This window comes from Paraburkholderia sp. 2C (assembly GCF_054589215.1).
This window is the reverse complement of the sequence record NZ_BAAILL010000011.1, coordinates 110,928-163,642: the sequence shown is the minus strand read 5'-3', so window position 1 is coordinate 163,642 and position 52,715 is coordinate 110,928. Positions and strand designations below refer to the sequence as shown.

The 52,715-nt window shown below is 63.7% G+C and carries 54 protein-coding genes and 2 pseudogenes (1 of these 56 only partly in view); 28 read left to right on the top strand and 28 right to left on the bottom strand.

Annotated features, from left to right (window positions below; genetic code table 11):
- Positions 1-108: 108 nt before the first annotated feature.
- Both ACYPXD_RS02255 and ACYPXD_RS02250 read right to left on the bottom strand, forming a co-directional pair.
- Positions 109-372: a hypothetical protein gene (locus ACYPXD_RS02255; protein ID WP_459706958.1), complete on the bottom strand. Its 264-nt coding sequence runs from the start codon at positions 370-372 to the stop codon at positions 109-111.
- Positions 369-1,622, bottom strand: a complete 1,254-nt coding sequence (locus ACYPXD_RS02250) for an alkaline phosphatase family protein (protein ID WP_459706956.1) — start codon at positions 1,620-1,622, stop codon at positions 369-371. The genes ACYPXD_RS02255 and ACYPXD_RS02250 overlap by 4 nt, the downstream gene beginning before the upstream one ends.
- 160 nt (positions 1,623-1,782) lie before the next feature.
- On the opposite strand from ACYPXD_RS02250, the gene cobF reads away from it, so the two are divergent.
- Positions 1,783-2,562, top strand: coding sequence for a precorrin-6A synthase (deacetylating) (gene cobF, locus ACYPXD_RS02245; protein ID WP_459706954.1), 780 nt, complete (start codon positions 1,783-1,785; stop codon positions 2,560-2,562).
- A 105-nt stretch (positions 2,563-2,667) separates the two neighbouring features.
- Here the strand turns inward: cobF and ACYPXD_RS02240 are convergent, their stop codons facing one another.
- Entirely contained in the window at positions 2,668-3,669 is a 1,002-nt protein-coding gene (locus ACYPXD_RS02240) for a hydroxyquinol 1,2-dioxygenase (protein WP_459706952.1), read from the bottom strand.
- Between the two features lie 97 nt (positions 3,670-3,766).
- Positions 3,767-4,261 (bottom strand): cupin domain-containing protein, encoded by a 495-nt coding sequence (locus tag ACYPXD_RS02235; protein ID WP_459706949.1) that lies wholly within the window; start codon positions 4,259-4,261, stop codon positions 3,767-3,769.
- Positions 4,262-4,631: 370 nt separating this feature from the next.
- Between ACYPXD_RS02235 and ACYPXD_RS02230 the strand changes: the two genes are divergently transcribed.
- Together ACYPXD_RS02230 and ACYPXD_RS02225 are read left to right on the top strand one after the other, a co-directional pair.
- Positions 4,632-5,585 carry a LysR family transcriptional regulator gene (locus ACYPXD_RS02230; RefSeq protein ID WP_459706947.1) on the top strand — a complete coding sequence of 318 codons (954 nt, stop codon included), beginning with the start codon at positions 4,632-4,634 and terminating at the stop codon, positions 5,583-5,585.
- 379 nt (positions 5,586-5,964) lie between these two features.
- Positions 5,965-7,074: a porin gene (locus ACYPXD_RS02225; protein ID WP_459706945.1), complete on the top strand. Its 1,110-nt coding sequence runs from the start codon at positions 5,965-5,967 to the stop codon at positions 7,072-7,074.
- Positions 7,075-7,171: 97 nt separating this feature from the next.
- On the opposite strand, the gene ACYPXD_RS02220 is transcribed toward ACYPXD_RS02225, so the two are convergent.
- Positions 7,172-8,062, bottom strand: a complete 891-nt coding sequence (locus ACYPXD_RS02220; RefSeq protein ID WP_459706942.1) for an SDR family oxidoreductase — start codon at positions 8,060-8,062, stop codon at positions 7,172-7,174.
- A 105-nt stretch (positions 8,063-8,167) separates the two neighbouring features.
- On the opposite strand from ACYPXD_RS02220, the gene ACYPXD_RS02215 reads away from it, so the two are divergent.
- The 3 genes and pseudogenes from ACYPXD_RS02215 (at position 8,168) to ACYPXD_RS02205 (ending at position 11,025) form a co-directional block, all read left to right on the top strand.
- A complete protein-coding gene (locus ACYPXD_RS02215) occupies positions 8,168-9,052 on the top strand; it encodes a helix-turn-helix transcriptional regulator (protein ID WP_459706940.1) in 885 nt (294 codons plus the stop codon).
- Positions 9,053-9,454: 402 nt separating this feature from the next.
- Positions 9,455-9,776 (top strand): annotated as a pseudogene (locus ACYPXD_RS02210) (hypothetical protein); the annotation flags it as partial.
- A gap of 136 nt (positions 9,777-9,912) precedes the next feature.
- Positions 9,913-11,025: a malate/lactate/ureidoglycolate dehydrogenase gene (locus ACYPXD_RS02205; protein ID WP_459706938.1), complete on the top strand. Its 1,113-nt coding sequence runs from the start codon at positions 9,913-9,915 to the stop codon at positions 11,023-11,025.
- On the opposite strand, the gene ACYPXD_RS02200 is transcribed toward ACYPXD_RS02205, so the two are convergent.
- On the bottom strand, positions 10,961-11,914 hold the full coding sequence (locus ACYPXD_RS02200) for a LysR substrate-binding domain-containing protein (protein ID WP_459706936.1): 954 nt from the start codon (positions 11,912-11,914) through the stop codon (positions 10,961-10,963). The two genes, ACYPXD_RS02205 and ACYPXD_RS02200, sit on opposite strands and share 65 nt — an antisense overlap.
- A gap of 89 nt (positions 11,915-12,003) precedes the next feature.
- On the opposite strand from ACYPXD_RS02200, the gene ACYPXD_RS02195 reads away from it, so the two are divergent.
- Positions 12,004-12,960, top strand: a complete 957-nt coding sequence (locus ACYPXD_RS02195) for a nitrilase-related carbon-nitrogen hydrolase (protein WP_459706934.1) — start codon at positions 12,004-12,006, stop codon at positions 12,958-12,960.
- 31 nt (positions 12,961-12,991) lie between these two features.
- Here ACYPXD_RS02195 and ACYPXD_RS02190 read toward each other — a convergent pair whose 3' ends face one another.
- The gene (locus tag ACYPXD_RS02190; RefSeq protein ID WP_459706932.1) at positions 12,992-14,299 is read right to left on the bottom strand and encodes an Nramp family divalent metal transporter; all 1,308 of its coding nucleotides are present in this window, start codon (positions 14,297-14,299) and stop codon (positions 12,992-12,994) included.
- A 21-nt stretch (positions 14,300-14,320) separates the two neighbouring features.
- A complete protein-coding gene (locus ACYPXD_RS02185) occupies positions 14,321-15,577 on the bottom strand; it encodes an oxalate decarboxylase family bicupin (protein WP_459706930.1) in 1,257 nt (418 codons plus the stop codon).
- Positions 15,578-15,775: 198 nt separating this feature from the next.
- Here ACYPXD_RS02185 and ACYPXD_RS02180 point away from each other — a divergent pair, with 198 nt between their 5' ends.
- Entirely contained in the window at positions 15,776-16,060 is a 285-nt protein-coding gene (locus ACYPXD_RS02180; protein ID WP_459706928.1) for a helix-turn-helix domain-containing protein, read from the top strand.
- Here the strand turns inward: ACYPXD_RS02180 and ACYPXD_RS02175 are convergent.
- Both ACYPXD_RS02175 and ACYPXD_RS02170 read right to left on the bottom strand, forming a co-directional pair.
- Positions 16,057-16,644 carry a DUF4865 family protein gene (locus ACYPXD_RS02175; protein ID WP_459706926.1) on the bottom strand — a complete coding sequence of 196 codons (588 nt, stop codon included), beginning with the start codon at positions 16,642-16,644 and terminating at the stop codon, positions 16,057-16,059. The genes ACYPXD_RS02180 and ACYPXD_RS02175 overlap by 4 nt on opposite strands.
- A 27-nt stretch (positions 16,645-16,671) precedes the next feature.
- Positions 16,672-17,061 carry a tautomerase family protein gene (locus ACYPXD_RS02170; RefSeq protein ID WP_459706924.1) on the bottom strand — a complete coding sequence of 130 codons (390 nt, stop codon included), beginning with the start codon at positions 17,059-17,061 and terminating at the stop codon, positions 16,672-16,674.
- Positions 17,062-17,289: 228 nt separating this feature from the next.
- On the opposite strand from ACYPXD_RS02170, the gene ACYPXD_RS02165 reads away from it, so the two are divergent.
- Positions 17,290-18,192, top strand: coding sequence for a LysR substrate-binding domain-containing protein (locus tag ACYPXD_RS02165; RefSeq protein WP_459706921.1), 903 nt, complete (start codon positions 17,290-17,292; stop codon positions 18,190-18,192).
- 9 nt (positions 18,193-18,201) lie between these two features.
- Here the strand turns inward: ACYPXD_RS02165 and ACYPXD_RS02160 are convergent, their stop codons facing one another.
- Positions 18,202-19,032, bottom strand: a complete 831-nt coding sequence (locus ACYPXD_RS02160; RefSeq protein ID WP_459706919.1) for an NAD(P)H-dependent oxidoreductase — start codon at positions 19,030-19,032, stop codon at positions 18,202-18,204.
- Positions 19,033-19,136: 104 nt separating this feature from the next.
- On the opposite strand from ACYPXD_RS02160, the gene ACYPXD_RS02155 reads away from it, so the two are divergent.
- Positions 19,137-20,033 (top strand): LysR family transcriptional regulator, encoded by an 897-nt coding sequence (locus ACYPXD_RS02155; RefSeq protein WP_459706917.1) that lies wholly within the window; start codon positions 19,137-19,139, stop codon positions 20,031-20,033.
- Position 20,034: 1 nt separating this feature from the next.
- Here the strand turns inward: ACYPXD_RS02155 and ACYPXD_RS02150 are convergent, their stop codons facing one another.
- The 3 genes from ACYPXD_RS02150 to ACYPXD_RS02140 all read right to left on the bottom strand — a co-directional run bounded on the left by ACYPXD_RS02150 (position 20,035) and on the right by ACYPXD_RS02140 (position 22,819).
- Positions 20,035-20,787: an SDR family NAD(P)-dependent oxidoreductase gene (locus tag ACYPXD_RS02150; RefSeq protein ID WP_459706914.1), complete on the bottom strand. Its 753-nt coding sequence runs from the start codon at positions 20,785-20,787 to the stop codon at positions 20,035-20,037.
- 80 nt (positions 20,788-20,867) lie between these two features.
- Positions 20,868-21,821 (bottom strand): histone deacetylase family protein, encoded by a 954-nt coding sequence (locus ACYPXD_RS02145; RefSeq protein WP_459706912.1) that lies wholly within the window; start codon positions 21,819-21,821, stop codon positions 20,868-20,870.
- A 263-nt stretch (positions 21,822-22,084) separates the two neighbouring features.
- The gene (locus ACYPXD_RS02140) at positions 22,085-22,819 is read right to left on the bottom strand and encodes a DUF1223 domain-containing protein (RefSeq protein WP_459706910.1); all 735 of its coding nucleotides are present in this window, start codon (positions 22,817-22,819) and stop codon (positions 22,085-22,087) included.
- A 228-nt stretch (positions 22,820-23,047) separates the two neighbouring features.
- Between ACYPXD_RS02140 and ACYPXD_RS02135 the strand changes: the two genes are divergently transcribed.
- Positions 23,048-23,953 (top strand): TauD/TfdA dioxygenase family protein, encoded by a 906-nt coding sequence (locus tag ACYPXD_RS02135; RefSeq protein WP_459706908.1) that lies wholly within the window; start codon positions 23,048-23,050, stop codon positions 23,951-23,953.
- Between the two features lie 31 nt (positions 23,954-23,984).
- On the opposite strand, the gene ACYPXD_RS02130 is transcribed toward ACYPXD_RS02135, so the two are convergent.
- The 3 genes from ACYPXD_RS02130 to ACYPXD_RS02120 all read right to left on the bottom strand — a co-directional run bounded on the left by ACYPXD_RS02130 (position 23,985) and on the right by ACYPXD_RS02120 (position 27,701).
- Positions 23,985-24,620: an NHL repeat-containing protein gene (locus ACYPXD_RS02130; protein ID WP_459706906.1), complete on the bottom strand. Its 636-nt coding sequence runs from the start codon at positions 24,618-24,620 to the stop codon at positions 23,985-23,987.
- Between the two features lie 206 nt (positions 24,621-24,826).
- Positions 24,827-26,089 (bottom strand): MFS transporter, encoded by a 1,263-nt coding sequence (locus ACYPXD_RS02125; RefSeq protein WP_459706904.1) that lies wholly within the window; start codon positions 26,087-26,089, stop codon positions 24,827-24,829.
- Positions 26,090-26,483: 394 nt separating this feature from the next.
- The gene (locus tag ACYPXD_RS02120) at positions 26,484-27,701 is read right to left on the bottom strand and encodes a helix-turn-helix domain-containing protein (protein ID WP_459706902.1); all 1,218 of its coding nucleotides are present in this window, start codon (positions 27,699-27,701) and stop codon (positions 26,484-26,486) included.
- A gap of 141 nt (positions 27,702-27,842) precedes the next feature.
- Here ACYPXD_RS02120 and ACYPXD_RS02115 point away from each other — a divergent pair, with 141 nt between their 5' ends.
- Both ACYPXD_RS02115 and ACYPXD_RS02110 read left to right on the top strand, forming a co-directional pair.
- On the top strand, positions 27,843-28,649 hold the full coding sequence (locus tag ACYPXD_RS02115) for a DUF899 domain-containing protein (RefSeq protein WP_459706900.1): 807 nt from the start codon (positions 27,843-27,845) through the stop codon (positions 28,647-28,649).
- Between the two features lie 102 nt (positions 28,650-28,751).
- On the top strand, positions 28,752-29,576 hold the full coding sequence (locus tag ACYPXD_RS02110; protein ID WP_459706983.1) for a DUF2182 domain-containing protein: 825 nt from the start codon (positions 28,752-28,754) through the stop codon (positions 29,574-29,576).
- Positions 29,577-29,680: 104 nt separating this feature from the next.
- Here the strand turns inward: ACYPXD_RS02110 and ACYPXD_RS02105 are convergent, their stop codons facing one another.
- Positions 29,681-30,082, bottom strand: coding sequence for a hypothetical protein (locus tag ACYPXD_RS02105; protein ID WP_459706898.1), 402 nt, complete (start codon positions 30,080-30,082; stop codon positions 29,681-29,683).
- A gap of 33 nt (positions 30,083-30,115) precedes the next feature.
- Positions 30,116-30,547, bottom strand: coding sequence for a carboxypeptidase regulatory-like domain-containing protein (locus ACYPXD_RS02100; protein ID WP_459706896.1), 432 nt, complete (start codon positions 30,545-30,547; stop codon positions 30,116-30,118).
- A gap of 312 nt (positions 30,548-30,859) precedes the next feature.
- Here ACYPXD_RS02100 and ACYPXD_RS02095 point away from each other — a divergent pair, with 312 nt between their 5' ends.
- Both ACYPXD_RS02095 and ACYPXD_RS02090 read left to right on the top strand, forming a co-directional pair.
- Positions 30,860-31,477: a histidine phosphatase family protein gene (locus ACYPXD_RS02095; protein ID WP_459706894.1), complete on the top strand. Its 618-nt coding sequence runs from the start codon at positions 30,860-30,862 to the stop codon at positions 31,475-31,477.
- A gap of 241 nt (positions 31,478-31,718) precedes the next feature.
- Positions 31,719-32,516, top strand: a pseudogene (locus ACYPXD_RS02090) (sterol desaturase family protein); the annotation flags it as partial.
- A gap of 288 nt (positions 32,517-32,804) precedes the next feature.
- On the opposite strand, the gene ACYPXD_RS02085 reads toward ACYPXD_RS02090, so the two are convergent.
- The 4 genes from ACYPXD_RS02085 to ACYPXD_RS02070 form a co-directional block, all read right to left on the bottom strand.
- A complete protein-coding gene (locus ACYPXD_RS02085) occupies positions 32,805-33,293 on the bottom strand; it encodes a cytochrome b (protein WP_459706981.1) in 489 nt (162 codons plus the stop codon).
- A 107-nt stretch (positions 33,294-33,400) separates the two neighbouring features.
- Entirely contained in the window at positions 33,401-34,501 is a 1,101-nt protein-coding gene (locus tag ACYPXD_RS02080) for a catalase family peroxidase (RefSeq protein ID WP_459706891.1), read from the bottom strand.
- A 225-nt stretch (positions 34,502-34,726) separates the two neighbouring features.
- A complete protein-coding gene (locus ACYPXD_RS02075; protein ID WP_459706888.1) occupies positions 34,727-34,945 on the bottom strand; it encodes a tautomerase family protein in 219 nt (72 codons plus the stop codon).
- Positions 34,946-35,016: 71 nt separating this feature from the next.
- Positions 35,017-35,760 (bottom strand): SDR family oxidoreductase, encoded by a 744-nt coding sequence (locus tag ACYPXD_RS02070; protein ID WP_459706886.1) that lies wholly within the window; start codon positions 35,758-35,760, stop codon positions 35,017-35,019.
- A 203-nt stretch (positions 35,761-35,963) separates the two neighbouring features.
- On the opposite strand from ACYPXD_RS02070, the gene ACYPXD_RS02065 reads away from it, so the two are divergent.
- The 6 genes from ACYPXD_RS02065 (at position 35,964) to ACYPXD_RS02040 (ending at position 41,093) form a co-directional block, all read left to right on the top strand.
- Entirely contained in the window at positions 35,964-36,869 is a 906-nt protein-coding gene (locus ACYPXD_RS02065; RefSeq protein WP_459706883.1) for a LysR family transcriptional regulator, read from the top strand.
- Between the two features lie 134 nt (positions 36,870-37,003).
- Complete coding sequence (locus tag ACYPXD_RS02060; RefSeq protein WP_459706881.1) at positions 37,004-37,942, top strand: DMT family transporter; 939 nt, start codon at positions 37,004-37,006, stop codon at positions 37,940-37,942.
- 112 nt (positions 37,943-38,054) lie between these two features.
- Positions 38,055-38,582, top strand: coding sequence for a 2,4'-dihydroxyacetophenone dioxygenase family protein (locus ACYPXD_RS02055; protein WP_459706879.1), 528 nt, complete (start codon positions 38,055-38,057; stop codon positions 38,580-38,582).
- 70 nt (positions 38,583-38,652) lie between these two features.
- Positions 38,653-39,966 carry an MFS transporter gene (locus ACYPXD_RS02050; RefSeq protein WP_459706877.1) on the top strand — a complete coding sequence of 438 codons (1,314 nt, stop codon included), beginning with the start codon at positions 38,653-38,655 and terminating at the stop codon, positions 39,964-39,966.
- 10 nt (positions 39,967-39,976) lie between these two features.
- Positions 39,977-40,726: an SDR family NAD(P)-dependent oxidoreductase gene (locus ACYPXD_RS02045; RefSeq protein WP_459706875.1), complete on the top strand. Its 750-nt coding sequence runs from the start codon at positions 39,977-39,979 to the stop codon at positions 40,724-40,726.
- Between the two features lie 148 nt (positions 40,727-40,874).
- Entirely contained in the window at positions 40,875-41,093 is a 219-nt protein-coding gene (locus ACYPXD_RS02040; protein ID WP_459706872.1) for a hypothetical protein, read from the top strand.
- Positions 41,094-41,228: 135 nt separating this feature from the next.
- On the opposite strand, the gene ACYPXD_RS02035 is transcribed toward ACYPXD_RS02040, so the two are convergent.
- The 3 genes from ACYPXD_RS02035 to ACYPXD_RS02025 form a co-directional block, all read right to left on the bottom strand.
- Entirely contained in the window at positions 41,229-41,399 is a 171-nt protein-coding gene (locus ACYPXD_RS02035; RefSeq protein WP_459706870.1) for a hypothetical protein, read from the bottom strand.
- An 87-nt stretch (positions 41,400-41,486) separates the two neighbouring features.
- On the bottom strand, positions 41,487-41,912 hold the full coding sequence (locus ACYPXD_RS02030; protein WP_459706868.1) for an organic hydroperoxide resistance protein: 426 nt from the start codon (positions 41,910-41,912) through the stop codon (positions 41,487-41,489).
- Between the two features lie 219 nt (positions 41,913-42,131).
- Entirely contained in the window at positions 42,132-42,698 is a 567-nt protein-coding gene (locus ACYPXD_RS02025; protein WP_459706866.1) for a TetR/AcrR family transcriptional regulator, read from the bottom strand.
- Between the two features lie 618 nt (positions 42,699-43,316).
- Between ACYPXD_RS02025 and ACYPXD_RS02020 the strand changes: the two genes are divergently transcribed.
- A complete protein-coding gene (locus ACYPXD_RS02020; protein ID WP_459706978.1) occupies positions 43,317-43,925 on the top strand; it encodes a superoxide dismutase in 609 nt (202 codons plus the stop codon).
- Positions 43,926-44,003: 78 nt separating this feature from the next.
- Here the strand turns inward: ACYPXD_RS02020 and ACYPXD_RS02015 are convergent, their stop codons facing one another.
- Positions 44,004-45,020, bottom strand: coding sequence for an aliphatic sulfonate ABC transporter substrate-binding protein (locus tag ACYPXD_RS02015; protein WP_459706863.1), 1,017 nt, complete (start codon positions 45,018-45,020; stop codon positions 44,004-44,006).
- Between the two features lie 186 nt (positions 45,021-45,206).
- Between ACYPXD_RS02015 and ACYPXD_RS02010 the strand changes: the two genes are divergently transcribed.
- Positions 45,207-46,310 carry an LLM class flavin-dependent oxidoreductase gene (locus ACYPXD_RS02010; protein WP_459706860.1) on the top strand — a complete coding sequence of 368 codons (1,104 nt, stop codon included), beginning with the start codon at positions 45,207-45,209 and terminating at the stop codon, positions 46,308-46,310.
- Here ACYPXD_RS02010 and ACYPXD_RS02005 read toward each other — a convergent pair.
- The gene (locus tag ACYPXD_RS02005) at positions 46,307-46,750 is read right to left on the bottom strand and encodes a hypothetical protein (RefSeq protein ID WP_459706858.1); all 444 of its coding nucleotides are present in this window, start codon (positions 46,748-46,750) and stop codon (positions 46,307-46,309) included. The genes ACYPXD_RS02010 and ACYPXD_RS02005 overlap by 4 nt on opposite strands.
- Positions 46,751-46,983: 233 nt before the next feature.
- Here ACYPXD_RS02005 and ACYPXD_RS02000 point away from each other — a divergent pair, with 233 nt between their 5' ends.
- The 5 genes from ACYPXD_RS02000 to ACYPXD_RS01980 all read left to right on the top strand — a co-directional run.
- A complete protein-coding gene (locus tag ACYPXD_RS02000) occupies positions 46,984-48,660 on the top strand; it encodes a methyl-accepting chemotaxis protein (protein WP_459706856.1) in 1,677 nt (558 codons plus the stop codon).
- A gap of 92 nt (positions 48,661-48,752) precedes the next feature.
- Entirely contained in the window at positions 48,753-49,259 is a 507-nt protein-coding gene (locus tag ACYPXD_RS01995; RefSeq protein ID WP_459706854.1) for a chemotaxis protein CheW, read from the top strand.
- Positions 49,256-50,671, top strand: a complete 1,416-nt coding sequence (locus tag ACYPXD_RS01990; RefSeq protein ID WP_459706851.1) for a CheR family methyltransferase — start codon at positions 49,256-49,258, stop codon at positions 50,669-50,671. Before ACYPXD_RS01995 ends, ACYPXD_RS01990 begins: the two co-directional genes overlap by 4 nt.
- Positions 50,664-51,428 carry a chemotaxis protein CheW gene (locus tag ACYPXD_RS01985; protein ID WP_459706849.1) on the top strand — a complete coding sequence of 255 codons (765 nt, stop codon included), beginning with the start codon at positions 50,664-50,666 and terminating at the stop codon, positions 51,426-51,428. Before ACYPXD_RS01990 ends, ACYPXD_RS01985 begins: the two co-directional genes overlap by 8 nt.
- Positions 51,425-52,715, top strand: the 5' portion of a protein-coding gene (locus ACYPXD_RS01980) for a hybrid sensor histidine kinase/response regulator (protein WP_459706846.1). 1,112 nt of this gene lie beyond the right edge of the window; 1,291 of the gene's 2,403 nt are visible here — the first part of the coding sequence; the start codon lies at positions 51,425-51,427; the stop codon falls past the right edge of the window. The genes ACYPXD_RS01985 and ACYPXD_RS01980 overlap by 4 nt, the downstream gene beginning before the upstream one ends.

Below are 52,715 nucleotides of genomic sequence, written 5' to 3'. Positions count from 1 at the left end.
CGCCCACGCAGAAGCTGCCGCCGCACGAAGCGAGCGCCGCCGCGGCCGCGGCCGCGGCCAGGCGCGACGCGGCCCGCTTTGCACGATGAATAGCTGGGCTCGAAGCGTTCATTTCTTACGGCCACCGTGTACGCGCCGGCGTTGCTGCTGGCGTTTTTCGCGTTCGCGCAGCAGTTGCGGCATCACTTCCTCAATGTACCGGCGTGCTTCGCCGCACGTCACGATCTTCGCGAAACGCTGGCGCGCCTTGGCCTCTCCGACCAACGCGCGATGCGCTTTCCTCAGCACATGCAGGAAGACCATGAGCCTCGATCCATCGCGCACGGGTTCCGCGTCGCGCGGGTCGGCAGTCGTGTTCGTGGGGTGGGTCATGATCCGATCCATCCCGGGCAATCGGTGCGGCAAGTCGTGGTGACGAGCGGCAGCAGATCGTGCGCGCGGCCGTCGCGCGCGGTCAGCGGCGCGATGCCGAACAGGCGCTCGATGGTCGCGAGTATCGAACTGTGATCGTACACCGTGTGATCGACGTGGCCTTGCGCCACCCAAGGCGAGACGACGATTGCCGGCACGCGTACACCGTAGACGTCGAATGCGAAGCCCGATGCGTTCAGTTTTGCCGATGCGCCGTCGCCGTCGCGGGGCGGCGGTGCGCTGCCCGGCTTCGCGGAGTCGTATAAGCCGCCGTGCTCGTCGTACAGAATCACGAACAGGCTCTTGTCCCACAGCGGCGACTGGCGAATCGTGTTGTAGACTCGCGCGACGAGCTGGTCGCCGGCTGCGATGCCATCCATCGGATGCTGCGAGGTGCCGTTTTCGTACGTGTCGTGAATCACATCGCCGTAGTTCGGTTCGATCAGCGTGTAGCGGGCCGTATAGCCTTGCGCGAGATCGGCTTCAAGGTGCGACAGGTCGTCGACGTCGAAGAAGTCGATGCCCTTGAGCGACGAGACTTGCGGTATGCGGCCCGACAGCGCGCCGGTCTGGTCCTGATAGAGGCGATAGCTATTTTCGCCGAGCGCGTCAAAGATCGAACCGCGCGGATACGTGAAGCCGTCGAAGGTCTCCCATTCGAGCATCTCGCTATCGGTCGGCGTGTGATCGAGGCCGGCCGACGACGCACCGTGCAGGAAAAACCGGTTCGGCCACGTCGGCCCCGGCATCGATGCATGCCAGCCGTCACAGAGCACGAATTCGGTCGCAAGCGTATAAAGTGCCGGCGCCTGTGCGCACGTGTCGACGGCGCGCATTACGTCGCCGATATCGGCTTGCGGCGGAACCGGGCCTTCGGTTTGCGAGGTCGCGTAGTTCGCGGCAAAACCTGAGTTATCGATGGGCGGATACGGCTGCCCCTTGTGGAACTGTGCGCCCTGGCCGCACAGCTGCTCGACGACATCGGCGAATTCGTGCCCGGGGTCGCTCGGCAGTTGCTCCGGCGCACCGCCCTCGAACGGGTAAGCGATGCCTTCATACGTATTCGTATTCGCGGAGGTGGCCGCGACAATACCGGGAATACCCGAGAGTGCGAACAGGTGGTCGAACGACCGGTTCTCGAGCATCAGCACGAAGATATGCTGGATAGGAGAGGGGGCCGGAGCGGATGCGTACGTTGCGTCGTCACTCATGAGCGTTCCCGTTTGTTCGAGCGCATGTCAGTGTACTGTCGCGCAGGCGGTCGAGTAAAGCTGCCTGCGCGCGTGGCGAACGGGGTTGGCTTAACGTGTACTCTTTCGATATCGTTCGATATTCGCTTTCAGCCTCGGTGCAAAGCACCCTCAACAGATCATGAAAAAACTATTGATCATCGGCATCGGCGCCGGCAATCCCGAGTATGTGACCATCCAGGCGGTCAACGCGCTCAACGAAGTCGACGTCTTCTTTGTGATGGACAAGGGCGCGGCGAAGGAAAAGCTCGTCGCGCTGCGCCGCGAGATTATCGAGCGCTATGTGAAGGATCGCGACTATCGCATCGTCGAGGCAACGAATCCCGAGCGCCGCATCGGCGAAACCGACTACGTGCGCACGGTCGAAGACCTGAACCGCGACAAGCAGGCGGTGTTCGAGCGCCTGATCGGCGAAGAGCTGAAAGACGGCGAATGCGGCGCGTTTCTGGTCTGGGGCGATCCGTCGCTGTACGACAGTACGATGCGCATTGTCGCGGCGATTTCGCAAAGCGGCCGGCACGCGTTCGAATACGACGTGATTCCCGGCATCAGCAGCGTGCAGGCGCTGGCGGCCAAACACCGCGTCGCGCTCAATGCGATCGGCCGCCCGCTGCAGATCACGAACGGACGCACGCTTGCGGAGGGTTTTCCGGAGCACGTCGACAGCGTGGTCGTGATGCTCGATGCGCAGAATGCGTACAAGCAGGTCGCTGACGAAGATCTCGACATGTACTGGGGCGCGTATGTCGGCACGCCCGACGAGATTCTGATCGCGGGGAAACTGCGCGACGTGATGGACGAAATCGAGCGCACCCGGGCCGACGCGCGGCAGCGGCATGGCTGGATCATGGATACCTATATGCTGAAGCGGCCCGGTGGCGGCGCTGGCGAGGAAGGCTGACGCGCGCCGTCCGGTTGCTGAATGCTTGAGCGGCAGCGTCATCAGGCGGCCCAGGTGTGGCCGCGCGGGCCGTTTGACGGCCCCACGCACCGGCGCACGCCACGTTCAAAACCGGACCGGATGCGGCGGCAGTTCGCCGCGTTCGTACCGTTGGTGCAGATCGGGCGTCACGTTCTCCCACACCAGCAGCATCGAGCGCTTCTGCGCATAGCCCTTGTGGCGGATATCGGCCGGCATCGCGGCGATATCGCCGGGGTTCATCGTGATGCGGGCGCGCGGCGCGCCCGTTTCCTTGTCGACGACGTCCCAGACGATCTGATCCGATAGCTGCAGGAACCATTCGACGCGGTCGTTGCCGTGAAAGACCGGCAGCACGAATTCCTCGGTGGTCGGGCAAAACAGGCTATGCCCGCAGACGGAAGTCACCGACGGATTCCATGTGACGTCCGAGCGCGACAGATACTTGAACAGGTTGAACGCATGCAGTTCTTGCTCGAAGCCGGGTTGCGCGTGAATCTCCGGTTCGTCCTGCGCAACGTCGGCGAACTGGCGGTTGATCGGCATCGCGTCGCGCAGCGGCGAGTCGCCGGGCATGCCGGGCATGCGCGTGGTGCCGATCCGCCGCCGTTCGATGGCCGCGATGTTTTCGCCGCGCTTCGGGCCGAAGGCGGAACCGGTTTCTTCCGGTGCGGCGAACGGATCGAAGCCCTCGTTGACCCAGTCCCGCAGGATCGCCTTGCAGGTGGCGAGAATGTGCGGGGTCTGGAAGCGCTGTGTGTGGTCGATACGCGCGTTGCGGTAGCTCGCGTTGTACGCGCCCGCAAACAGGTCGACGCTGCCGTAGTGGTTGCGCGTGCCGATCACGTCGTCGAAATGGACCCAGCCGTAGAAGAAGTCCCAGGCGACGTCGCGCACGATCGCGCGCAGAAAGTCGTCGACGCGCATCTGATGCGAATGGCGCGCGCCGTTCGCGCGCCATCGGATCGTTGCGAAGTATGCGTCGCGACTGAATTCGAAATCGCCCAGCGTGAACGTGCGATAGCCGGTGAACGCATCGGGCTCGCTCGCATCGACGCCGGCGTTGGACAAAGCGGGATTGCTGCTCATGGTGAGCTCCGGAAAGGGTGCTGAATGGCGCGAACTCGCGCCGTGGTGAACGACAAAGCAGGACGACAAGGCACGACGGCGTGGCCGGCCTAAGCCGCTATCTGATGCAGATCTCGGCCCACCTCTGCACCGAGTGCTGCCCGAGCATGGTCTGCAACAGCAGCACGCCGTCCTGCACGGCGACGAAGCGATAGGCCGCGCCCGCCGGCAGCAGCGCCTGATGTCCGCGCCGCAAGCGCACGTAGCCCATCGATTGCCCTTGCGGCTGCTCATCGAAACGCACGCTGCCGTGGGTGGACGGGTCGACGAGCGGCGCGTTGGCCGCTTTGACGAACTGCACGTCGATCGTGCCGTCGAGCACGATCGCGAATTCGTCATGCGCCGCGGCAAACCATGCGGATGTGCGATGCGCCTTGAGCGTTTCGATCACATAGTCGAGGTTGCGGCCGACGACGATTTTTTCGTACGGTTGCGCGCCGCTCGCGACCTCGAACACATTGGACATCGCATAGTGCTCCGCGCTGCCGCTGACGACTTCGATCGTGCCTTTCTGATAATCGTCGAGCCTGCCTAACCACGTTCGCTGCTGCATCGATTTTGTCTCCGGAAATTCAGATGGAGAACGCATTTCAGCAGACGGCTTTTGCGAGCAGCATACAGGCCGGAATAACCGGCTCTGAAAACGAAGCGGACGCCTATTGATGGTAAATGGCATATAAATGAGAAATACGAACAACTGGCCGGTTAATGGGCTGCATGGAACAGATAATCGAGGTGCGCCTATTTATTTCACGCCGGGTGTCGTTTATTTTTGGTATTCCTTTGCATCCGGATAATCGGGTTTCCTATATTTTTATCTGGAACCGGGGGATCGACTGAATTGATCGGATGTTAGAGATCCGATGCTTTTTCCCGCAGCCGGATAGAATGTGACCCGATCGGCCTAACGGACATAGCGGACGATGGACCTCAATGACGTCGCCTTATTCGTGCAAGTCGTTCGCGCCGGCAGCCTCGCGGAAGCGGGGCGCCGCCTCGATATGCCACCCAGTACCTGCAGCCGGCGCATCCAGCAGCTCGAGCACGATCTCGGCGTTCGGCTGATTCAGCGTTCGACGCGACGCCTTGCGCTGACCGGCGCGGGGCAGGAATTCTTCCAGCGTTGCGCGGCGCAGGTCGACGCATTGGCGGAGTCGGCAAGGCAGATGCTCGATGCGCGCGGCTCGGTCTGCGGACGCATTCGCGTCGCCGCGCCTGCCGATTTCTTCCACTGGTTCCCGCTCGAGCGCGTCGCCCGCTTTCTGGCGGAGTACCCGAAGGTCGCGCTCGAGTTCGAACTCGGCGACGCGTACGTGGACCTGCTCGACCGCAATATCGACATCGCCATCCGCACCGGTCCGATTCACGAGCCGATGCTCGTTACGCGCCAGTTCGGCTCGACGCACAAGACGCTCGTGGCCAGCCCGGCGTATCTGCGCGCGCACGGCGTGCCCGCCACGCCCGCCGATCTTGCGTCGCACGAATGCATCGTGGCGTCGGGCGCGAACGGCGCGCCGGTGCTGTGGACGCTCGACGGCCCGGAAGGCCGCAACCAGTTCGCGGTGCGTGGCCGCTTCCAGGTGAACACCGCGCGCGCCCAGCTGAACGCCGCGCTTGCGGGCCTCGGCATCGCGTTCGTGCCGGCGTTCATGACAAAACCGTGTCTGCGCGACGGCCAGTTGCAGGCGGTGCTGCCTGGCTACGCCTATCGCGATGTGCGCATCTATTTCGTCTATCTGACTCACCGGCATATCCCGCGTGCGGTCAACGCGTTCGCCGAATTCGCGCAGGAAGTCATGATCGAGGAACGGATGATCGATCCGCTGCCGGGCGTCGATCGCATGCCGGACATCAAAACCGCGCACGCAGCGCGATAAGCGGGCGGCGCACTCAACCTCCCTCGCGCGGTCCGTCCAGGACGTTCTCTTTAGCGTCCCAATAGTTGGACGGATTAGCTGGTCCGATTAATGGCGCGCATTCGTGGCTCCCCGATTTTCCATTTTCCCCGCTTTCATGCAATCACATAATTCATCTCGCATTACTCTGCGAAATGTGTAGAATTCCGACTTGTTTTAATTCGAAGCCCATTTAATCGGGCTGTGATTTCGCGCCAGACGAAAATACCAATATGTGAGTCGAACGTTACAAATAACTTGTAATCCGTATAGTTAAAGGAACTGACCACTTTCAAGGTCGCATTGCGCGGTGGTATTGGACCGAAAACAATCCATAAGCCTTCGCGCTTAGGAGACAATTATGAAAAAGAACGCGGCATTCGGCGTTCTCGCTTTGCTTCTCGCATCGGCTGCTCACGCACAGTCTTCCATCACGCTGTATGGCCGGATCGACGCCGGCCTCGAGTATATGAACGGCGTACCGGCCGGCTCCGGCCCGAACGGCGTCGCCACGCACGAATCCTCGCGGTTTCGCGCCGAGAGCGGCGACTGGGGCACGAGCCTGTGGGGCCTGAAGGGCACCGAAGACCTCGGCAGCGGTTATGCCGCGGTCTTCCACCTCGAAGGCGCATTCAACACGATGACAGGCGCCGGCAGCACGGATGGGCTCTTCGACCGTTACGCAACGGTCGGTATCGCGAGCCAGCGCTTCGGTACGCTGCTGCTCGGCCGCGAACTGTTTATCTCGAACGGTGTATGGGATTTCGATCCGTTCGGTCAGTCGAACTGGTCGTCGGCATCGCTCGTGCGTGGCCGCAACTGGCTGCATTCGAGCAACACGATCTCGTTCCAGACGCCGAACCTCTCGGGCTTCGACGCGTTCGGACAGTACGCGCTCTCGAATGCGACGAACTTCAACGGCAACGGTACGACACCGCAAGGCCGCTGGGCGGGGCTACAGCTCACGTATACGACGGCTCACGTGCAGGTGCGCGGCATCTACGACGAAATCCGCGATGCGCAGAACGGCTTGCTCGACGATCCGTTCACGGCGTCGCGCGAGTACACGGCGGCGGTCAATCTGTTCTTCGGCCCGTTCAAGATTCAGGGCGCCTATCAGGCGATCCGTACGTCCGGTGCGCCGGCCACCGCAGGTGTGTCGCCGACCACGCTCGATCACGAATGGGGCGGCGTGACGTGGCAGATCTCGCCCGCGGCCGCGCTGATCGCAGCCGTCTATCACGTGAACGCGAACAAGGGCGCCGGCAACGCGACGCTTTATTCGGTGGGCGGCAGCTACAACCTGTCGAAGCGGACCTTGCTCGACTTCCAGGTCGCCACCGTGCAGAACAGCAACACGGCGAACTTCGGCCTGAACGCGAACAACGCGGGCAATACGGTCGCGACGGATAACCCGCTTATCGGGCATAGCCAGTCGGGTGTGTACGCCGGCATTCAGCATTCGTTCTGAGCGCGGTTTTAGCGGGCTGTCGGGGCTTGATCATGGGCGAGGTCGCCGGATATCCGGTAACCTTGCTTTGCGGTTTGACAGGTTGATGGCGATGCGGTCAGTCGAAGTAGCCGGCCGCATCGATATCTGTTAACAGCCCCGGCTCCGCAGGCTGCCAGCCGAGCAGCCTGCGCGTTTTCTCGCTCGACGCGGCCGCATCGAGCGCGGCGAAACGCGCGAACCACCCGAAATGCGCAACCGCCTCTTCGGGCGACAGGGCGACGACCGGCACATCGAGTCCACGTCCGAGCGCGTCTGCGATCTCCCTGAATGCGATGCCCTGTTCGTCGATCGCGTGATATTTCGCGCCGGCCGCGGGCTGCTCGAGCGCGAGCCGGAAGACACGCGCCGCATCGCGCCGGTGCACCGAGGGCCAGCGATTGAGCCCGTCACCGATATAAGCGGACACGCCTTTCTCGCGGGCCACGCGGATCAGATGCGGAACGAAACCGTGGTCGCCGCGGCCATGCACAGACGGTGCGAGCCGCACCACCGACGCACGCACGCCACGCGCCGCCAGCGCAATCGCGGTCGCCTCGGATGCGCGCGGATATGACTCGGACACCGGCACCGGTCCGTCGTCCTCGGTGGCGACGCGCCCGTGCGCGAGCAGCGCGACGCCGGACGTGACGAGCAAAGGACGCTGCGAGCCTTCGAGCACGCTGCCGAGCGCCTCGATCGCACGCCGATCGATTTCGCAGTTCTCCGCGAACTTCGAGAAGTCGTGAATAAACGCTGTATGGATCACACCGTCCGCGGCTGCGGCGCCGCGGCGCAGGCTATCGAGGTCGTCGAGCGTGCCGCGATGCACAGTAGCGCCTGCCTCGGCGAGTGACTGGGCACCTGCATCGGAGCGCGCGACGCCCGATACCTCGTGTCCTGCATCGAGCAGTTCACGCACCACGGCCGAGCCGACAAAACCGGTCGCACCGGTAACGAAAACACGCATTGCTTTTTCCTCATGTCGAACGTGGACAGCGGCCACTCTCGGCTCATAAGCTATGCGGGTAAAGTAGTGACGTTATACGGGTATACGGACCAACAGGATCAAGCCATGCCGTCGACACGCGCTTCCCATTCGAGCCATTCGGCCAGTTCGGCACACACGCTGGGTGCGTATCTGAAAGATCGCCGCACGAAACTCGACCCGGCCGCGCTTGGTTTGCCGGTGGGGCGCCGCCGCACGCCGGGCTTGCGGCGCGAAGAAGTCGCGCAGCGCGCCAACGTCAGCGCGACGTGGTACACGTGGCTCGAGCAAGGGCGCGGCGGCGCACCGTCCGCCGACGTGCTCGACCGTATCGCGCAGGCGCTGATGCTGACCGATGTTGAACGAGAACATCTGTTTTTGCTCGGGCTAGGGCGTGCGCCCGAGGTTCGGTACGACGTGGAGCAGGCCGCCGCGCGCGTGTCGCCGCGGCTGCAACGCATCCTCGATTCACTCGAATTGAGTCCGGCACTCGTGAAGACCGCGACATGGGATATCGTCGCGTGGAATCGCGCGGCGGCCGCGGTGTTCGAATACGGCGCGTCGGCGCCGGTCGAACGCAATATCCTGCGCCGGATATTTGGCAATCCTGATACGCGCGCGTGGCAGCGCGATTGGGAAAGCGTCGCGCGCTTTGTCGTTGCGGCGTTTCGTGCCGATGTGCTTCGAGCCGGCGCGACCGCTGAAATCGAAGCGCTTGTCGATGAGCTATCGCGGCGCAGCCCTGAGTTCGAATCGATATGGCGCGCTCATGATGTGCGTGCGCATGGCGAAGGCAGCAAGCATTTGCTGCATCCGGTCGCAGGCCCGATTGAACTCGAGTTTTCGAGCTTTGCCGTCGATGGACGGCCTGAACTGGGTATGGTCATCTACACGCCTGTGACGCCTGCCGATTCGCAGAAAATCAGATCGCTGATCGCAGCGGTGCCGGAGCCGTTGGCTCAACCTTCGTAGAACGCATATTGACGGTTCAGTTTCCCCGGGGAGCGACTCATGTCGATGGCCTGGACGCCTACGGGCAGCTTTCCGCCGGCAATTGACGCTCGTCTTCCACTCATTGCGATGCTTCTCAAGCGCGTCAAGAATCAACATCGCGACGCCATGCTGTGCCAGGGATTACCCGGTTGACCGCGTTGCAGCGGTCGTTTAATTTCGTTTGGCGCAACTCGCGGTCGGTCCGGCCTCGAGCCAAACGCTAACCCATCCTGTATGGCGCATGCGGCATGCATGTCGCGCGATCGGCACTCGCTCGCGTGCCACGCGGTCACGAAACGGCCGGGTTCGGGAGGAGACGACGCGATGAAGGAAAAGGCCCGCTGGCTGGTGATCTTCTTCTGCTTTCTGGCGATCGCGGTCAACTACATCGCCTACGGCAGCCTCGCGGCCGCGGCGGCCAGCATCTGGTCGCTCCGCGGACGTCGCGCCAACGCCGCAACACGTCGCGTCGCTTGCGGGCATCCAGAATTTCGCGTCGAATCTCGCGGGCATTGCACTGACGACATTCACGGGCATCATGCTGCAGCTGACCCAAGGCTCGTTCACGATTCCGCTCGTCGTGGCCGGCGTATTCTGCGTGCTCGGTGCGGTGAACTATCTGTTTATCGTCGGCCGTGTCGAACCGCTGGATATGCAGCAAGCCGATGCAGTCGGGCACGAGGCCTATGCGCGCCATATGTAGTGCAATCACGCAATCACGCAATCACGCAATCACGCAATCACGCAATCGTGCAGTAACGCAGTGCCATACTTTCACGCATACGTCATGTCATCGCGCAGGCTTTGCGCGCCACCCGTCCACCTCTGCGTGCCTACCCATGTCGAAAGATGACGCTTCATCGTATTCCGAAGTAATCGTCGACGCCGACGCCTTGCATGCGTTCGTCGTGTCGATCTGGCAGTCTGCGGGCAGCACGCCGCGCGAAGCCACGCTGGTGGCCGACCATCTGGTCGAAGCGAATCGGTCCGGCCACGATTCGCATGGCGTCGGCATGATTCCGCGCTATATCCGCGCATGCCGCGAAGGCGCGCTGAAGCTCAATGCGCACGCGCAGCTCGTGCGCGACGCGGGCGCCGTACTCACCGTGGAAGGTGGCCGCGGATTCGGCCAGGTCATCGCATTCGAAGCGACGGAACGCGGCATCGAACGTGCGAAGCAGCTCGGCATCTGCGCGGTCGGCCTGCGCAATGCACATCACATCGGGCGTATCGGACATTGGGCCGAACAATGTGCGCGCGCGGGGCTCGTGTCGTTTCACTTCGTCAATGTCGCGGGCGATCCGCTGGTTGCACCGTTCGGCGGTATCGACCGGCGCTTTGGCACGAATCCGTTTTGCGCGGCATTTCCGCGCGAAGGGCGCGCGCCGCTCGTGCTCGACTTCGCGACGAGCGCGGTCGCGGCCGGCAAGGTGCGTGTCGCGTTCAACAAGGGCATCGAGTCGCCCGCGGGCGCGTTGATCGATGTCGACGGCCGGCCGACGCGGGATCCCGGTGCGCTGTTCAGCGAAGGCCAGCACGGCGCGCTGCTTGCATTCGGCGGCGCGGTGGCGGGACACAAGGGGTCGGGGCTTGCGGCGATGTGCGAGATTTTTGCAGGCGCGTTAAGCGGCGGCTTTACTTCGCGAACCGAAACGATTGTGACGAGCAATGCGATCGTCAACTGCATGTTGTCGGTCATTATCGATCCGGACGCGTTCGATGCGCCAAACAAGGATCAGGAAGCGGACGCGTTTGTCGACTGGCTGAAAGCGACGCGACGCATGGAAGGCGTGAGCGAAGTGCTGCTGCCTGGCGAACGCGAAGAGGCGGTACGCCGGGAGCGCACCGCGAACGGCATTCCGGTCGATTTGACGAGCTGGACGCAGATTATCGACGCGGCGCGCGCAGCAGGGATGACGGACGCCGCGATTGCGAAGTACGAGGCGCGTTGACGGCCTTAACCCGTGCAACTCGCGCCAGGTCGGCGCGCACGAATTCGACGAAGCGCCTGACCACCGCATTGTCGCGATGGCTTTGCCACGCAAGGCCGATCTGCCAGCGCGCGGACGCATCGCGCAGCGGAATGATCCGCGCATCGCGCAGCAGATATTGCGTGCGCGACGGCAGAAATGCCGCGCCGACACCGGCTGCCACGGCAGCGAGAATGGACTGGATATCGTCCGCCCGCTGAACGATATTGGGCACGAAATCATGTTCGTTGCACCACTGATCGATCTGCGCCGCGAGGCCTGGGCCCTGGCGCCGCGACAGCGCAATCAAACCGAGTTCGTTGAGCGCCTGCAGATTTGACGGCAGGCGCTTCCAGTGCACGTGCCCGGGCACCGCAAGCGCGAGCGTTTCGTCGACCACCCGAAACGCGGATAACCCGTGATCGGCCGGCAAGCGCAGAAAGCCGACTTCGAGCTGACCCCCAAGCAGCCGCCGCGTCTGTTCAGCCGACGACAAATCGTGCAGGGTCACGCTGATATCCGGATGCTGTTGCCGGAACTCCGCGATCAGCCGCGGCGCGATCGTGAGCGTCGACAGTCCCAATCCGACACGCAGAAATCCTCGCTTGCCGCTGCTTGCTTCGCGTGCGCGCACGAGTACGTCGTCGGCGTCGCGGACCAGCATGTCCGCGTCCGCAAGAAAGGTTTCACCGAATACGGTGAGTTCGGCGCCATGCCTGCCGCGCTCGAACAGTTTCGCGCCGATGCTTTCTTCGAGCGCGGCAATCTGCTTGCTTAGCGCAGGCTGGCTCAGCGCGAGCGAATCCGCCGCGCGGCCGAAGTGTTTCATGCGGGCGACCGTGAGAAATGCGCGGAGCAGGCGGAGTTCCATTCAAAATAGCGATCGGATACGTAAAAACATTCATTTTACTTATTAATGCGGCGAGCGTTCAATGGGTGCGTTATCTGTCGGAGTGCATCATGACGTCGCCTTCCAGTTCGACGCTGCGGGTCGCTGCTATTTCGTTTGTTTCGCGTGGCGGCGAAGTGCGCGATAACGTGTCGCGGATCGTTGCTTTGCTTGACGAGGCCGCCCGCGCGGATGTTGCCCTCGCGGTGTTTCCCGAGACGTGCATTAGTGGTGCGGCAACCGGGCGCGAAGCGCTGCTCGCGCTCGCCGAACCGCTCGATGGTCCTTCGATCGACGCCGTCGCGCAGGCGGTCGGGCGAACCGGTGTCGCGGCCGGCGTCGGCTGGATCGAGCGCGGCGCGGAAGGGCGCTTGTTCAACAGCTACGCCGTCTGCATGCCGGACGGCGCGCGTCATTGCCATCGCAAGCTGCACGCGTACGGAAATCGGCTTGGCAGCGGAAACCGGTTCACGGTGTTCGACACGCATTGGGGCATGCGTGTCGGCATTCTGATCGGCGCCGACAACGACCTTGTCGAAAATGTGCGCGTCACCGCGTTGATGGGCGCGACGCTATTGCTGGCGCCGTATCGGTGCGAGCGCACGGGTCCCGGCTCGGTCGAATCGCTTCGTCGCGCGTTGCCGGGGCGTGCGCTCGATAACGGCACGTTTATCGTGCTGGCTTCCGGTTGCGACGATGCGCTTGGCGATGCAGCCGGCGGCAAGTGCGCCGCCGCGATCGTTGACCCGCATGGCGACGTGCTGGCGGAATCCATCGATTGCCGCGGCATTGCATCGGGCGACGTGGATCTTGCGCTTGCGAATGCGCGCGTCGTGCAACTCTGGCGCGCGGCGCGGCGCCCTTCGCTGTACCGTCCTTTGACGGCAACCGCCCCGCGCAACGACGACTTCGAACCGTTGCCCGAACCCGAACGCACCGCGGCGCGTGGCGCGGTACCGATCAGCTTTGCGGTGGTGCGCAGAAGCGTGAAGCGGCCGCCGCCGTCGGGATCGGGCGGCGCATGCTGAACGGCCGAGGCCACCTGAGCACCGGCTGCGGTCACACGATCGCCTGATAAACCAGCACGACATTCAGCGCGACGATCACGAGCGCCGCCGCGCCCGCTATCGCCATCGTCGCTTTGCGGATCGCAAACGCGCCCATAACAGACCGCCTGGCCGATAAGATCAGCAATGCAACCATCGGCAACGGCAGCGCCATGCTGAGCACGACCTGACTGACGACCATTGCGTGCGTGACGTTGCAGCCGAGCGCGACGACCGCGAACGAAGGCACAACGGTGACGAGTCGCCGCGTCGTCACCGGAATGCGAAAACGCACGAAGCCCTGCATGATCACTTGCCCGGCCATCGTGCCGACCACCGAACTCGATACGCCGCTTGCCAGCAGCGCGACAAGAAAGAGGCCGGCCGCGCCCGCGCCGAGCAGAGGAACGAGCGTACGGTAAGCGGCGCCGATATCGCTCGTGCCCGGCGCCGCCCGATGAAACACCGTCGCCGCCATGATGACCATCGCCAGATTGACGAATGCAGCCGCGCCGAGTGCGATCATCACTTCGCGATTCGAAAAGCGGATCAGCGTGCGGCGCTCGTCCGTACTCTGCGCGACGACGCGTTTTTGCGTGAGCCCCGAATGCAGATAAAGCGTATGCGGCATGATCGTCGCGCCGACGATGCCGACCGCGAGCGTCAGCGCGCCGCTGTCCTGCAGATGCGGAACGAAGGTGTGCGCGATCACGGCGGGCCAGTCGGGCGGCGCGATAAAAAGCTCGCCAAGATAGGTGGCGCCGATCACCGAGACGAGTGCGGCGATCGCGATTTCGAGCGGCCTGAAGCCGTGTCTTTCCAACGATAGAATCGCCCAGGTCGCAATCGCGATGATGCCCATCGCGACGAGCATGGGCAGATGAAACAGCAGCGCGAGCGCAAGCGCGCCGCCGAGAAACTCGGCGAGGTCCGTTGCGATCGCGGCGATTTCGGACACGATCCACATCGCGAGCGCGACTGGACGCGGGAAGTGCTCGCGGCACAACTCCGCGAGATTGAGTCCCGTGACGATGCCTAGCCGCGCGGACAGCGCCTGAAACAGCATCGCCACCGCGCTCGAGACCAGTACCACCCACAGCAGACCATATCCGTATCGCGAGCCGGCATCGATATTGGTCGCGAAGTTGCCGGGGTCCATATAGCCGACCGACGCGATCAACGCGGGGCCGGCGAACGCCAGGAATGCGCCGGGACCTTTGCCGCGTCCTTCGAGTACCGCGCGCACCGAGCATTCGGTGCGCTGCGTGAGCGTGACGGCAGCGGCCGCCATGCCTTCATGCGAGGTGGACAGGGTCTGCATGGGTGGATGCTCCGCTTGTGGTCACTCGGGCATTAAATCGGGCCGATTGCGCGGGAATTGCGCGAGCGTCTCGGCGCTGATGTTCAGCGTCTGCATGACCATTTCGGGTGGCGTATGCGTGAGCCAGTCGGACAGCGATACCTCGGCGAAGCGGTCGCTCCTGAACACTTCGAGGAAGATCAGGTCCGTGTCCCCCGTGTTCTGCACATAGTGACCCAGACCTTTGCGCACGTAACCGATATCGCCCGAGCCGAAGTCGGCCGTCAGCGCCTTGGGGCCCGTGTCGAACACGGTTACGCGGCCTTTGCCCTTGATGTAGTACTGCCATTCATCGGCATTCGGATGCCAGTGCATTTCGCGGATGCCGCCCGGATGCACGGTGACGAGCGCCGCCGCAATCGTCTTCGAAATGGCGAAGTTCGTGCTGTCGGCGATCTGCACGTGGCCGCCGCGCGTCTGGCGCACGGGTTTCGAACCGGCCAGCGAGAACGTCACGGGCATGGCGGGCGCCCCTTTCTTCGATGCGACCGCGCGCTGGTCGGCGGCAAGCGCGCCGGGCTCGGTACCCTGGAAAATCCACAGGTTGTGCAGCGGAATGTTTTTGAACGCTTCGACCGGCACGCCGAAGTTCGCGGCGAGCACGTCGGGCGGCGTATGCGCGACCCAGTCGGTGACGAGCAGCGTGTTGAATTCCGATGCCGTGCCGTTATCGAAGGCGATCAGAAATTCGGCGCCCGTGCTGCCGATGCCTTGCAACGAATGCGGCAAGCCCGGCGGAAAGTACCAGAGATCGCCCGCCTTCACGTCCTGCACGGTGGGGCGGCCCTGCTCGTCGAGCGTCGTGATCCGGCAATTGCCGTCGAGCATGATGGCCCACTCGGCTTGCTGGTGCCAATGCATCTCACGGATGCCGCCCGCGGACAGGCGCATATTGACGCCGGAGATTTCCGTCGAAATCGCGAAGTCGGACTGCGTCACTTCGCGAGCCCAGCCGCCGTTCTGGATGCGCTTATGCGCGGTGTTGAACGACGACCAGTAGAGCGGCATGCCGTTGACGTCGGTGGCCGGCGGATTCTGGATCGACGGGAACTGGTTGGCCAGCGCGGGGTTTTGCGGACCCGGGTCTGTCAGATCTTGCGGATTGTGCGCGTTGAGCGCGCCTTCTCCCGGAAGATCCGGATTGCCAAACGATGCGGCCTTGGCGGTAACGGCAACGCCCGCGGCGATGGCGGCGGTTGCCGCGCTGATCATCGCCTTGCGTCTCGACATATTTGTCATGTTCAACCTCAATACGTGGTTCGGATGGCTGCGCGATTGCGCGAGGCACTCGGCTTCATGCGCATTGAGGTCGATGTTAGAAACGGAACGGCGGCTCGGCTATCGGACGAAGGTAAGCTGCGGGGACGTAAACATATCGATGGCCTATACGATCGGTTAACGGTCCGATACACAGGCGTCGCGCGTGCCACGCCATTGATGACACGGCGTCTCGCCGATCCGGCCTTGAGCGTCGCAAGCCTTGCGGGCCCGCTCAATCTGTCGATCAGCACGCTCACGCGCGTATTCAGGCAGCGTGGCTTGTCGCCGATGCGCCATGCCTATGCGCTGCGGCTCGAACACGCGGCCCGGATGCTTGCGGAAACGCCGGATCTGGCGATCAAGGAAGTGGCGGGGCGATGCGGATTTGCGAGCGCCGCGCACTTTAGCCGTCTCTTCAAGCAGAAATACAGCGTGCCGCCGCGCGAATACGCGAACGCTTAGGCGTGCAGTTCAGCAAACGCGGGCGCGGAAACGTGCAGCACCTCGTAACTGTGCGCATGCGCAGGCAGTTCATGCTGCGGCCGCGCCCAGTAGTCGAAGCGGACCAGCCGCCAGCCTGACGGGTCGAGCCCGACCGCGCGTGCAAGCAGGCCCGGTGTGCGGTCGACGGCATCGAGCGCCGCGTCCGTTTCCCGTGCGCGCCATGCGATGAGATCGGCATCGGTGGGCAGCACCTCGTCTTCGCGCGTGAGTGCGACGATCGCGCGCGGGTCGGTGAGCTGCGCCGAGCGCGCATACGCGAGACCCGGCCATGTTTCGACCGGTGGCGTGCCGAACGACGCCTTGATGCCGGCGAATCCGGCGCCGGCCAGAAACCCCCACATCGCGTCGATACGCGGCCACAGATACGCGGGCGCGTACTGATTGCCTTGCGCACCGAACCGGCCGCGCTCGCGGATCAGAAAGCATTTGAGGCCGAGCCCGTCGAGGGTATCGAACGCCGGACCCTTGCTCGCGACGCGCTCGCGGATGACCTGCATGTCGTAATCGGCAGGCAGGGCAATCGAGTACTGCATGATGAACATAGCGCCTCCTTGTCACGCGGCAACGGCTCATTCGTCCTTCACGTATGACGCAAGGCCGTTTCCAAAGGACCAATCGTCCCGGTCGTTCGGCGACAGCACCACCTGCACGTCTTCAGGCCGGAGGCCGGCGTTCGCTGAGAGCCGCGCGGCAAGTGCGCGATAAAGCGCCTGCTTCGTCGCGGTATCGCGCCATCGGCCCGCAACAATATGAATAAACACGAGGTCGTCGGACCGTTCGATGCCCAGATAGTGCGCGTCGTAAATGATTTCCGCGGGCTCGCGCTGCTCGATGATCTGAAAGCGGTCGTCGGGCGGCACGTTATAAGTGTCGACCAGGGCCTGGTGGATGGTGTCGGCAATCGTGCGCAACTGCGCCGGCGATCGGCCTTTCAGCAACGAGATACGGACCAGTGGCATGGCAGTCTCCGTTCGCGAACAGCAATAGGTTTGCGCACACAAACGCCGAATGAATCATCTGCTGCGCATACAATGCAATGGATGCTCGATGGCGGTCAAGTGCCGCCCGCGGTGCCGCTGCGACTGCTCGTGGCGGCCACGCGGGCCTTGCCTGGCATCGAGAATACGGAAGAACACGGTTCGCGAAAATCGCAAACTTTCAAACTGTCCCATCGGAAATATCGAACTATGGCGGCTCGAACCAACCTCGACATGGATGTGCTGCGCACCTTCGTGCTGGGCTTCGAACTCGGTAGCTTTGCGCGGGCGGCGGACCGGCTCGGGCGTTCGCAATCGGCGGTCAGCACGCAATTGCGCAAGCTCGAAGATCAGATCGGCACACCGCTCGTGCAAAAGTCGGGCCGAGGCCTTGCGCTGACGACAGCAGGCGAATCGCTGCTCAGCTATGCGAAGCGATTGCTCGAACTCAACGACGAAGCGGTGGAAAGAATACGCGGCGCGGACCTTGAAGGTTGGGTGCGGCTCGGCTTGCCACAGGATTTTGCCGATACGTTTCTGCCGTCCGTGCTCGGGCGCTTCGCACGGGCGCATCCGAAAGTGCGCGTCGAAGTGCAGGTCGATGCGAGCTCGCGGCTGATCGACAAGACGCTCAGAGGCGATCTCGACGTCGCGCTTGCATGGGGCAACAGCAGCGGCACCCCGTACGCCGAGTGGGTCGCGAACCTGGCGATCGCGTGGGTGGGGCTGCCGGACTCGGGCAATATCCGCAGCCTTGGCGGCAGTCCTGGCGCCGACCCGCTGCCGCTCGTCGCCTTCGAGCCGCCGTGCTCGTTCCGCGCGGCCGGCATTGCCGCGCTCGACGAGGCAAGCATTCCATGGCGGCTTGTCTTTACGAGCCCGAGCCTGTCCGGTCTCTGGGCCGCTGCCGAAGCGGGGCTCGGCATTACGGTGCGCACGACGATCGCGATGCCGCGCACGCTTGCCGTGCTCGATCCGCTTGCAACCGGCTTGCCCGTGTTGCCGCCGATTCCGCTGTCGCTGCACCGCAAGGATCAGGAGGCGAGCCCCGTCGTGCGCCGCTTGACCGAGATCGTGCTGGACACGGTGCTCGAAGAGATCAACGCGGGTTGAGCGCCGGGCTTATTCGACTTCTTCCGCGACGCGGCCCGCAGCGGCGCGATCCGCCGCAGTCTGCTCTTGCAGATGCGCCGCGAAGCCGGTTTTCCCCGGCGCGATATCGGCCTTTAGCGTGAGCGCCGGAATATCGTACGCGCCGCGGTTTTGCGGACGATACGGAATCGGCTCGCTCGTGAAGAGCGTATCGAGACGCTCGCCGAGTGCATCGCGCACCGTTGCGTAGCGCGCTTCGTCGATTCCGTTCATGCGGTAGGCGACAAACGGCGGCAGCACCTCGAAGCCCGGGTAATAGAGCATGCCGTGCTGGATCGGAAAGAGGATGTCTTCGATCGGGCCGTCAATGCCGCGCTGCGCGTAATGCGATTCCCATCCGCCGGCCGTGACGATCAGCATCGCACGCTTGCCCGCGAACATGCCTTCGCCATAGCGATCGCCCCAATGGCGATCCGAATGCTCGCCGACGCCATAAGCAAAGCCATACGCATAGACGCGTTCGAACCAGCCTTTCAGAATCGCGGGCATCGAGAACCACCACAGCGGAAACTGCAGCAGCACGGCGTCGGCCCAACGCAGCTTGTCCTGTTCGCGCGCCACGTCTTCGCGCTGCAGACCGTTGGCAAAGGCGTGCCCCGATTCGGCCGCCGGATTGAAGCGCGCATCGGCGTCACGCGACGGAAAGTCGTGCACGTCGAGCGTGGTTTTCCAGTTCATCGCATACAGGTCCGACACCTGTACCGTGTGGCCGGCCTGTTCGAGACGCTGCACCGCGAAGTTGCGCAGCGACCCGTTCAGCGAACGCGGTTCGGGATGGGCATAGACGATCAGAACGTTCATGACGAAGACCTCGGAAAGTGAATGATCAATGCACGCAGCGTAGGCCTTCGTCAGGTATTCTTGAAATGAATTGTACAAATTCGAGGTATTGCGAGGGGTAATACGTGGACAATACATTGCGACGTCTCGACCTCAACCTGCTCGTCACGCTCGACGTGCTGCTCGCCGAACACAACGTCACGCGTGCGGCGCAGCGGCTCAATTTCTCGCAGCCGTCGGTCAGCATCCATCTGGCGAAGCTGCGGGAAATGTTCGGCGATCCGCTGCTGTTGCCGGGCCCGCGCGGCATGCGGCCCACCGCGCGCGCGCTTTCGCTGCGCGAGCCACTACGGCAGGCGCTCGAATCGCTCGAGCGTGCAATCGCGCCCGAGCATCCGTTCGATCCGGCCGAAGCCGACCGGACCTGGCGCGTCGGCGCGGCCGACTATGGGGAAACGACGATCGTGCTGCCCGCGCTCGATGCGCTGCGCGCCGCGGCGCCGCGCACGCGGCTCGCGGTGCTGCCGTTGATTCCGGGCCGCACCGCGAAGCAGGCGGAACAGGGCGACCTCGATCTTGCGTTTCACACGACCGACGACGCACCGTCCGAATTGCGCGCGCGGCCGCTATTCAAGGAGCAATACGTGCTGGTCGGGCGCGCAGGCCATCCGAAGCTTAAACGGCGGCCCACGCTTGCGCAGTTCTGCAAGCTCGAGCACGTGATCGTCTCGCCGGGCGGCGGCGCCTTTCACGGCGTGACGGACGATGCGCTCGCCGCGGTTGGGCTCGAGCGCCGCGTCGTGCTATCGGTGCCGCATTTTCTGGTGGTGGAGTCGGTGCTGGCCGACAGCGATCTCGTTGCAATGTTGCCGTCGCGACTCGTGCGCGATACCGGTCGGCTGCAGTCGTACGCGCCGCCGATCGATGTGCCGGGCTTCGAAATGACGATGCTCTGGCATGAGCGCTCGCATCGCGACCCGGCGCATCAATGGTTGCGCGAACAGATTGCGGCGTCGGTCTGAATTACGTCAGCAGTTGTCCGCCGTCGACCACCAGCGATTGACCGGTGACCCAGCCCGCGTACGGGCTCGCGAGAAACAGCACGGCGTTGGCGATATCGTCGGGCGTGCCGAAGCGCCCGTAAGGAATGTGACGCAAGATGCCTTCGTAGAGTTTCGGATCGGTGGTCTTGCGTTGTTCCCACGAGCCGCCCGGAAATTCGACCGAACCCGGCGCGACCGCATTCACGCGAATGCGATCGGGCGCGAGCGCCAACGCGTGAGAAGCCGTGTAGTGCGCGACGGCCGCCTTGATCGCCGCATACGACGTAGTCCGCGTGCTCGGATGAAGCGCCGCAATCGACGTCACATTGACGATTGCGCCGCTCGCCGATTGCCGCAGAAAGGGCAATGCGGCGTGGCCCGCGCGTACCGTGGCCATGAGGTCGACGTTAAAGCCCGCCTCCCAGCCGGCCTCGCTATCGCCGCCGCCGAAGCCCGATGCGTTGTTGATCAGAATATCGATGCCGCCGAGCGCCTCGCCCGCGGCGGCGATATAACGGTTGATCTGTTCGGCGACCGCGAGATCGCAGGTGGCGGTATGAACCGCATGGCCATGCGCGCGCAATTCGGCATCGATGGCTTTCAGACTGTCGGGATTGCGCGCGCAAACGGATACCGCGGCGCCGGCTCGCGCGAACGCGAGCGCGATACCGCGGCCGATGCCGCGCGAGCCGCCCGCGACGACCACGCGCTGACCGTTGAAATCGAATCCCATTAAGGTGCCCCATGATGGTGGTTGACGAATGCGTGAGTATCGCCGCATTCGCCGAACCATGCCGAGGCACGTCTTTAATGCTACGCAGGCGCGTAGGCCTGCTGGCCCATCAACGCGAGCACATGCGCGCGCGTGCCGTTCGCGAGGCCCTGCATGCTGTAACCGCCTTCGAGGACCGATACGACACGACCCTCGCAGGTTTCGTCGGCGATTTTGACGAGCTCGCGTGTGACCCAATGGAAATCGTCGTCTTCGAGGCCGAGGCCGGCGAGCGGATCGAGCCGGTGCGCATCGAAGCCCGCGGAGATGATGACGAGCTCGGGATTGAAGTCACGCACGGCCGGCAGCATCGCGGCGGCGATCCGCGCGCGGAAATTCGCCGAGTCGCAGCCCGGCGGCAGCGGCACGTTGACGATGTTATGCGCGACGCCGGTTTCGGAGGCCGCGCCGGTGCCCGGATAAAGCGGCGACTGATGGCTCGACGCATAAAACAGCTCGGGGCGATGGAAGAACGCGGCCTGCGTGCCGTTGCCGTGATGCACGTCGAAGTCGACGACGGCGACACGCTCGAGCTTGTGCACTTCATACGCATAGGCTGCCGCGATTGCCGCCTGATTGAAGATGCAGAAGCCCATCGCGCGCGATGGTTCCGCGTGGTGCCCGCAGGGGCGCGTCGCGCAGAACACGTTGCGCGCGTCGCCGTTGAGCACGGCGTCGACGCCCGCGCAGGCGGCGCCGACGCAGCGCATTACCGCATCCCACGAACCCGGCGACATCACGGTGTCGCCGGCGTCGAGCGGCACATAGCCCTGTTTCGGCGCGATCTCGGCCACTTCGTCGATAAAGTCGCGGCTGTGCACGAGCTCGACCTGTTCGAGCGTGCCAAGCGGCGCGTCGCGCCATTCGAGCGCTTCGAATTCAGGCGCACGCAGCGTGCGCAGCACGGTTTTGAGGCGCTCGGGCGATTCGGGGTGGCCGGGGCCCGGTTGATGGTTCAGACAGTCGTCGTGCGTGTAGATAAGAGTGGGGGACATGAGGGCTGATGTCCGGGCTGGCCGGCATCATCTCCTTTGCGCGGAAGAGGGTTTGATGGGTTGGCGGATTCGGATCCGGCTGCACTTGCACTTGCAGCGAAGGCGGTGCCTGCTGCCCGGCGGGAGCTTTTTGCACGTGTTTGTGTGCTATCCCGCCGGGCGTGAACTCTTGAGTGTAGGGTGGGCCGCCGCCTCAGGAATAATTAAACAAACTTTGGCAGGGTATAGGGAGTTGTTTATGGTGCCGACGTGCGGCGTTGCGCTTACTGCGCGTCGGACACGCGCGCCGCACCGACGATCCGCCCATCCGGCGCCTCGAGCAGCACCGCCGCCTTCTCTCCTGCGGGCGCCGGCGGATTGAACACCGCGGACTTGCCCGACCATTGCCCGACCGGCTCGAGCGAGCGCACGACGTTCGACTCGGTCAGCGTGCGTCCGCCGTTCTCGCCGCGGCCGATGGCGGTCACGTGCTGCGGGTCGTAGCCGACCAGCACGACGCGCGCACGACCCGCGCCGTCGCCGACCGTCACCGTGATCGCGTTACCGTGGCGAACACCGGTTACTGTCGCGGCCGTTGCGCCTGCGTCTTTTGCCTCGCGAAACGCCACCTCCGCGGCCGAGCGGTTCGAGCCGACAAAGCCGACCGCGCCGTCGACGACCATCTCCGGCGTATAGGACGACGAGTCGCCGAACTGCCGGGTATAGGCTTCCTGCCGCTGCGTTGCGAGGTCGAGCGAATACGGATCTTTCCAGCCGAGGCCGTCCCAGTAAGTCACATGAAATGCGAGCGGCAGCAGATCGTTGCGTTGATGGCTGAGGTCGGAGAGGAACGCTTCGGCCGGTGGGCAGGATGAGCAGCCTTCGGAGGTGAAGAGTTCGACGACGACGGGGCGTTGGGGTGTGGATGCGGGTGATGGCGTGGCGGCGGATGCCGCGGCGGGCAGTGCGCCAAGCACTGTGGCAAAAGCAGCCATGCAGCTGAACAGACGACGGAACATGATCGAACTCCGTGTGAGGATGGGTCATGTGTTGGTCGTCGCAGGCGCGCGGGAATGACAGGGCGGTGCGACAAAATCTGTTCGAAAGCGGCGGTTCGGTCGTCGTCGCCTTGCCCCCACGCCGCACGCCCTTATGACATCCACATATAAACGTATCCCTTTAACTTCGTTGACGCACAGCAACACAGCGCCGTAGATTCACGGTTTTCTCTCGACGGAGCCTCTTTCGTGTCCACTCCCGCTTTTGCCGCGGAGTCTGCGAATCCATCCGCCCGGCTTCAGCAGGACTTCGATATCGTTGCGTTCGACGCGCCGCTCGGCGCCGAAGTGATCAACCTCGATCTGTCGCAACCGCTCTCCGATCACGACTTCGCGCGCATCCATCGCGCGCACCTCGACCACCACGTGCTGGTGTTCCGCGACCAGCGCATCACGCCCGACGAGCATGTCGCGTTCAGCCGTCGCTTCGGTCCGCTGCAGAGCCACGTGCTGCGCCAGTTCGCCTTGCCCGGCCATCCGGAAGTGCTGATCGTGTCGAATATCGTCGAAAACGGCAAACCGATCGGGCTCGGCGATGCGGGCCACTTCTGGCATTCGGATCTGTCGTACAAGGAAAAGCCGAGCCTGGGCTCGCTGCTGCACGCGCAGGAGTTGCCGGCCGAAGGCGGCGATACGCTCTTCGCGAACATGCACACGGCGTATGACACGCTGCCCGAACATCTGCGCCAGGCGGTCGCCGGACTGCGCGCCGAGCACACGTATCTCGCGCGCTATGCGGAGTTGCAGGCGCGCAGCCCGTGGCGCCCGAACCTGACGCCGGAACAGATCGCCGAAGTGAAGCCCGTCGTGCATCCGGTCGTTCGCACGCACCCGGAAACGGGCCGCAAGGCAATTTTCGTCAGCGAGCACTTTACGACGCGTATCGTCGGCCTGCCCGACGACGAAAGCCGCGCGCTGCTCGACGAACTCTTTGCGCACAGCGTGCGTGCCGAGCACCTGTATCGCCACGCGTGGCGCGCGCACGATATCGTGTTCTGGGACAACCGCTCGCTGATGCATCTGGCGGCGGGGACGCCCGATCATCTGCGTCGCAAGATGTATCGGACGACCATCGAAGGCGACGTGCCGTTCTGATTGATTGACTGCGCGAACTGCGGGCGGCAAGCTATTTCTTTGGCTTGCGCACCGCCCGCACCTTGCCGCTCGCACCGCCTCCGCAATAAAACAGATCGGCGCCGTTCGATTCGAGCCCCGACACACCGGTGCCCTCCGGCATCTCGAGTCTTTCGCGCACCTCTCCGGTCTGCGCATCGACATGCCGCAATTCGCTCTCGTCGCCTTCCCACGTGCCGTGCCAGAGCTCGTTGTCGACCCACGTGACGCCTGTCACGAAGCGGTTCGATTCGATCGTGCGCAGAATGGCGCCGGTCTGCGGATCGATCTGATGGATCTTGCGTTCGCGATACACGCCGACCCACAACGTGCCTTCGGCCCACGTCAGCCCCGAATCGCCGCCGTTGCCGGGCGCCGGGATCGTCGCGAGCACATGGCCCGTTTGCGGGTCGATCTTCTGGATGCGGCTGTCGGCGATCTGGAACAGATGCTGGCCGTCGAAGGCGGTGCCCGCGTCGGCGGCGACGTCGATCGATTGCAGCGTGTCGCCGTTGGCGGGATCGAATGCTTTGAGCGTTTCGCCGGCCGCGATCCAGACGCGCTTACCGTCGTAGGTGACGCCGTGCACCTTGTCGACCCCGGGGAAGGGACCGTATTCGTGAACCACTTCGGCGGGCGATGGTTTCATGGCGGGCTCCTCCTGTCTTGCGCGGCCGGCGCGGATGGTCGATGCAGGCATCGTAGCCGGTCGGCAGCGGAACAGGGGAGTAACAACGCCGTCGTAAATTGCGATGCGGCGCGATCGATACGACTCATGCGCCTTGTGCGACGGATGCGAGCGGCGGCTCACGCCGCCCCCGCGGCGCATGCGGCCCGCGTCTTACACGCGGCGTCTCACGCGTCCCGCTTGTGCACCCAGTAATTCAACCCCGCACACAGCACGAGCAACGTGCCGGTCACAAAGAACACCTGATGCAGACCCACGTGCGCGCCGATCTGCCCGCCGACGAGCGGGCCGATCACCTGGCCTGAGAACTGCGCCGATTGCAGATAGCCGAGCGTCTTGCCGGAATGGTTTTCGTCGACGAGGTGCCGCACCATCTTCGCGATCGACGGCAGCAGGCCCGCGATCGTCATGCCCATCAGGCCGCGCAGCAGTGCAAGCTGCCACCATTGCGTGACGAAGGCCTGCGGCAGCATGACGAGGCCGGTTACCGCGAGGCAGCCGATGATCACGTTCCAGCTGCCGACGCGGTCGGCGAGCGCGCCCAGACGCGGCGCGGTCAGCATGCTGCCGAACGCGGACGCCGCCATGATGATGCCCGCCATCCGCGCGAGATGTTCGTGCGGCACGCCGAGCTGGCCGACGTACACGGTGATGATCGGCTCGATCGACATATTCGCGAACAGCACCATCATCGCGGTGACGAGCAGCACACCGATCAGCGTGCGATGCGTGGCCGGATTGTGTGCGCCGGCAGCGTTCTTTTGGGGTTTCGTATCGGTGTGGCGATCGAAGTCTTCGCGCACGAGGAAGATTGTCGCGGCGGCGGCCACCGCGATCATCGCGCCGCCGACGAAAAACGTGCCGCGAATGCCGACGAGGTCGGGCAGAAAGCCGCCGACGAGCGGCCCGATCAGATTGCCCGACAAGGCGCCCGTCGACAGCACGCCGAGCGCCCAGCCGGCGCGTTCGCGCGGCACCTGGGTGCCGATCATCACGATCGATGCGGACGCATAGCCGCCCACCAGGCCGGCGATCAGACGCAGCGCGACGAGTTCGGCGACGCTATGCGCGACGCCGATCAGCGACATCACGACGGCCATGCCGATGGCCGCGCGCACGAGCATCGGTTTGCGGCCGAAGCGGTCCGCGAGGCGCCCCCAGACCGGCGCGGTGAGCGCGGTGCCGAAAAACGTCGCGCCGAACGCGACCCCTGACCACTGGACGACCGCGGCCGGCGACTTCGCGCCGAGTTGCGCGACGTAGAGCGGCAGAAACGGCAGCAGCATCGAGAGGCTCACCAGCGTGGTGAACGAGCCGAACACGCACACGGCCAGATTGCGCTTCCAGTACGACTGGTTGCGTACGACGTAGCTGGCAGGTTCGAGCCGCGGCACGGATCCCTGCTTCATGGTGTGGGCGGAAAGAGCCATGGAACCCTCAGGTTGGTGTGCGCCTGCCAGTCGGTTCGCAACATCGGCGGGCGATACCCGACGATTAATCACATCAATGAATGCTTGTCACGCGCTTGCACTGGCTCGGCGCGCTGACGACCACCGTAGGATAGGCGTAAACACTCATCCTAAAAAATGAATTGATGTGATTTTTTTCATCTCGATTGGAGATGAAGTGCGCCGCTTGCTGATCCCATCCTTGACCGAGGCAAGCTTCCATCCGTTCCAAAGTGCTTTCCCCGAGAACGCATACGACGATTGGAAATTAGAAAATACGGGAGGGAAGCCCGAGTTCGCCGAAAAAATTCTTCGCGGCGAAAAGCACTTCGAGTTCAGAAAGACCGTGCCGCTGAAGCGTCCGCTCCCGGCGGCACTAACCCTCGGGCAACGCCGGCAACAACAACATCGCCGAAAACCCCGGCACACCCGGCGTCATCCAGCGCCGCGCGCGTCCCTGCCCGAACGACTGCACCTTGCCCGCCTGCGCGAGCTGATCGAGCGCGCGCTGCACGGTCCGCTGGCTCGCGCCTGACGCGAGCGCGAGCGCCGAACTCGACCACGATTCCCCATCGGACAGAAACGCGAGTATCGCCGCATGCTCGCCTTCGACGGGCTGCGCAAGCACAACCACCTCGCGCGAGCCGCGCGGCGCCAGCACGAAGCCACGCTTCGTCGCGTTGATGCCGGCGAGCGCGCGCAGCATCGAGCGCAAGCGCCCCAGTTCGACACGCAGCCGTGCGCGATGCGTGTCGTCCGCATGCCTGGTGCGGAAGGCGCGCGCGATCAGGACGTCGCGCGGCACATCGGCAGGCCACGCTTCGGCCAGCGCGCGGGCGAGCGTGAACAGCACCGGCCGCCGCGCAAGCGACACCACCGTATGCGGATCGCGCACAACATAGCGACACGCATCGACGACAAGCGCCGCCGACGCCAGCACCGCTTCCACTTCATCGAGTGACAGCAGCCGCGTTTCGCCGCGCACGATGTGCCGCGCCGCCGGCGCCTCGAGCACGCGCGTCGCGCTTTCGACTTCCGCGCTCAGCGCAGGAATGCCCGCCGCAAGCGCAGCGTGCCGGGCGCGCGCGAGCGCCGCACGGGCCGGCTTGCTCTGCAACCGCCGCATTGCAATCCCCGCTGCCACCAGTTCGTGTGCCGCACTGAGCGCCGGCGGCATCGTGGCCGGATCGAGCGCGCCAAGCGCGCGCTCCGCGTCGTGGAGACGCCCGATCAGCAGCAGCCGCCGCACCGCCAGATAGCGCGCATGCGCGGCATTCGCGCGGTCGCCGTGCGCGTCGAGCGTCGCGCAGGCCGCATCGAGCGCTTTGGTCGGCCAGTGCAGATCGCGCGATGCGAGCGCGATTTCCGCCTCGGCCACCACGCAGCGTGCGCGCGCGACGGCTTCCCTCGCGCCGAACGCGCGTGCCGCACTGCGCACCAGCACGCGCGCGCGTGCGAACTCGCCCAGTTGCGCCATCGCGATGCCGCGCAGCGCAAGCGCCGGCGCGTCGTCGCGCAATGCAATGCGATTGAGCGCGCCGAGCGGGTCGCCCGCGGCGAGGGCGCGCGCCGCCGATGTGATCAGCGAATCCATCTATGCGAATCCCGACACACTTGTCACTCCCTCCATGGCGGCCACGCGCATTAGTCTGGCATCACGACATCGGCGCCGCGCTGGTTCCGCTGTTTCGTGAGCCGAATATCTGACGAAGGATACCTAAAGGAGGAACGCAACATGACGACACATTCAACCGCCACGCGCGACCAATGGCTCGCGGCCCGCCTCGAACTGCTCGAAGCGGAAAAGGCATACACGCGGCGCGGCGACGAACTTGCACAGCGCCGCCAGGCGCTGCCGTGGGTGCGCATCGACAAGACCTATCGCTTCGATACCGATGAAGGAACGGTGACCTTGCCCGAACTGTTTAAAGGGCGCTCGCAGCTGATTGTCTACCACTTCATGTTCGGGCCGGACTACAAGGCCGGTTGTCCGTCGTGCTCGGCGGTGGCCGACGGCTTTAACGGCGTCGCGGTTCATCTCGCGCATCACGACGTGATGCTGACCGCGGTGTCGCGCGCGCCGCTCGCGAAGCTGCAAACCTACAGGCAGCGCATGGGCTGGACGTTCCCGTGGGCTTCTTCACTCGATAGCGACTTCAACTTCGACTTCAACGTATCGTTCACCGAACAGCAGCAGCGCTCAGGGAGCGTCGACTACAACTACGAACGCGGCGGCCATGCGATGGATATCACGCCGCCGCCCGCGCCCGTCGCCGAATTTGCCGCGCGCTGCGGCACCGATGCGGCCACTTACTCGCTTGACCGGCCCGGTGTCAGCACCTTCGTGCTCGAGGACGGCGTGGTCTATCACGCTTACTCGACCTATGCGCGCGGCGTCGACGGCGTGTGGGGCATGTACCCGTGGCTCGACCGCGCGCCGAAGGGGCGCAACGAAACGGGCGTCTGGTGGCGCCGGCACGACGAATACGACAAGCGTGACACGCGCGACAAACACGGGGCCCAAGGGAAAGCGGCGGAGTGAATCGTGAACGTTGTCCGCACAACCGATACGCGGCGGCTTGGGTTATCGACCGTCACCTCCACCACCTCCGTCGCCACCGCAGCCACCGGGCATCGCCGCGAAATCTTCACCCCTGCGGCGTCGACAGCCGCTTCGCGGCGTGTGTTCGTCGGCGTGTCCGTCTTGCTGTTTATCGCGAGCGCGGCGCTGACGGCGGTCGCATGCGTGTCGATGTCGGCGATGGGCGACACGCCGATGCCCGGCGGCTGGTCGATGTCGATGGCGTGGTCGCGGATGTGCGGACAGACGTGGCCGCGCGCGGCCGCATCGTATATCGGCATGTGGATCGTCATGATGGTCGCGATGATGCTGCCGTCGCTCGCGCCGACGCTGTGGCGGTATCACGAGACCGTCGGCCGCCTCGGACATTCACGTGCAAGGCGTTTGACCGCTTGCGCCGGCCTGGGCTACTTCGTAGTCTGGGCCGCGCTCGGAGCCGTGGTGTTTCCACCGGGCGCTGCGTTGGCCATGCTCGCGATGCAGTGGCCCATGTTTGCACGCGGCGTTCCGCTGGCGGGCGGCGTCGTCGTGCTGATCGCCGGCATCGTGCAGTGCGGCGCATGGAAGGCGCGTCATCTCGCGTGCTGTCGCGGCACATTGCATTGCGCCGTGGAGCAGAGGGGCGCATTGGCCACGGCGTATATCGCGCACGCGTGGCGCGACGGCTTGCGCCACGGCCTCCACTGCGTATGCTGTTGCGCGGGTTCGACAGCGGTTCTGCTGGCGGCCGGCGTGATGGATCTGCGAGTGATGGCGGCCGTCACAGCGGCGATCACCGCGGAACGGCTCGCGCCGAACGGCGAGCGTGTCGCACGCGCGATCGGCGCGGCAGTCGTTATGATCGGAGCGGTGATGCTTGCGCGTGCATCGGTCAGCGGTGCATCGTAGCCGCGCCGCGATAACGCCTTCGTTTCCCGATGCTCGCACGCATCAGCGCACGACACCGCGTTCGATGTCTGGCGCATCAAGTGCGCCACACGTCGCGCGTCGTATCAATACCGCCACCATCCCGGTCCCCACGGCCCCCAATCCCACGCCGCCTGTTCGTTCATCTGCGCGGTCATCTGCTGCTCGCGCGCGAGGTTGGCCTCGAACTGCTGTTTGCGATAGGTATTCCATGCGGTCTCGTCGCCGATATAAAGGCACCCGCACGCATACGGGTCCGCATAAAGGAACACGACCTTATCGCCCTGGACCTTCTGTACGACCTTATTCGGCGGCAAGCTCTGCAATTCGAGCCTGCGCTCGGGCGTGTTGGCCGGCAGAATCGTGAAGCCCGCGGCCGAGAGCATGTCGTCCTTCGCGCTCGCGCGTTCCTGCGGTGACGCACAGGCGGCGAGCAGCGCGCCGCAACCGACTACTGCGAGTGTCGTTCTGATCGAATCGAACCGCATGATGCCCTCCGTATCCACGCTTTGAGAACCGCATTACTGGATGCTGAAGCGGAACGACACGCGCTGGTGCCCATTGCCGGACACATTGACCACCTGATGCTTTTCTTCGGTCTTGTAGCGCGCATAGACGTTATAGCTTCCGGCGGGCAGTTTCACCAGCATATAGGGCCCGCGCGAATCGGCGTGCATGACTTCGGTACCCTTCGAATCGGCGATGCGCACGTGCACGTCGGCGAGATAGTCGGCCGTCGGACCGAAGAAGCCCAGCGCGAGCGGCCACTGGTTTTCATCGTGGTGCAGCGCTTCGGCCTCGTCGTGGCCGATGCCGCCCGACACGTAGCTGATGTCGCCTTGCGTTTGCACAGGCGGCAAGTCGGGGCTTTGCGCGAACGCGTAACCCGATAAGGTGAGCAAAAGCGTCGCGGCACATGCAACAGTCGAACGCTGAATAGTCTTTAGTTGCATAGTTGCACTCCTTTGAATGACCGGTTCATGTTCTGATGCAGGTCGATGCGTGGCATCGACGAACAGTGTCACAGATCGATCCGATCGTCGCTATTGAAACCGCACGCGCCGTTTGCCGATGACATCAGCCGTTCCTTTCGATTTGCCGCCAGGTCTCGCGTATCAATGCCCGTCAGGCGTTCCCCCGTGCGGAGGCGGCGATTTTGCCGCTGACATAAAATCGAACGTCGCGAGATTGCCTCTTCGAACCTGCGTGTACCGTCATCGAGACCATGCGGTGCGCGAATGAGCCATGAATCCGGGAGTCAGACGATGAACACTGCTGCAGAACACGAGCATGAGTCGGCCAGCCACCGCGAAATCTGGCTGATCCGTCATGGCGAAACCGAGTGGAGCCTCAATGGCAATCACACAGGGCGCACGGACATTCCGCTGACCGACCATGGGCGCGATCAGGCGCGCGCGCTCGTGCCGCGGCTTCGCGACGTGCATTTCGACTCGGTTTTTTCGAGCCCACGCTCGCGCGCGTTGGACACCTGTCACCTTGCGGGGCTCGGCGAGCACGTTCAGATCGAACCCGACCTGCGCGAGTGGGACTACGGCATCTACGAAGGACGCACGACCAAAGAGATTCGCGACAGCGTGCCCGACTGGACCGTCTGGCATTCGCCGATTCCGGAAGGCGAAAGCGCCGAACAGGTGCAGGCGCGCGCGAGCGCGCTGATCGAACGCCTGCTCGCGATGCCGGGGCGCACCGCGCTCTTCTCGCATTCGCATTTCCTGCGCTCGCTGGCCGGATGCTGGGTCGCGAATTCGGTCAGATTCGGCGCGCATCTGTATCTGGACACGGCGTCGATCAGCATTCTCGGTTTCGAGCGCGATATTCGCGCAATACGGCAGTGGAATCTGCTGCCGTCGTCGTTGCGCTGACGCAGGCGGCACGCTTTATTTCGTTTCCTCACGCCTTTTCAGGCGCTTTGCGCGCTTTCCGCACTTGTTGCGCGCTTCAATGTTCGATTCGTCAGCTCATACCGTCGCTGCCGTCGCGCCGATCGCAGCGACGGCGTAAGCGGTCGCCGCGCGCCGCAAAACTTATGTCGCCGTATGTCGCGGTATGCGCCGCGGCGACGCCATGTCCGCGCAATCGCCGCTGCGCGTAAGCGCCTGAGCCATGACACACCTCGACATAGTTTGTCGATGGCTTTTAACCGCTTCGCTTTCTAGAGTGCCTGCGTGGGACGCGACGGTGCGCACGCAACGATTCAGCCAGCCGACGCGAAGATTCCCGGCCCTGAAACTGTTCGCTCTCTCTACGATCATGGCACCTACCCTGAAGCTCACCTATATCGTCCCGATGGTGTTCGTCGGCATTTCGCTGGTCGAAGCGTTCGTGCTGCAGTGGCGGCACCGGCACCGCGGCGGCGCGCGCTTCGACTGGAATGAAATGCGGCTGTCGCTGCTCGATATGGTCGGCCGCAAGCTGATCGACCTCGTGCCGCTCTCGCTCGCGGCGCCGATGCTCGCGTTCGCCTGGCGTCACCGCATCCATACGGTAGCGATACATTCGGTCCCGACGCTGCTGCTCGTGTTTCTTGCGCAGGAGTTCTGCTACTACTGGTATCACCGCACGGCGCACCGTGTGCGTCTGATGTGGGCCACGCATGCGGTGCACCATTCGCCGAACCAGCTGACGCTCGCGACGGCCTACCGGCTCGGCTGGACGACGAATTTCTCCGGCATGGGGCTCTTCTTCGTGCCGCTCGTCTGGCTCGGCGTGCAGCCGCATATCGCGATGCTCGTGCTGTCGGTCAACCTCTGGTACCAGTTCTGGATTCACAACACGTGGACGCCGAAGCTCGGTTTCCTCGAATATGTGTTCAACACGCCGTCCGCTCACCGTGTGCATCATGCGTCGAATCTCGAATACCTCGATGCGAATTACGGCGGCGTACTGATCGTTTTCGACCGGCTGTTCGGCACCTATGTATCCGAGCGCAAGGACCTGCCGTGCCGCTATGGCCTCGTTACGCCGACCCGCACGCGCAATCCGCTCGTCGTCGAATTCGAACACTGGGCGACGCTTGCGCGCGACGTGGTGAGCGCGAGGAATGTGGGCATTGCACTGAACCATCTGTTCCGGCCGCCGGGCTGGCTGCCCGACGGCAACGGCGAAACCACCGAAGATATGCGCCGCCGGGCAGCGGAACAGGCGAAGATCGAGGCACGTGCCCGAGCCCTGAAGCGCGGGGCGGAGATTCTACGAATCGCCGCCGCCGGCCATGCTCTCGAACACGCCGTCGCGGCGAACCCACGCATGCATCAGCGCGGCCGCCATATGCCCAAGAATCAGCAGGAAAAACGCATAGCCGAGCAAGCCGTGCGCACGGCGCAACTGGCCGTAGACGACGATATCGTGCGGCAGGATCGGCGGCAGTTCGAAGCCTTTCCACATGATGACCGGGTAGCCGCCCGCGGACTGCATCGCCCAGCCGATCAGCGGCATCGCGATCATCAGAGCGTAGAGCACGTAGTGTGACGCCTTCGCCACCACGGCCTGCAGCACAGGCAGATCGGCGGGCAGCGGCGGCGGGCGATGCGTGAGCCGCACGCCGAGACGGATCAGCGCGAGAATCAGCACCGCGATGCCGAGCGGCCGGTGCCACGCGAGCAACTGCGGATAACGCTCGCTGACCGTCGAGACCATCCCCGCACCGACATACAGCATCGCGAGAATCAGGATCGCCATCAGCCAGTGCAGGATGCGCGCGGGCAGGACGAAGCGCTCGCCTTCGAAGCGGCGGGCGGGCGCGGGTCGGGAAACAGGAGCCTGCGGCGAGACGTTGTTCGGTGTGTTCATTGAGCCGCTCCGTTTTGCTGCAGTTCGAGTGTGATGGCATCGGGGCGCGGACCTTCGGCCGCGCGCCGCCTGAACGAGGCCGAGTAGGCGGCCGAGCGCGCGGGCAGCAACGGGTCTTCGGAGCGGGCGACGCCCTTCGGCAGAATCAGCGGATCGTAGTTGTAGTCGCGGCAGTGGCCGTCTTCTTCCGTCGCGATCTGATCGAATACGAGCGTGCCCGCATCGATGCGCTGATGGTCGGGACTCCATTCGATCGTGGCGTTGTCGGTCTGATCGCCGGGGTTGGCCGGTATCAGGATCATGTGCCACTTCACCGGACCGTTATGGACGCGCTGCAGCAAGTCGTTGAACAGGAAGTTCGGCCCGAGCGCGCTCGCCTTGCTCTTGTCGAGCGCCGTGAACGGCTGCTCCGGTTCGAACTGCCAGCGCACGTACCGGATCGTGCCGGTGCCGGTGGTGAAGCGAAACGCATTGATGCTGTGATAGGTGCCGTTCGCGAAGCTCGACGGCATCGGCGTTTTGCCCATGTACTCGAGAAAGCGCTGCGTTTCCGGGTGCGTCGACAAAAACGCCTTCATCTTTTCCGGGTCGGGCTTATGCGTGTCCGGATCGGGCTTCGAGGCAACCTGCAGCGCGATAAAGTCGGCCGGGTTCGATACGACAAAGATCGGCGTCTGGTCGAGCGCCATGCGCCATTCCTCGCCGTCGGACAACTGGAAACGCAGGCCGAGTCCGTGGAAGATCTGATCGTCGTCGTTGCTGGTCGGCACCGCGCTGCCCGTGTTGAAGCGGCCGATCACCGGCACCGAGCCTTGCGCGAACAACGCGGCGCTGGAGAGTGCCGTTCCCGCGCCGTTCGAGTCGAAATGACCGCTCACGCAGATGCCCTTCGCATGCGCGCGTCTGAAGCCCGGATAGATCCTGCCGGCGTTGAATTGGAGGATGTTGACGAGTGTCGAGCCGCTCGTGCGGTTGGGTGTGAGCCAGCCGCCCGCCCATGCGAACAGCAGCAACAGCACGACGACGATCAGCGCGATCGCCGCTAACGCGCGTAACGGATGAGGGTTGGGCTTGCGCGACGGACCTGGAGACGACATCGAGCGACCTCCGTAAAAGCATATGTGGGGAAGGCAAATCCGCCGGCGCAAGCATGCAGCGAGCGAGGCAAGGCAGCCCCAGCGCTCCGGCCGCCGGGCCGCCGGACCGCCTGATGGAGCGCCAGTATGCTGCTTTCAAATTTCTAGCATGTTCCGATAGCACGACCAATTTTCTTTTTGTGTGGGAACGTGCGGTTCTGGTCTATTCCCGGGCTAGACCCGGGGCTAGACCCGCTTGGGCGCCTTGCCCATCTTTTCGAGCGTAAGCGTTTCGTCGGCGCGTCCCCAGCCGCCGTCGGCGACTTCCTCGACCAGCACCATCGAGTAAGGGCGCGCCTTTTCGCCGAAATATTCGACGAACATCGCGGTCGTGCGGTGGATGATTTCCTCCTTGCGGGCGGCGTCGAGCAGGCCTTCGGGGAATTTGAAATTGGCAAACGGCATAAAGATTTCCTTGGGTTGGTGTGCTAATGGAATACGCATGACGCGTGAGTGAACAAAAAGCGTGCCGGCGCTCAGGCGTAGCCGCCGTTCACGCGCACGACCTGCGCGTTGACCCATGCGCCGTCGGGGCCGGCGAGGAACGATACGGCCGAGGCGATCTCGTCGGGTTTGCCGAGCCGCTCGAGCGGCGCGAGCTTCGCGAGGTGCGCGATCAGTTCCTCGGACTTGCCTTCGAGGAACAGGTCGGTGCCGACCGGCCCGGGCGCCACGGCATTGACGGTGATCGCACGTCCGCGCAGCTCGTTCGCGAGCACCGGCACGAGCGATTCGACGGCGGCCTTGCTCGCGATATACGGACCGTAGCCCGGAAACGACTTCGCGATCACGCTCGAAGAGATCACGATGATCCGGCCGCCGTCGTCGAGGTGCGCGGCCGCCTGGGCCATCACGTTGAACGCGCCGCGCAGGTTCGTCGCGATGGCTTTGTCCAATGTGCCGAGGTTATCGAGGTCGATCTTCGCCATCGGCATGACGCCGGCGCTATTGACCACGACGTCGATGCGGCCGAACTCGTGCATGGTCTGGCGGAACAGGCGTGCGACGTCGTGCGGGTCGCCGACGTCGCCCTGAATGGCGATCGCCGTGCCGCCGACCGTGCGGATCGCGTGGATGGTTTCTTCCGCCTTGGCGCCGTTGCTTGCGTAATGGATTGCAACGGCAAAGCCGTCCGCCGCGAGTCGTGTTGCAATCGCCTGACCGATGCCGCGCGAGCCGCCGGTGACGATCGCCACTTTCTGGGTGCTGTCGTTGTTCATATGTCTGCTCTTCAAGTGATGGAAATGGCGTCTGCCTGATGAGCATTGTTGTTGTTTAAGTAGCCGGGATAAATGGCATCCATTGCGAATTGAATTCAATGAGGCTCAATAATCAGCGGTCGTTGTCGGAAAAAATTCAGCGGATGTGATAAATAGGCGCTAGTCACGTACTTTCATTCCATTTGCCTGAATAAAGACCGACCATGGACCGACTCGACGCACTGCAGCTCTTCACCCGGATCGTCGAAGTGCAAAGCTTTAGCCGCGCGGCGGACATGCTCGACATCCCGCGCGCGACGGCCACCTATGCGATCAAGGAACTGGAGGCGCGCCTCGGCACGCGGCTGCTCGAGCGGACCACGCGTCAGGTGCGGCCCACGCTAGACGGCCAGGCGTTTTACGAACGTTGCGTGCAGGTGCTCAGCGAACTCGACGATGCGGAAGCCTCGTTGCGTCATGTCGCGTCGAATCCGCGCGGCGTGCTGCGCGTCGATATGCACGGCACGCATGCGACGCGCATCGTGCTTGCGCGCATCGACGAATTTCACAGCCGCTATCCGAATGTCGAACTCGTCGTGAGCAGCGGCGACCGGTTGGTCGATCTCGTGCGGGAGGGCGTCGATTGCGTGATACGGGCCGGCAATCCGCGCGATTCGAGCCTCGTTGCGCGGCGTCTCGCATCGATGCCGCAGGTGATCTGCGCGAGTCCCGACTATCTGGCGCGGCACGGCACACCGCACCATCCCGAGGAACTCGCCGCGCATCAGGCGGTGCGGTTCTTTGCAAGCGGCGGCGGTTCCGACTACCCGTTCGAACTGACCGTCGACGGCGCGATTCGCGAGTACGCGATCGGCGGCTGGATGTCGGTCAACGATGCGGAGAACAATGTGGTCTGTGCGCTGCGCGGCTGCGGACTGATTCAGGTGCCGCGTTTTCATGTGGAGGACGAACTGCGCGACGGCCGCCTCGTCGAAGTGCTGGCGCGATGGACAAGCCGCGAACTGGTCGTGTCCGCGCTGTATCCGTACCGGCGGCAGCTGTCGCCGCGCGTGCGCGTGTTTGTCGACTGGCTTGGCGAGCTGTATGCGCAGAAGTTCGGGGCCGCTTGATCGGGATCGCTTGATCGGATCGATTAATCGGATCGTTTGATCGGGCCGCCTGAGGTCGTCGCACCGCGTATCGCGTTGCTTGTCGATAAGCTTTATGCTTCGAGTCTCCTTAACGATACGAAAGCACCACAAGCATGAGAAAACCGATCGACGGATTCGCCGCAACAGTGATGATCGTGCTCTGCCTCGCCTGGGGGTTGCAGCAGGTCGCGATCAAGGCGGTCATTGCGGACGTATCGCCGATGCTGCAGGTTGCGGTGCGTTGCGGCATCGCGGCGCTGCTGGTCTGGATTTTCAGTCGCCTCGTCGCGCGCGAGCGCTGGCTGCCCGGCATCGCGCTGCGTTCGGGGCTTGTGGCAGGCATTCTGTTTGCGCTCGAGTTCCTGTTTATTGCCGAAGGACTGCGCCGCACGAATGCGTCGCATATGGCCGTGCTGATCTACACCGCGCCGATGTTCGCGGCCGTCGGCCTGCATCTGCGGATTCCCGACGAACGCTTGACGCTGCTGCAATGGGTGGGCATCGGTCTCGCCTTCGCGGGCCTCGCGGTGGCATTTCTTGCACCGGCTTTCGGAAGCGGCGACGCGAATGCCGCATCGCGCGACTGGCTGCTCGGCGACTTTATCGGCTTATGCGCGGGCGCATCGTGGGGACTCACGACCGTCGTGATTCGCACGAGCCGCCTGAGCGAGGCGCCGGCTGCGCAGACGCTGTTTTACCAGCTCGCGGTCGCTTTCGTTCTATTGCTGCCGTTTGCCGTCGCGATCGGCGATACGCATTTCCACAGTACGGCGCTCGTATGGGGAAGCCTTGCTTTCCAGTCCGTCGTTATTTCGTTCTTGAGCTACCTCACGTGGTTCTGGCTATTGCGGAAGTACTTTGCGGCGAAGCTCGGCGTGCTGTCGTTCCTGACGCCGCTCTTCGGCGTCGCGCTTGGCATCGTGCTGCTGCATGAACGCGTGTCGATCGCTTTTATCATCGGCTCCGCGTTTGTACTGATCGGCTTGATCGTGGTGAACGGGCAAGGGTGGCTGCGCCAGGTGTTGATGCGCGATGCGCGCCGCGTAACTTGACACAGCGCGTGAACGGGTCAACCATCGCGTCATAAGAAACATAAAAGACACGCCGTTCACAATCTGGACAACGCTGCGCAACATAGGCAGCGCGAACGATCAAGGAGACGCGATGCCGGCCCCCGCCAAAGACGCCGCTGCAATGACGCCTTATCAGCTCCCGAATCCGCGCGAAGCGCTGCGTGAGATCGTCGTCAGTTCCGCGATTCCACAAGATGAACGTTTATGGGTGCCGCAAGCCGAAAACGTCTGGTTCCGTCCGCTGTGCCTCAATGTTTCGTCGGGCTACTGGATGAACCTGCTGCGCGTGCGCAGGTCCGGCGTGCTGAGCCGCCATCGTCATCCGCAAGCGGTACACGGTTTCGTGCTCAAGGGCCGCTGGCTCTATCTCGAACACGACTGGATCGCCAGCGAAGGCAGCTACGTATTCGAGCCGCCGGGCGAAACGCATACGCTTTACGTGCCCGAGGACGTCGAAGAGATGATCACGTATTTTCAGGTGAACGGCGTGATGTACTACTGCGATCCACATGGCAACTACACGGGCTACGAGGATGTGTTCACGAAGCTCGATATGTGCCGCGCCCATTATCAGAAGGTCGGGCTCGGCGCGGACTATGTCGACCAGTTCATCCGCTAGCTGAAAGGCGCGCAGTGTAAAGCAAACCACCCGCACAGACTCGCAAGAGCATTCAGGGGGAGACAAAGCAATGGAAGCAAAGACGCCGCGTCTGAGGCGCATTCAATGGATCGCGATCGCGTTTCTGACGCTCGCCGGCATCGTCAACTATCTCGATCGGAGCACGCTGTCGATCGCCAATCATTCGGTCAGCGGCGAATTGGGTTTGACCGCATCGCAAATGGGCCTGCTTTTGTCGGCATTTTCGTTTGCGTATGCGTTTTCGCAGTTGCCGGTCGGCGTGCTGCTCGATCGTTTCGGCGCGCGACTGATGCTCGGCCTCGGCATGTTCGTCTGGTCGTGCGCGCAACTTTGCGGTGGCCTGGTGCAAACGCTGCCGCAGTTTCTGGCCGCGCGTATCGCGCTCGGCATCGGCGAGGCACCGCAATTTCCGGCCGGCGCGAAGGTCGTCAGCGAATGGTATGCGTTGCGCGAACGCGGCCGGCCGACGGGCATCTTCACCACGTCGTCGACCATCGGCCCCGCACTGGCGCCGCCGATCCTGACCGTGCTGTTGCTCGCCTTCGGCTGGCGCTGGATGTTCGTCGTGATGGGCGTGCTCGGCATTGCCGTCGCGATCGGCTGGTATCTGATCTATCGCAATCGCGCCGAAGTCTCGCTCGAACAGAACGAAGTGCGGCATCTGACCGAAGCGGAACCGCTTGCGCGCGCCGAGCGAACGATGACCTTGGCGGAATGGCGCGGTTTGTTCCGCAAGGCGACCACGTGGGGCATGATCTTCGGCTTTATGGGTGTGATCTATATGGTGTGGCTGTATCTGACGTGGCTGCCTGCGTATCTCGAACACGAGCGGCATCTGACGATCGCGAAGACCGGCTGGATCGTATCGATTCCTTATCTGTTCGGCACGCTCGGCATGCTGTCGAGCGGGTTTATCGCCGATGGGCTGATGGCGCGCGGCATGGCGCCAATGCGCAGCCGCAAGTGGCCGATCTGCACCGGGTTGATCGGCGCCGCCGTGTTCACGGTGCCAGCCGCTTACACACCGAACCTCACGCTGGCGCTCGTTTATCTTTCCGCTGCGATGTACTTCGTCAATCTCGCGAGCGGCGCCGCGTGGGCGCTCGTCAGCGTATCGGCGCCGCGGCATCTGGTCGCGTCGCTCGGCAGCATCCAGAACTTCGGCGGCTATTTCGGCGGGTCGTTTGCGCCGTTTATCACCGGTGTCGTGGTCGATCGGACGCATTCGTTCGTCAACGCGTTTCTGATCAGCGCGGGGGTATCGTTTGCGGCGGCGCTCGTTTATATGTTCGTCGTGCGCGTGCCGATCGCCGATACGATCGACCAAGGCGCGGCCGCGCGGACACCGGTTACTCATTCGTGAACACAGTGCGATGAACACAGCGTTGGCAGCGACGTTTCAACCGGACCTGTTCGCCGGCAAGACCGTCGTCGTGACGGGCGGTACGCAGGGCATCGGCGCGGGTGTCGCGCGGCAGTTCGCGGCGCTCGGCGCGCGCGTGATCGCAGCCGCGCTCATGCCGGCCGATATGCAGCGCGATGCGCTTGCCGCGGACGGCATCGAAACGGCCGCACTCGACGTGTCCTCGCGGCAGAGCGTCGATGCGCTCTTCAACTCGCTGGCGGCGCTCGACGTGCTGGTGAATTGCGCCGGTATCATCCGTCGCGGTGAGGAGTTCGACCCGGATGTGTTCGCACAGGTGCTCGACGTGAACCTGACCGGCACGATGCGCGCATGCGCCGCCGCACGGCCGCTATTGCGCGCGAGCGGCGGCGCCATCGTCAATACCGCTTCGATGCTGAGCTTTTTCGGCGGCGGACTCGTGCCCGGCTATAGCGCGAGCAAGGGCGGCGTCGCGCAGTTGACACGTTCGCTGGCGATTGCCTATGCGGCAGATCGCATTCGCGTGAATGCAGTCGCGCCCGGCTGGATCGCGACGCCGCTCACACAAGCGCTGCAGGACGACGAAGCGCGTTCGCAGGCAATACTCGATCGCACGCCGCTCAAGCGCTGGGGCACGCCCGACGATATCGGTCCGGCGGTCGCGTTTCTGTGCTCGCCGGCAGCGTCGTTTATCACGGGCGCGGTGCTGCCGGTCGATGGCGGCTATCTCGTGGTTTAGCTGTCGATTCCGTTATGCCGCACTCGTTGCGAGCGCATCTAATAACGCGCACGCAGGCTCATGCTTAAGCTTCCCTTAAGGCCGCGATTGCTAGCCTGCGAAAGTTGATCGGGACGATGGAGGACACCCGACAAGTCGTGGAGTACAGATGAATCCAACGGATCAAATAATTGAAGGGGACATCGCTCATCTCGAGCAAGTGGTCCGCATGCTGTCCGTTGCCTACCGCGTCGATATCGGATACTGGAAGCGTCGCGTCGAAGCGCTAAAGGCGCTGGCGACGATGCCGTCCCATCTCGAACGCCTTGAGCATATCGCGATCCAGATCGACCGGATTCGCGACGGCATGGCGCCCGACGCGGACTGAGCCGCGCACTTGTACCGCGGGGCCGACCGGCGCCGTTGTTTTTACCTATTGTGCGCGGCTAAACGGCCTGAAGCTATGATCACGCGCTCGGCGCCGGTCAGACGCCGCCGCCAAACGGCGAGCGGTTCGAAACGATTACGCCCGGGAAGCCGCGGCGATAACCGCCAATGGCGCGGCGCCGGTGTCGTACGCACGATCGGGCGAAGCGAACTGCGGCGCGCTAAGCGCCGCGGTGGCCGCGACCAGTGCGATGGCCGTGAGGCTTGCGCCGCCGACGAGCAGCGACGCGGTCAAGGTTCTTCTCATGATCTGCGCTCCGTCACGCAACGCGTAGAGGAATGAGGACCCGGCACGATCGCGGCACGCAGACCATACCGGGGCATTTAAAACCGCTTAAACCAACGTCAGCGTGACGTCGATATTGCCGCGCGTTGCGTTCGAATACGGACACACGACGTGTGCCTTGTCGATCAGTTGCTGCGCGGCGGCGCGATCCATGCCCGGCAGCGCGATCTTCATTTCGACTTCGATGCCGAAGCCGTTCGGAATCTGACCGATACCGACGCTGCTATCGATCGATGCATCGGCCGGCATCGAGATCTTGTCGCGCGCCGCGACGAACTTCATCGCGCCGAGAAAGCATGCGCTGTAACCGGCCGCGAACAGCTGCTCCGGGTTCGCGCCGTCGCCGCCTGCGCCGCCGAGCTCGCGCGGCGTGGTCAGCTTGAAATCGAGCGTGCTGTTTTGCACCGTCGCACGGCCGTCACGGCCGCCGGTAGCGTGGGCATGAGCGCGGTACAGCACTTTTTCGATCGACATGATGAACTCCTGATGAACATTGAGTGAAATGGAGCTGCTTGCGGGTTGGGCGGTGGGCTCATCGATGCAACCCGACCATTGGCCAAAGCCCGTTACAGCTTAATGCTTCCTGTTGTCCGGTTCTCAATCTACTAGAAGATAGAGAGCCGGCGCTGCTAACAAGCGGCGAACCGCTCCACCTGCGACTGCGTTGACTGCGTTGACTGCGTGACATCCCTACTACTTTGACACCTTCCACAAAGCTTCGATTTCTTCGAGCCGCGATTTTGTCTGAAACAACCGGCTCGTCAATACGCTGCCCTGATACGCGGCGAACAGCGTGCGCGCCGCGCTTTCCGGCTTGCCGTTGACGGCAAGCGTGCGTTCCTTGATGCCTTGTGCCAGCACCTTCGCCAGCCAGCTTTCGTTGGCCTTGAAAAACGCCTGCACAGCCGCGCGAATATTGTCCGGCAGCGATCCGATGTCGGCGGCGAGCATGCCGCACAAACAGATCTGATCGCCGTCGCCGAGCGTGCGGCCAAACAGCTTCGTGTACCGCGCGAGCTTCGCATCGGCCGGCAAAGACGCATCGACCGAACGCAGCAGGCCAGATATTTCGTTGCTGTATTCGTTGACGGCTTCGAGCACCAGGTCTTCCTTCGACGGGAAGTAGTAGTGAATGCTCGACGTCTTCACACCGACCAGTTCGGACAGGTCGCGATAGCTGAACCCGTTGTAGCCATGCAGCATCATCAGCGTAATGGCGTTATCGAGAATCTGCTCGCGAACTGTTGCTGTCGTGTCCATGGCTCGTACTTTATCTACTACTAGGTAGATAGTCAAGCACTTCTCGAAACTTTTTTTGTATGCGTTTGTGCAGCGGCGCAGCGGCGCATCGATAATCCACCATGTACGACTGTTCGTTGCGGCGCAGAACTTCCTCGACCAGCCGTCGCCGTATCAAAGCGTCCAGATAAGCAATTCATGGAGAGCGGCATGCGCCGGCGCGATGCACCGACTGCAGGCACGCAAATGCGAAGCGCTATTAAACAAAAGCGATCCTGACAAATGCATTAGCGCCCGCGGTTTCACATAATTGCCTTAAAAATGTAAAGAGAGAGCGAGGAATCGCTTGCTGGCCCGTTAGGGAATAACGCAGTTGAGTCGACCGTTTTAAGGAGCGGCCGTTGCGTTTATTCGATTGACGAATGTTCGATTGAAAGCGGCAACGCCTGCGTGGCCTGTTTCCACTCCCTCTTTTTTCAAGGCTAACTGATGACTGCCGCCTCCCTTGAACGACGCGACTTTATTGCAAGAACGACGAAAGGTGCTGCCAGTGCGGTCGTGGCGAGTATCGCCGGCACGGCCGCCGGCATACTGCCCGTTGATGCACGAGCCGCGAGTTCTGCCGCGGTGCCCGCTTATCTGGGCGCTTCACCTCAGGAGCAGCCGCCGCTGCCTTATGCGGAGAATGCCCTCGAACCGGTGATTTCAGCACGCACCATCGGCATTCACTACGGCAAGCACCATCGCGCGTATTTCGAGAACCTGTCGAAGCTCGTCCCCGGCACGCCGTTCGCAGGCCAGACGCTCGAGACGATCATCGTCAAGACGTATGGCGACACGCAGCACGAGGACATCTTCAACAACGCGGGCCAGGCGTGGAATCACAACTTCTACTGGAATTCGATGAGCCCGACGCCGACCGAGCCGAGCGCGCCGCTGCAGGCCGCGATCATGCGCGACTTCGGCTCGTTCGATAGTCTGCATGAGCAACTGGTCAAGGTGTCCGCGTCGCAGTTCGGCAGCGGCTGGGGCTGGCTCGTCGTTGAAAACGGCAAGCTCTCGGTGGTGAAGACGAGCAATGCCAATGTGCCGTTCACGTCGGGCAAGGCGCCGCTTCTGACCGTCGACGTGTGGGAGCACGCGTATTACCTCGACTATCAGAATCGCCGGCCCGACTATCTGAAAGGGCTGACCGCCAGGCTGATCAACTGGAAGTTCGCCTCGGCGAACTACGAGAAGCTGGCTTGACCGGATGCGATTGCCGCGCGAGGTTCGATCCGAATCGAGCGTCGCGCGCGCACATCGTTACGAGGCGCACCTAAAGCATTACGGTTGTGACGTCGCGGGCGGCGGCGTCCAGATCCGGATGTCGGTGGCCTTGAGCGTCTTCGGAATCATATGCGCCGCGTAGTAGGTGTCTGCAATACGCTGCTGGTCGCCGAGCCGGTCGCTGCGCACCGGCACGATCTCGTAGCTGCGGCGCGTGTTTGCCAGTGCGACGGTCTGCGGCGGAATATTGCCCCATAGCGGGCTCAGGATTTGCGCCGCTTCCTGCGGATGCGTCTTCACCCATTTGCCGGTGCGATTCAATTCGTCGAATACGATGCGCAAGACGTCCGGATGCTTGTCGGCGAATGCGGTCGTCGCCGTATAGAAGCGGTTGTATTGCGCAAGGCCGTTGCTGCCGTCGGCGATCACACGCACATTGGCGTCGCGCTGTTCAGCCGCGAGGAACGGATCCCAGATTACCCATGCGTCGAGATTGCCGCCACGAAATGCGGCGAGCGCATCCGGCGGTTCGAGGTAGCGGACCTGGATATCGTCGATCGTCATGCCCGATTGCCTGAGTGCCGCCAGCAACAGGAAATTGCAGCCCGAGCCCTTCGACACCGCGACGCGTTTACCCTTCAGATCGGCAACCTGACGAATCGGCGAGTTCGGCGGCACGATAATGGCCTGCGCCGATGGCGCGGACGTTTCTTCCGCGTAGTAGGTGAGCGGTGCGTTCGCGGCTTGTGTGAACAGCGCAAATGCGTCGGCCACATCGGCGTGCAGATCGACGCTGCCCGCATTCAGCGATTCGAGCAAACCGCTCGTGAACTCGTGCCAGCTCACGTCATAGCCGAGCGCGTTGAGGCGCTTTTCGAGTTCGCCGGTGCGTTTGAGCAGAATCAGCAAGGTCGATGAGCGTTGATAGCTGATTGTTACGGTCTCGCGCGCAACAGCCGCTTCGACGCAAAACACGCTGCCCGCGAGCAGTGCGGCAAGCGCTAAAGCAGGCGCGATATAACGCCGGAATACGCGCTGAAACAGAGGTTGCGCGAGAAATGAAGTGACATTCATTGGCTAAAGTCCCGAAGCGAGTCCCGAAGCGAAGAGCTACGGACTATAGCGACGCATCGCCGCCCGCCAAAGCTCGATTGCATCGATCGATATCGCGACAAATTAGATCGCCGGCACGCGTTTCCACGCGCAAGCTGCGGCATCATCGCCGTTCGCATCGTCGATACCGCGAAGGAGATTGCGCTGATGTCCTCCCCCATCCGCTTCGGCATCTGGGCGCTCGTGCATGGCAGCCGCGCCGCTTTGCAGGATCCCGACGAACCCTTCGACGCCTCGTGGGCGCGCAACCGCGCGCTGGTACTCGAAGCGGAACGGCTCGGCTACGATTCGGTGCTCGTCGCTCAGCACACGATGAATCCGCACGACGAGAACCTCGACGAACTCGAAGCATGGACCGCATCGGCGGCGCTCGCGGCGCTCACGCAACGCATCGAGATCATCGCGGCAATCAAGCCTTATCTGTATCACCCGGTGGTGCTCGCGAAAATGGCGCAGCAGATCGAGCACATCAGCGGCGGACGCTTTGCGCTGAATCTCGTCAATGCGTGGAACCGTCCGGAACTGGAGCGCGCCGGCATCGGTTTTGCCGAGCACGATGCGCGCTATGAATACGGCCGCGAGTGGATCACCGTGGTCGACGCGTTGTTGCGCGGCGAGCGCGCGCATTTTCACGGGCGGCACTTTCATGTCGACGATTACGTCTTGCGGCCCGCCGATCCGTTTCGCGCGCGGCCCGGAATCTATGTGGGCGGCGAGTCGGAGCCGGCGCGCGCGCTCGTCGCCGATCACGGCGACGTGTGGTTTATCAACGGACAGCCGCTCGACGACGTCGCCGGGCTTATCGCCGATGTGGCCGCGCGCCCGCGTCCATCCGGCGCGGCGCCGTTGCGCTTCGGACTCTCCGCGTTTGTGATCGCGGCTGAAACCGACGAAGCCGCGCAACGGCACCTCGAGCATCTGTTCGCTCTGGCCGCGCAAGACGCACCGCAGCGGGAGAAGCAGAGAGCGAATATCGATCCGAAGGCGGTGATGTTCCATACCTTTGCACGCACGCCGCGCGTCGGCTCGAACGGCGGCACGGCGGCGGGGCTGGTGGGCAGCTACGATACGGTCGCGCGCCGGATCGCCGACTTTCATCGCGCCGGCGTCGAACTCTTCATGCTGCAGTTCCAGCCGTTCGAGGCATCGATGCGCGTGTTTGCCGAAGAAGTGCTGCCGCGCGCGAAGGCGCTGGTCGATCGCAACGCGCGCGAAGCAAGCGAAAAGCCGGAGCGGGCGCTTATCGGTTAAACGCCATTGCCGTTCGGTTGGCCTTCCGTTTGTTCGTGCGCGCTGTAGCTCGATTGACACGCGAGGTGTTCGGCCCAACCGATTAAATACCCGGAAAATGCGCCAGCAAATACCTGCGTTTGCGTCGGCATATTTTTAAAAACCTGCTGGATATCGCGTAACCGTCGCGAAAAAATTACTCGTTGATTCTGATGCCGCATTGGAGTCCCGAGGCAACCGTTCGTCGCGATGACCTGGCGGCACGCGCGGGCGACGTCGGGCATGCTGCGCCCCTGCAACAACTCAATAACGGCCAAAACTAAAAAGCGAAAAAATCGACCGAATTGCGATGCGGCAATGCTTCTCCCATTCCCATCTTTACCGCGAGATATCGACTGCGCATAACCGGCTGGGCAGGTTCTGATTTTCCACCGGTCATGATCGAAAACCCTTATTCCCATTTAAATCAACCACTGCTGTATTGCTATCGAAAAGCGTTGCTTTTCCGACTTCGAAAGAAGGCGCGATAGCGGTGTAAACACAGTGCGGGCAAGCGTTGCGTGCGGCGCAACAGCACTCGAAACGTTTGCTGACAATATTGCGTCATTACTGGTACTGTTGCGCGTCGTATCGGCCGCGCGGGCGCGCGCCGGGGCGGCTCGACGCATCGATAACTTTCCAGACAGACGGGACCATGAGTATCGCGACTTCACGCAGCGGCAATGCTTCACTGAGCGGCACGGCGTCGCTGACCAGGTCTTCGCTCGGCAATCGCATCGTGCTCAGTTTTGGGGCGATTTTTCTGCTGATGCTGATCACCGCGATTATTTCCTACACGCGGCTGCGCGCGATCAACGAAGAGGCCGACAAGCTTGAACGCCAGTCGGTGCTCGGCATTTTTCTGTCGACGTCGATACGCGCCGCAACGAGCGAAGGCGTGACGACGCTGCAGCGTGCGTTATTTGTCGACGGCGATGAAGGCGCGTCGCGCAGCGACCTCGACAAGGCCAGCGAGACGCTGAAGAAAATCGACAAGCTCGTCGCGCAATATCCGCAAACGATCGACGGCGCCGACGACGTCGCGCGTTTCGACGAATTCCGCACTGCCTATGCCGACGCGCTGCCGCAGTTCAACGAAGTATTGCGTATCGCGCAAGGCTCGCGGCCCGACGCGCAGCGTGCATTGCTCGCGATGAGCCCCGCGTGGGACAAGGTGACGCGAGCGGCCAACGCGATGGTCGACGAAGACAAGTCGCAGGCCGACGATTGGGCGCATCTGATCCGCCAGTCCGCGCAGGAAACCGAAATCACGCTCGCGGTCGCGCTCGGCATCGTGCTGCTCGTCGCGCTCGGCACCGGCTTTGCGCTGTATCGCGCGGTCACCGTGCCGATGGCGCGAGTGGTCGACGTGCTCGATGTGATGCGCACCGGCAACCTCGCACAGCGGCTCGCGCTGCGCCGGCGCGACGAGTTCGGCACGCTCGAAAACGGCTTCAACCGGATGGCCGAAGAATTGACCAGCCTCGTCGCGCAGGCGCAAAAGTCGTCGCTGCAGGTCACGACTTCGGTGGCGGAGATCGCGGCGACATCGAAGGAACAACAGGCCACCGCGGCGGAAACGGCGGCGACCACCACCGAAATTGGCGCAACGTCGCGCGAAATCGTCGCGACTTCCCGTGACCTGCTGCACACCATGAACGAGGTTTCGCGCGTCGCGGAACAGTCGGCGACACTCGCGGGCACGAGCCAGAACGGCCTGTCGCGCATGGAAGAGACGATGCGCAGCGTGATGGAGGCAGCCGGCTCGGTCAACGCGAAGCTCGCCGTGCTCAACGAAAAGGCGGTCAATATCAATCAGGTGGTCGCGACGATCACGAAGGTCGCGGACCAGACGAATCTGCTCTCGCTGAATGCGGCGATCGAAGCGGAAAAGGCCGGCGAATACGGCCGCGGGTTTGGCGTCGTGGCCACCGAAATCCGGCGCCTTGCCGACCAGACGGCGGTGGCGACCTACGACATCGAGCAGACGGTGAAGGAAATCCAGTCGGCCGTGTCCGCGGGTGTGATGGGCATGGAGAAGTTTTCCGAGGAAGTGCGGCGCGGCATGCACGATGTGCAGCAGGTCGGCGGCCAGCTGTCGCAGATCATCGTGGAAGTGCAGGCGCTCGCGCCGCGCTTCCAGGCGGTCAACGAAGGGATGCATACGCAGGCGAACGGCGCGGAGCAGATTACGCAGGCGCTGTCGCAACTGTCGGAGGCCGCGCAGCAGACCGCCGAATCGCTGCGGCAATCGTCGCAGGCGATCGACGATCTGACGCTGGTTGCGAACCAGTTGCGCACGGGTGTGTCGCGCTTCAAGATCGAAGCGTGATGCGCGCCCGACGGTAGCCGACCGTAACCGGCTATAACTGCCAATAATCGTTTCACAACCGCATATCAACGCACGCAACCGGTTTGACGGCGATGCTCTTCCTTCTGTTCAACCTCGATGGTGAGCGCTACGCGCTCGACGCCGCGCAGATCGTCGAGGTGCTCGCGCTGCAGCCAACGCGGCCGATTCCCGGCGCGCCCACCTGGGTGGCCGGCGTCGCCGAACGGCATGGCGAGCCGTTGCCGGTGATCGATGTGCCGCGTCTTGCGCTCGGCCGCGATGCGCGCCGCTTGCTGTCGACGCGGCTGGTGGTGGTCGAGTATCGGGCGGGCGAGGCACCGGAAACAGCGCATCTGCTCGGTTTGATCGTCGAAGGCGCGACACAGACGCGCCGCATCGCGCGCGAGCAATTCGCCGATACCGGTGTCGCGACGCCGCACGCGCGTTGGCTCGGCCCCGTCGCCAACGACGCGCAGGGCTTCGTGCAGTGGGTGCAGGTCCGCCATATGCTGACCGACGACGTGAAGGCCCTGCTGTTTCAGCAGGAATTGCAGGGCATGCTCGCATCGCACGCGGACGCACAGGCATCGACGTCATGAACGCGGAACCTCGCATCGACGCACGCTTCGAAAGCTGGCTCCTGCGCGAGACCGGCATCAGCGCGCCCACGCTCGGCGCGCACACGTTCGAGCGCGCGGTGTGGGAGCGCGTGCACACCACGCAGGCAGCCGCGCCGCAGGGCGATCTCGACCTGTACTGGCAACTGCTCAACGCATCGCGCGACGAACGGCAGGCCCTCGTCGAACGGATCGTGGTGCCCGAGACATGGTTTTTCCGCGACCGCGAGGCGTTTGTCGCACTCGCACAACTCGCGAACGAGCGGCTCGTGCGTGATCCATCGCATGTGTTGCGCTTGCTGAGCGCGCCATGTTCGAGCGGCGAGGAGCCGTATTCGATCGCGATGGCGCTGTTCGATGCGGGCATCGGCCCCGAGCGATTTTCGATCGACGCGGTCGATATCAGCGAGCGCGCGCTGGACATCGCGCGCCGCGGCTTTTATGGACGTAATTCGTTTCGCGGGCGGGCACTCGAGTTTCGCGAGCGGCATTTCACGGTTGGCGGCTCGGGCGCGGTTTCCGGCGACGTCCGCTATGTATTGAGCGAACACGTGCGCAATACCGTCCGCTTTGTCCAGGCCAATCTGTTCGACGCGCCGCATCCGGCCGACGCGCCTTTCGACTTTATCCTGTGCCGCAACGTGCTGATCTATTTCGACCGCGATGCGCAGGATCGCGCGATTCGGCTGCTCGATGCACGGCTCGCGCGGGACGGCATGCTGTTCGTCGGCCCGGCCGAGACAGGCCTCATGATGCGGCACGCGTTCAATCCCGCGCGGATTCCACTGGCGTTTGCGTTCAAGCGCGCGCCCGCCGACGACGCAAAACCGCCGAGGCACGCGCCGATCGCATCGGCGACAGCGGTGGCGCGGGTCACACCGATCGCGCCGATTCCGCCCATACCGCCGGTCCGGCCGGTGCCGCCTGTGCGGCAGCCGTTTGCGGCGCATGCTTCGCGCGCGGTTGCATCGAAGAGCGACGCGACGCATACCGCTGCTTTGGCGGATGCGTGCACGACGCGCGAAGCCTTGCTCGCCGACGCGTCGCGTCTTGCCGACGAGGGTCGGCTCGAGCAGGCCGAGCGCGTGGCGAACCAGTGCGTCAATATTCACGGACCCGATGCTTCGGTGTTCCATCTGCTCGGGCTGATCATGGACGCACGCGGCCGTGGCGACGATGCGGGTGACTATTACCGCAAGACGCTCTATCTGGAGCCCAACCACTACGAGGCGCTCACGCATCTTGCCGCGCTGCTCGAAATGACGGGCGACAAGGCCGGCGCCGAGCGGCTGACGCGCCGCGCGGAACGTGCGGCGCAGCCGCATCGCGACGGGCAGGAACGGAAGGCGACTCACGTGAACCGCCCGCACCGGACGCGAGGCTTCCATGACTGAACGCATCGACGATCTTCCGGCGATCGAAACGAGCGTCGACGACTGCTGGAATCGCATCGGCACGCGCGGCGATCAGTCGTGTCCGGCGCTTGCGGAATGGACACGCTGCCTCAATTGCCCGGTGTTCGAGCGCGCGGCGGCACGCTTGCTCGACCGGCCGGTTGCCGATGCGATGGGCGATGGCGCTGTCGATGCGCAACGTGCAGCATCGCCCGCGCAGCCGGGCGATGCACCGGGCGAAGCCGCTCAGTCATCCGAAACACATTCGGCCGTGTTTTTTCGCGTCGCAGACGAATGGCTCGCGCTGCCTACGGACGCATTAAGGCGGATCGAAGACCTGCGGCCGATCCATTCGCTGCCGCATCGACGCAACCGCGTCGTGCTCGGCCTTGTCAACGTGCGCGGCGCATTGACGGTGGCCGTGTCGCTCGGCGAATTGCTGCGTCTCGATCGCAGCGCCGCCGCGAAGCCGGCTTCGAACGCGGCTGCGGGCGCGGCATCGGGCGCGCACGCGTTGCGCAGCGCCGGTTACGCACGCATGCTCGTCGTCGCGCACGACGGCGATCCCATCGTGTTTCCCGTCGACGAAGTGCACGGCGTTGTCCGTTACGCAGCCGGCGCACTGAAGCCCGTGCCCGACACGCTGACGCGCTCGAGCGCCGCGCATGCAGCTGGCGTGCTCGCCTGGCAGGGCAAAACGGTCGGCGTGCTCGATGCCGCGCGCGTCTTTGCCTCACTGACACAGAGCCTTCAATGAGCACCGACGACGATATGAACCGCCAGTCGCTGCTCGCGCTTTTCAGCGAAGAGGCGCAGACGCAGACGCGCGTGCTGTCCGATGGCCTGCTCACGCTCGAGCGCGCGTCGGCCGACGCGGCGGCGCTCGAAGCGTGCATGCGCGCGGCGCATTCGCTCAAGGGCGCCGCGCGTATCATCGGTTTGCAGGATGGCGTCGAACTTGCGAACGCGATGGAGGAGTGTTTTGTCGCCGCACAGCACGGCACGCTCTCACTGACCGCCGCGCATATCGACGCACTGCTGCGTGGCGTCGACCTGTTGCTGCGTGTGGCCGACGATCGACCGTCGGCGCGCGCGAGCCGTGCGGAGATCGACGCGTGTGTCGCGCATTTATCGGCTTTCGTGGGCGCTCCGCTATCGGCGGGCGCGTATGATGCAGCCGCGCGTGCGAGCGGCGATGGGCCCCCCACGGCGCAAACGGAATCAGCCGACGCGTTGCTGAACGCCGCCATTGCAATGCTGCAACAGCCGAACGCGTCCACGGACCTTCCAGAGTCGGGTCGGACAGGGACGCAAGCGCCTGCGCTCGCCACTTCACCCACGTTGCCACCCACGTCGTCATCTACGTCGCCGCCCGCGCGCCCAGGCCTCAACACGCAACGCGATCCCGAGCGCATCCTGCGCGTGCGCGCCGACAATCTCGACCGGCTATTGAGTCTTTGCGGCGAATCGCTCGTCGAATCGCGCCGGCTCAAGCCGTTTGCCGAATCGATGCTGCGCGTGAAGCGCACGCAACGCGAAGCCGCACGCGCGCTCGATACGGTCTACGAATCGCTGGCGCAAGCGTTCGACGGCCAGCTCGACGCGCGCGCCGGCGCCGCGCTCGACAGCGTGCGCGACGCATTCGGCGCGATCCAGCAGCAACTTGCGATCCAGATCGACGAACTCGACCGCTACGATCGCCGCAGCACGAACCTCGCGCAACAACTGTACGACGAGGCGCTGCAATGCCGGATGCGAGCATTCGGCGACGAGACGCATGTGTATCCGCGCATCGTGCGCGACCTTGCCCGATCGCTCGGCAAACAGGTGCGATTCTCGATTGCGGGCGAAGGCACGCAGGTCGATCGCGACATCCTCGACATGCTCGACGCGCCGCTCGGCCATCTGTTACGCAACGCGCTCGATCACGGCATCGAAACACCGGACGAGCGCGTCGCGCGCGGCAAGCCGGCCGAAGCGACGCTGACGCTCGAAGCGCGCCACAGCGCCGGCAAGCTGCTGATCAGCGTCAGCGACGACGGCC

Excerpts from the sequence above, each read along its gene's own strand:
- ACYPXD_RS02255 (WP_459706958.1), bottom strand. The coding sequence starts at position 372 with ATGACCCACCCCACGAACACGACTGCCGACCCGCGCGACGCGGAACCC.
- ACYPXD_RS02250 (WP_459706956.1), bottom strand. The coding sequence starts at position 1,622 with ATGAGTGACGACGCAACGTACGCATCCGCTCCGGCCCCCTCTCCTATC.
- cobF (WP_459706954.1), top strand. The coding sequence starts at position 1,783 with ATGAAAAAACTATTGATCATCGGCATCGGCGCCGGCAATCCCGAGTAT.
- ACYPXD_RS02240 (WP_459706952.1), bottom strand. The coding sequence starts at position 3,669 with ATGAGCAGCAATCCCGCTTTGTCCAACGCCGGCGTCGATGCGAGCGAG.
- ACYPXD_RS02235 (WP_459706949.1), bottom strand. The coding sequence starts at position 4,261 with ATGCAGCAGCGAACGTGGTTAGGCAGGCTCGACGATTATCAGAAAGGC.
- ACYPXD_RS02230 (WP_459706947.1), top strand. The coding sequence starts at position 4,632 with ATGGACCTCAATGACGTCGCCTTATTCGTGCAAGTCGTTCGCGCCGGC.
- ACYPXD_RS02225 (WP_459706945.1), top strand. The coding sequence starts at position 5,965 with ATGAAAAAGAACGCGGCATTCGGCGTTCTCGCTTTGCTTCTCGCATCG.
- ACYPXD_RS02220 (WP_459706942.1), bottom strand. The coding sequence starts at position 8,062 with ATGCGTGTTTTCGTTACCGGTGCGACCGGTTTTGTCGGCTCGGCCGTG.
- ACYPXD_RS02215 (WP_459706940.1), top strand. The coding sequence starts at position 8,168 with ATGCCGTCGACACGCGCTTCCCATTCGAGCCATTCGGCCAGTTCGGCA.
- ACYPXD_RS02205 (WP_459706938.1), top strand. The coding sequence starts at position 9,913 with ATGTCGAAAGATGACGCTTCATCGTATTCCGAAGTAATCGTCGACGCC.
- ACYPXD_RS02200 (WP_459706936.1), bottom strand. The coding sequence starts at position 11,914 with ATGGAACTCCGCCTGCTCCGCGCATTTCTCACGGTCGCCCGCATGAAA.
- ACYPXD_RS02195 (WP_459706934.1), top strand. The coding sequence starts at position 12,004 with ATGACGTCGCCTTCCAGTTCGACGCTGCGGGTCGCTGCTATTTCGTTT.
- ACYPXD_RS02190 (WP_459706932.1), bottom strand. The coding sequence starts at position 14,299 with ATGCAGACCCTGTCCACCTCGCATGAAGGCATGGCGGCCGCTGCCGTC.
- ACYPXD_RS02185 (WP_459706930.1), bottom strand. The coding sequence starts at position 15,577 with ATGACAAATATGTCGAGACGCAAGGCGATGATCAGCGCGGCAACCGCC.
- ACYPXD_RS02180 (WP_459706928.1), top strand. The coding sequence starts at position 15,776 with ATGACACGGCGTCTCGCCGATCCGGCCTTGAGCGTCGCAAGCCTTGCG.
- ACYPXD_RS02175 (WP_459706926.1), bottom strand. The coding sequence starts at position 16,644 with ATGTTCATCATGCAGTACTCGATTGCCCTGCCTGCCGATTACGACATG.
- ACYPXD_RS02170 (WP_459706924.1), bottom strand. The coding sequence starts at position 17,061 with ATGCCACTGGTCCGTATCTCGTTGCTGAAAGGCCGATCGCCGGCGCAG.
- ACYPXD_RS02165 (WP_459706921.1), top strand. The coding sequence starts at position 17,290 with ATGGCGGCTCGAACCAACCTCGACATGGATGTGCTGCGCACCTTCGTG.
- ACYPXD_RS02160 (WP_459706919.1), bottom strand. The coding sequence starts at position 19,032 with ATGAACGTTCTGATCGTCTATGCCCATCCCGAACCGCGTTCGCTGAAC.
- ACYPXD_RS02150 (WP_459706914.1), bottom strand. The coding sequence starts at position 20,787 with ATGGGATTCGATTTCAACGGTCAGCGCGTGGTCGTCGCGGGCGGCTCG.
- ACYPXD_RS02145 (WP_459706912.1), bottom strand. The coding sequence starts at position 21,821 with ATGTCCCCCACTCTTATCTACACGCACGACGACTGTCTGAACCATCAA.
- ACYPXD_RS02140 (WP_459706910.1), bottom strand. The coding sequence starts at position 22,819 with ATGTTCCGTCGTCTGTTCAGCTGCATGGCTGCTTTTGCCACAGTGCTT.
- ACYPXD_RS02130 (WP_459706906.1), bottom strand. The coding sequence starts at position 24,620 with ATGAAACCATCGCCCGCCGAAGTGGTTCACGAATACGGTCCCTTCCCC.
- ACYPXD_RS02125 (WP_459706904.1), bottom strand. The coding sequence starts at position 26,089 with ATGGCTCTTTCCGCCCACACCATGAAGCAGGGATCCGTGCCGCGGCTC.
- ACYPXD_RS02120 (WP_459706902.1), bottom strand. The coding sequence starts at position 27,701 with ATGGATTCGCTGATCACATCGGCGGCGCGCGCCCTCGCCGCGGGCGAC.
- ACYPXD_RS02115 (WP_459706900.1), top strand. The coding sequence starts at position 27,843 with ATGACGACACATTCAACCGCCACGCGCGACCAATGGCTCGCGGCCCGC.
- ACYPXD_RS02105 (WP_459706898.1), bottom strand. The coding sequence starts at position 30,082 with ATGCGGTTCGATTCGATCAGAACGACACTCGCAGTAGTCGGTTGCGGC.
- ACYPXD_RS02100 (WP_459706896.1), bottom strand. The coding sequence starts at position 30,547 with ATGCAACTAAAGACTATTCAGCGTTCGACTGTTGCATGTGCCGCGACG.
- ACYPXD_RS02095 (WP_459706894.1), top strand. The coding sequence starts at position 30,860 with ATGAACACTGCTGCAGAACACGAGCATGAGTCGGCCAGCCACCGCGAA.
- ACYPXD_RS02085 (WP_459706981.1), bottom strand. The coding sequence starts at position 33,293 with ATGGCGATCCTGATTCTCGCGATGCTGTATGTCGGTGCGGGGATGGTC.
- ACYPXD_RS02080 (WP_459706891.1), bottom strand. The coding sequence starts at position 34,501 with ATGTCGTCTCCAGGTCCGTCGCGCAAGCCCAACCCTCATCCGTTACGC.
- ACYPXD_RS02075 (WP_459706888.1), bottom strand. The coding sequence starts at position 34,945 with ATGCCGTTTGCCAATTTCAAATTCCCCGAAGGCCTGCTCGACGCCGCC.
- ACYPXD_RS02070 (WP_459706886.1), bottom strand. The coding sequence starts at position 35,760 with ATGAACAACGACAGCACCCAGAAAGTGGCGATCGTCACCGGCGGCTCG.
- ACYPXD_RS02065 (WP_459706883.1), top strand. The coding sequence starts at position 35,964 with ATGGACCGACTCGACGCACTGCAGCTCTTCACCCGGATCGTCGAAGTG.
- ACYPXD_RS02060 (WP_459706881.1), top strand. The coding sequence starts at position 37,004 with ATGAGAAAACCGATCGACGGATTCGCCGCAACAGTGATGATCGTGCTC.
- ACYPXD_RS02055 (WP_459706879.1), top strand. The coding sequence starts at position 38,055 with ATGCCGGCCCCCGCCAAAGACGCCGCTGCAATGACGCCTTATCAGCTC.
- ACYPXD_RS02050 (WP_459706877.1), top strand. The coding sequence starts at position 38,653 with ATGGAAGCAAAGACGCCGCGTCTGAGGCGCATTCAATGGATCGCGATC.
- ACYPXD_RS02045 (WP_459706875.1), top strand. The coding sequence starts at position 39,977 with ATGAACACAGCGTTGGCAGCGACGTTTCAACCGGACCTGTTCGCCGGC.
- ACYPXD_RS02040 (WP_459706872.1), top strand. The coding sequence starts at position 40,875 with ATGAATCCAACGGATCAAATAATTGAAGGGGACATCGCTCATCTCGAG.
- ACYPXD_RS02035 (WP_459706870.1), bottom strand. The coding sequence starts at position 41,399 with ATGAGAAGAACCTTGACCGCGTCGCTGCTCGTCGGCGGCGCAAGCCTC.
- ACYPXD_RS02030 (WP_459706868.1), bottom strand. The coding sequence starts at position 41,912 with ATGTCGATCGAAAAAGTGCTGTACCGCGCTCATGCCCACGCTACCGGC.
- ACYPXD_RS02025 (WP_459706866.1), bottom strand. The coding sequence starts at position 42,698 with ATGGACACGACAGCAACAGTTCGCGAGCAGATTCTCGATAACGCCATT.
- ACYPXD_RS02015 (WP_459706863.1), bottom strand. The coding sequence starts at position 45,020 with ATGAATGTCACTTCATTTCTCGCGCAACCTCTGTTTCAGCGCGTATTC.
- ACYPXD_RS02010 (WP_459706860.1), top strand. The coding sequence starts at position 45,207 with ATGTCCTCCCCCATCCGCTTCGGCATCTGGGCGCTCGTGCATGGCAGC.
- ACYPXD_RS02005 (WP_459706858.1), bottom strand. The coding sequence starts at position 46,750 with ATGGGAATAAGGGTTTTCGATCATGACCGGTGGAAAATCAGAACCTGC.
- ACYPXD_RS02000 (WP_459706856.1), top strand. The coding sequence starts at position 46,984 with ATGAGTATCGCGACTTCACGCAGCGGCAATGCTTCACTGAGCGGCACG.
- ACYPXD_RS01995 (WP_459706854.1), top strand. The coding sequence starts at position 48,753 with ATGCTCTTCCTTCTGTTCAACCTCGATGGTGAGCGCTACGCGCTCGAC.
- ACYPXD_RS01990 (WP_459706851.1), top strand. The coding sequence starts at position 49,256 with ATGAACGCGGAACCTCGCATCGACGCACGCTTCGAAAGCTGGCTCCTG.
- ACYPXD_RS01985 (WP_459706849.1), top strand. The coding sequence starts at position 50,664 with ATGACTGAACGCATCGACGATCTTCCGGCGATCGAAACGAGCGTCGAC.